The organism is Candidatus Pantoea gossypiicola (genome assembly GCF_008632075.1).
Lineage (GTDB): Bacteria > Pseudomonadota > Gammaproteobacteria > Enterobacterales > Enterobacteriaceae > Pantoea > Pantoea gossypiicola.
In genome coordinates, this window is record NZ_VWVM01000021.1 from 1 (window position 1) to 55,921 (window position 55,921).

A 55,921-nucleotide genomic window follows, 5' to 3' on the forward strand; every position below is an offset into this window, starting at 1 on the left:
TGGTGGCAGAGTCAGTAGAAATCTATAACAGTCAGCGGCCACATCTGTCGCTGAAATACAAAACGCCTGATGCAGTGCATCAGGCGTTTTAACGGCATAACGTGTCAACCTATGCCAGGACTAGTCACTGCCATCCGCTGATTCTGGCGGGATAACGACTTATTTTTTGCTTTCTGCCGCCCGCTCTGCGCGCTGACGACGCAGCTCTTTTGGATCGGCAATTAGTGGACGATAGATCTCAATACGATCGCCCTCCTGAACCACATCATCCAGCTTCACTGGCCGACTATAGACGCCAACTTTATTACTGGCGAGGTCGATTTCCCGACGCAGTTCCAGCAGGCCTGACTTCAGTATGGCCTGCTCTACCGTGCAGCCCTGCTCCACTGTCACGTAAAGCTGATACTGCTTTTCAGGCAAGGCATAAACCACCTCGACGGAAATATCAGGCACGGTAAACCTCTTTGGCACGCTGAGTGAAGGCCTGCACCATGCTGTTGGCCAGCTCTTTGAAGATACGACCAAAAGCCATCTCTACCAGCATGTTGGTGAATTCAAACTCCAGGCTTAACTCAACCTTACAGGCATCATCGCCCAGCGAGACGAACGTCCAGCCGCCGGTCAACTTGCGGAACGGTCCATCAACCAGTTGCATATGGATGCTCTGGTTATCCGTCAGGGTATTGCGGGTGGTAAACGTTTTGCTGATGCCCGCCTTTGACACATCCACGGACGCCGTCATCTGATTATCAGAGACATCCAGCACGCGACTTCCGGTACAACCCGGCAGGAATTGCGGATAGGCATCCACGTCATTTACAAGTTGGTACATCTGCCCGGCACTAAACGGGACCAGCGCCGAACGACTAATCTGAGCCATAATGGTTCCTGTTCATCACAAAACCGCTGAATAATAGCATTTTCAGCGATTAAACAAAAATGTCCCCGGGTAAGGGTGTGCTAGAATATCCCGTTTCCTGCTGCCCCGCTGGACTGGGGATGCGATAACCGACTAAGTGATGTAAAATACGCCGCACTATGACAAAGAAAAAAACACACAAACCCGGTTCTGCCACTGTTGCCATGAACAAACGCGCCCGCCACGAGTACTTCATTGAAGAGGAGTATGAAGCGGGATTGTCGTTACAAGGATGGGAAGTTAAGTCGCTTCGTGCCGGTAAAGCCAACATCAGCGACAGCTATATTTTGCTGCGCGATGGCGAAGCCTTTCTGTTCGGTTCAACCTTTCAACCCTTAGCCGTTGCCTCCAGCCACGTGGTCTGTGACCCGACGCGCAGCCGTAAGCTGCTGCTGAAGCAACGTGAACTCGACTCTCTGTATGGCCGCGTTAACCGCGAAGGCTACACCATCGTGGCACTGTCGCTGTACTGGAAGAATGCCTGGTGCAAACTGAAGATTGGTGTTGCACGCGGTAAGAAAGAGCACGACAAGCGCGATGATATTAAAGATCGCGAATGGAAATTAGACAAAGCACGTATCATGAAGAATTCAGCGCGTTAAGCACTGGATTTTAGGTTGTTTAGTTGCTAGTATTTGTAGTTCTGGGGCTGATTCTGGACTCGACGGGATTGTGAAGCCTTAGGAGCATGCCGAGGGGCGGTTTGCCTCGTAAAAAGCCGCAAAAAAAATAGTCGCAAACGACGAAAACTACGCTTTAGCAGCTTAATAACCTGCTCTTAGCCTTCTCTCCCTAGCTTCCGCTCTTAAGACGGGGATCAAGAGAAGTCAAACCCAAAAGAGATCGCGTGGATGCCTTGCCTGGGGTTGAAGCGTTAAATCCAATCAGGATAGTCTGTTAGTGGCGTGTCTGTTCGCAGCTAACCGGCGAATGTAAAAACTGACTAAGCATGTAGTGCCGACGGTGTAGTAATTTCGGACGCGGGTTCAACTCCCGCCAGCTCCACCAAAATTCTTCAAAGATGGTTCCAGTGCCATCCGCAGAAGTCCTGAAAGCCCGCACGGCACAAGCCCTGCGGGCTTTTTTGTGTCTGTAATCTTCCGAGACGATCCGCCTGAATCCAGAGATAATTGGTACACGAATTGGTACACGCTATAATGTATACCAAAAACGTGTACCAATTATGGACGGAAATCAGTCATGGCGCGGATGACACGCCCCCTCACCAATAACGAAATCCTTAAAGCTAAGCCTCAAGAGAAAGACTTCACACTGCATGATGGTGACGGCCTTTTCCTACTCATTAAAACGTCGGGTAAGAAGCTATGGCGTTTTCGCTACCAGCGGCCAGCAAGTAGCAGCCGTACAAACCTTAGTCTTGGCTCCTACCCTGCACTGACGCTTGCGGTTGCACGACAAATGCGTGACCAATACCTGTCGCTACTTGCTCAAGGTATTGACCCACAAAAGCAACAAGAAGAGTTATCGGAGCAACGCCAAATCGAGCTGGATAGCATTTTCTCAGCTGTGGCCGGGAATTGGTTTCAGTTGAAAAGCAAAAGTGTCACAGAGGATTATGCGAAGGATATTTGGCGATCGCTGGAGAAAGACATATTTCCCGCTATTGGAGAGATTCCTGTTCAGGCGCTTAAAGCCAGAACGATCGTAGAATCACTTGAACCTATAAAGGCACGAGGTGCTTTAGAAACAGTTCGCAGGTTAGTGTAGCGGATTAAGGAGATCATGATTTATGCGGTTAACACCGGTTTAATTGATGTAAACCCTGCTTCTGGTATTGGTATGGCCTTTGAAAAAACCAAAAAAACAAAACATGCCTACACTTCGCCCGGAAGAACTACCCAAGCTAATGCGTTCACTGCATATGTCTAACCTATCCGTTGCAACACGTTGTCTTATAGAATGGCAACTTCTGACACTTGTTCGACCTTCTGAAGCCTCTGGAGCAAAATGGGATGAAATCAATCTTGATGAAAAGCTCTGGAGGATTCCAGCCGAACGCATGAAAGCTAATCGTGAGCATATCGTACCTCTATCTCCCCATGCTTTGATTCTCCTTGATGTCATGAAGACTATCAGTATCAATCGAGAGCACATCTTCCCGAGCAGGAATGATCCTAAGCAGCCAATGAATAGCCAGACTGCAAATGCTGCTTTAAAAAGAATCGGATATGGTGGTAAGTTAGTTGCACATGGACTTCGCTCAATTGCAAGTACAGCCATGAATGAAGCTGGATTAAATCCTGATATCATAGAATCCGCATTGGCTCATTCAGATAAAAACGAAGTCCGGCGAGCATATAACCGCTCGACATATATTAAGCAACGAATCCAATTAATTTATTGGTGGGGAGAATTTGTTTATAGAAATAATTTCTCTCAAAAATAGATAAACCATAGGTCACAATTAATAAATCAAATCTCAACTAGAAGGAATTATATATGGACATAAGTTTTTTCAAAAGCGCTCTTAAATACCACGCCACCCTCACCATTTTGAGTGTTGTTATACTATATCTTTTAACTCCAATGTTTAATAATATTAACTTCATATCCGAACATCCTTGGATGTGCCTGATCACCTTCATCGTTGCAGTTAACGCATGTTTAAAAGTCATTTTTATAAGCCAAGGCAGAAGCAATGGCAAACCAAAGCATGAGAAAGCATCTAAGATTGAAGGAAATAAAATAAATAGAAATAAAGCAAAAAACATTTCAATTATAACTGATGGTGAATTAACAAAAAATGAGATAAACGATAATGAAGCTTCCGGAGATTTTATCATTGGTCAAGGTACCAAGAATGGAAAAAAATAACGGTCTCCAAATAAATGATAACACTATAAGTGATAATAGTGCTGAACGAGATCTTATTATCGGTACTAATTATAGTTTTAATGAGGTCAGGGCTAAAAGCAATGCTTTAGCCAATCTATTATTGCGGTGTAAAGAACTGCGCTCTTCTGACCCTGAATATAAATATATGCTCGATGAGCTGCAAGAATATTTACTCCCTAGGCCAGGAAGAAAAATTATTGGTTTGGAAGGGAAGTTAAGAGAGGGGGACAGGTTAGACTTGCTTGAAGACGCTTTGTTTCTTGAAAACAAATTTGCGCGTCGCGTCTCAAAAAATCAGTTTTCATCTTCAGAAGAAGTAATCTATTGTCATTGTCTAAGCAAGATAAACTCCTCTTTTTCACATTATATCAAACCACTGTTTAAAAACACAGTAAGCACTGCTATAATCGAACGTATGATTTTCGATAGAATAGTGGAGCCACTTTATGAAGAAGTTTCCGAAGTCAATGCAGCCGTATCATTTGATTTGATAAGGGGAATGATCTTCTTTTTAACTGGCAAGTGTCATATTCGGTGGGTTGGATAATGATAATATATCATCCTTTTAAAGACGCTAATCATTGTTTATATAGAATAATTAGCTTGCTATACAATAATAAATCTTCAATAAGTGAAGAGCAAATTAACTTCATGGATTTTTATTATTTATTCCCCAGTCAACTTAAAAATATCACCGGCTGGCCGAGATCTAATTCTAAGCTAGCTGTAGATATTGGTAAAATAGGTGACTCATATGAAAAAATTGAAAACCCAAGAAGAGTTTTTTTCGAACTAAACATAATAAGAAAAAACACCTTGGCTCATTTATTTTCAAAAAAAATAATATCTCTTAACGAAAACAAGTTACATCTTCATGAAGAAAAGATCCCTACTGAATTAATAAATAAATTAGAGTCCGACTCTTTCAGAAAAGGATTTGAATATAGTGTTATAGCCAAGGAAATCCCTAAAATAAAGTTTAAGGGTAAAAATGGTTTAAAGGCTAAAACTAACCTTATGGAATATCGTTATGACAACTAAAAAAAGCACACTACAGCTCAATAGATTAGTGGTTTATTATGGCATTAAAAAAATCTATGATGAGGATTTTCATGCTGGTGTTAATATTATTCGAGGAGAACACTCAGTCGGAAAATCAACTATTTTAGACATGATTTTCTATGTTCTTGGAGGAGAGCCTAAAAAGGATGATTGGAAATACCCTGCGGATGTCTGTTCTAACGTTTTAGCTGAGATATCAGTTAATAAGAAAACTATAACTTTAAAACGGCAGATTAATTCCGAGGGAGGAATTCCTCATATAGAAATATACGACGGGAATTACGACAAAGCGATTAAAGACGTGGGAGACTGGAGCGATTACGGCTCACGACGTAATAATGATAAGCTAAGTTTTTCAGAGATCATGTTTGAACTTTTTGATTGGGGTCAATATAAATCTAGCGATTATCATAATTTAACAATGCATCAGATAATGCGCTTAATTTACCTGAGTCAATCCTCAGATTCAAACAGAATATTTCGAAAAGAGTCTACCCGTTCTGATAATGAAAACACTCGACTTGCAATTGCAGAATTTTTATTAGGCCTTGATGATCTTGAAACTCACTCCTATAGGCAAAGTCTATTAAAAAATGAGCGAGAATATGAGATTAGCGGCACAGAATTGAGAACTTATTTTGAAGTTTTGGGGAACACCGCAGACTTAACAGTTGAAAAAATCAATGAAGCAATTGAACAAAAGAAAGTTGAGCTTGATGATATTAATGCTAAAAGATCCTTGCTTCTTGATAAGAATGGAACCTTTGACGATTTAGGTGAAAATAATATTTCCAATGAAAGAAATATGGCACTTGAAAAAAGCCATAAGCTTACAATGAAAATAAACACTAAAAATATTGAACTAGATTCTATTAAGATAGAACTTCAAGACTGCATACTGTTCGGTAAAAGTCTTAACTACAGAATGAAAGCCTTAAATGAATCAAAAGATACTTATCAAAGTCTTGGGAAAATATCTTTTGATTATTGCCCATGCTGTTTTACTCCTATTTCAGATAGTTCTAAAGAGGATGAAGCCGGATGTGCTTTATGTAAAGCCAGTGAACTCACAGCTTCGCTTACTGAGAAGTACATTGAGACTTTAAATGAATTACAATATCAGACGAGACAAAATGAAACTATAATTAGAAAATTATCAGAAAACATTGAATATCTCGAAGGGTTTATTGCAGAGCTAAATATTGAATTACAGTCTACACAAAATAAATTATTTGATTTAAGTTTAACTTCCAATCACAGAGAGCTAGCAATCGCTGAGATCATTGAGGAAAGAACTGCAAAACTATTAGAAATAAGTTCATTGAATGAAAAAATAGAATCTGCAAGTAAGGTTGATAATTTAATAAAGCGAAGAGAGTATATTCTACAGAAAATCGAGGCGTGCAGAAACAAAATTACCGCATTAGAGGCTAAAAATGCGGAGCGCCGAACTTATGTCTACAAAATACTTGGGGATATTTCGACCAATATTCTTGAGATGGATTCGGGTAATGAGGAGAAGTTTAAAAGTGCAACTAGCCTTTCGACTGAAATTGATTTCGCTAAAGATAGATGGTTACTTAATGAACGGGTTAACTACTCTGATAGTTCCAATGTAGTTAAAAAAGCCGCTTTACACTTGGCGTTTTTATTATTCTCAATTACTGACGAATATTGTCGCTATCCGCGTTTTTCAATAATGGACTTTGAATGTGGTGATATAAACGAAGAGAGAAGTCAGAACCTTCAGAAAATAATCACATCTTGCCTTGATGGTAAAGTCGATTACCAATTGATCATGACAACGTCTAAAGTCGCTCCGAGTCTTAATAATGATGAATTGGGGGTAGGTCGTTTTTACGGAAAAAATGACTATATATTGAAAATTTAATTTCACGTCAGCTCAGTTTACTTTGAGACTAGCGCGCAATGCTATCCCCGCCACGCCTGCCCGCTTTATGCATCGCTTTTCATGCAGGTGCATGATGCGGGCCGGACCGCGTCCGGCATGGCCTGAATGGGGAAAAGCGATGCATGTTTTTTCATGCAAATCCATGCACGCTATGCATGCATCACTCTTTACAAAGCGGCTGGCCAGAAAAAGGGCCTCAGAAAGGCAAAGCGAAGACACAAAAAAGCCGCTGGTCGGCAGCGGCTGTGTGGGATTAATGTACCTGGCGAAATGCAGAACCGTAACGGCCCAGCGTCTGACGCTCCCTTACCGGTTCCGGTAGCGCTTCCGGTACTTTTTCCTGCTGTGGCGGTGCGGTGATGACTTTTGTGATGCTCTCGTTTGTCTTGAAGGTGCAGGAGCAGTCCAGGTTAGTGCACTGGTGATATCGCTCTTTCACCTGTTCGGACATATAGCGGCTCGATTTGGTGTGTGCCGCGCTTTTGCAGTAGGGGCAGTGCATCATTTCTGGCTGCCCTCCTGAAGTTTTACACGCTGTGCCCGGATTGATTCCCCCAGCTTCTGACGGCGCAGGGGGCGCGTATATAGCTCCATATCAACCCCCGTCAGCGCCGGACGATGCAGGCCGATATTCTCCAGCAGCGGAGCCTCTTTCAGCACGCTCTCTGGCAGAGCCGCAGCCGCCTGAGTCAGCGCTTCACCGACCAGATAAGCCACGTCCTTAATCCGGTCCCGGTCATCACCGGCAAACGTCGGGGAAAGTTCTTCGCGCCGGATACGCAGCTTAATGGCCCACAGCAGCGACGGACTTACGTTCCGCAGGGCTGACTGCCAGTGCGCATCCGAGAAACCGGTAAACGCCTCGCGGTGTGATTCCACGTACTCTTTGCCACTGCCGCAGCATTTCAGCATCGCCTCCTGCTTATCCAGCGCCAGCTCTTTCAGCAGCCCGCCGAACTCATCGGCCAGTTCCCGGCTGGCGATGCGCTGAGAATGTTCGGCGCGCAGCTCGTCGGTGAGATTGCCTCGCAGGTTGCGAAAGCTCGTGCGCCAGTTGCTCTCGGCTTCTTTCCCTGCCTCGATGGCTGCCTGCTGTTCTTTTTCACAGCGGGCGATATCGGCGCAGATACCGTTATAGGCTTTCATCCTTTCGGTATGTTCAGCGCGGGCTTTCTCGAAGCGTTCCAGTGATGCAGGTTTCTGTTCCGGGGTGGTCATGATTGTCTCTCATCGTCTGTAAAGGATGAGGCCATTCTGTCATGTACCACAGGACAGCGCATTTCATTGCTTTCCGCCTGTCGATGAACAAACAAGGGCATAACCGGTAGGGGATGGCCCTTAACTGATAATATTTCTTATATAACTGTTCACTGGTATTCACTGAGATAAAAAAGATAATAAATACAGTAATTAAGGCAGTGAATACTTTTAAGTTAAGTCTTCACAGAGTATTCACCAGTGTTCACACAGTCTTAGACAACAGCTTTTTTCTGGCGAGCCTTTTCCAGCGTTTAATCCTATCAATAACATCCTTTTGATTGCCTTAAACTTGCAAATGGCAAATGTTTGCAGTTCATTGCAATTTAATGGCAAACGATGGTTAAAAAATAATCACTCGTACTTATCTCAGCAAGCCGGACACTTGTTTACTTACCGAAAAATATTCTCAAAATAGGGGGTTACCTGAAGACACCACCGGAACCGGACAGTACCGGCCGGACTCACAATGAGGTAACACCATGCACGCAGTTTCATCCGTACCGGCCCCAGCCATTCCCGCGATCCGCGACGCCGTTTTCCCGCGCGACCGCTTCATGCGCCTGCCGGAAGTCATCAGCACCTACGGCCTCTCACGCTCGACCATTTACGACTTAATCAGCCGGGAGCAGTTCCCGTCGCAGATTTCCCTCGGCGGTAAAAACGTCGCCTGGCTGGCGTCAGAGATTGACGGCTGGATGCAGGCCCGCATCGCACAGCGCGCCGGAGGTACAGCATGATTACGCAGAATGTCGGCACGAAAACCTGTCCACTCACTCGCGAAAAGGCCGCCTTTGTCGCAGAAAGCCTGACGGCAGCCGTTAGCGGCAGCACAGTAACCGCACCGGCCTTTACCAGCGAAATGCACGGTCACATCTCCGTTATGAGTAAAAAAGCGAAGCCTGCCAGGCAGCGGGGGAAGAAAGAGAACGGGGAATTCCGATCAAATCCGCCGCAATCCGATCACGTCCTGACCGGTTGCTGAGGAAATCGCCCCGATGTGTGAAAAAAGGCTTTTCTCTGGCGAGCGGCCGTTATACAGTTTTTGTGCTGCCGCAAAATCGGCAGCCGGGCGTAGGAACCCGTGTTACTCAATGGCGACACCAGACGCGCCATGCGTCTTTTTTTGTGTCTATGCCTCAGTGCACCCATTATCCGGGCAACGGTTCTTTCGCCGTTGCGCCGTCTGCGTAATGGTGGCCCGGGCGGGGCAGCCTTCAGGCTGGCCGGTATCCATTGAGGCCGGTATTCCTACCCCCGTCCGGGCTACCACCCATGAGCGTAGGAACTCCGGTGGTAGCAGCAACCGCTACTCAATGGAGATTGTCCTCATGACAACGGTCCTTACTGCCGCTCACTCTCAATTCACCTTTATTTTTGCCGCCGTACGCCGCACCGATGCCGCCGCACGTCCCTGCATGCTGCGCACCGTGGCTGGCGATGAGCGAAGCGCCCGCGCCAGCCTCGCCCGCGATTACGTCCTGTCCTTTGCCGGTCGTCTGCCGGTTAAGGCGGTAGTCGCATGAACACGCTCGCAAAACGCCTGAATAACCATGACACCTATCCCATTCCCCACGCTGACTATCTGCGCCTGCTGCATGCGCACACGGTCGGCGTGACCGTGCTCGATATGTTCGACTCGGTGAACGGCATGAGCGCACGAGGCTGCGTGCCTGACGGCGCGGCGCTGGCCTCGGTCGTTGCCCTGCTCACCGACCAGCTTGGTAAAGTCGTTGAAACCTGTGAATCCCGGATATTAGCCACGGAGGCCCGCCATGATGACTGCTAATCACTCCTGCCTGCCCGTTGAGGTACGCACAGCCGTTTACCGCCGCGCGCTGGCGCAGGGCTATCTGAATGCCTGCAAAAACCTCGGCATCACCGTTTCAGCCACGCTCGATGAGTTGCAGATGACGATTGCCCTTGAGCTGGAGGGCTTCTATGTGCGCCGCCACGGCCCCGATGCGGGCATGGAGATGGCCTGCACCATGCTGGGCGATATGGTTGAGCCGGACCTGCTGACCGCGCCGCCGCGCCTGACGCAGCTCGGCGTCACCATGATGGATGAACTTTTCCGCAGCCAGCTTGCGGCCGCCAGCCGCATCACGATGCACTGAGGGAGAAAGCACATATGAAACATATCGTCTCTGACACCGTAAAGGCGGCCACCAGATTCTGGCCGCAGCTTCTGCCCGCACTCGGCATCAGCGTGCACGTCGGGGGGCGACACGTTGCCTGCCCTGCCTGCGGCGGTAAAGACCGCTTCCGTTTTGACAATCAGGACGGGCGCGGAACGTGGCTCTGTAACCAGTGCGGGGCCGGTGACGGCCTTAACCTGGTGGAAAAGGCGCTAAGTATCAGCGCTAAAGAGGCCGCCATGAAGGTGGCCGGAATGCTAGGCACGCTGCCGGAGTCGGCCCCGGTTATGCATGATGAAGCCGCAGACAAAAGCCGCGCGCAGGCAGACGCCGCAGCACGGGCGCAGGCACTTATCGCCGCCGCCATCAGCCGCACGGACAACGCCTACCTTTCATCGAAAGGGCTGCACGGTACGCATGCACTCACGCTTACTGATGCGCTGCGCTGTGGTGGCATCCGCTTTGCCGCCGGGGATGTGCTCATCCCACTGACCGGCGAAGACGGCACCGCCGTGAACGTGCAGCTCATCAGTGCCGCAGGCGACAAGCGCACCCTTCCCGGCGGGCAGGTTAAAGGCACGTACTGGCTGGCAGGCGAGCCGGATGGCAAAACGCTGTGGCTCACTGAAGGATATGCCACCGGCCTGACCGTGCACCGGCTGACCGGGCAGGCGGTATACGTGGCGCTGAGCGCCAACAACCTGCCCGCGCTGGCAAAGCGGCTGCGTGAGTCATACCCCGGTGCGCTGATGATGATTGCCGCCGACCGTGACGACAACGGCACCGGCCAGTTAAAGGCAGAAGAAGCGGCGAAAGCCTGTGGTGGTAAAGCCGCCCTGCCGCCAGTTGCGGGTGACTGGAACGACGTGTGGCAAATGCACGGTGATATCGCCACGCAGGCACAGCTCACCGGCTTTACGCAGCCGCAGCCGCTCAGCCCGTTTGAATCCGTCAGCGAGGCTGACCTGAAGGCCATGAGCGCCAGCCAGAAAGCCGAGTTGCTGGTCGCCCATTACGGAGAGGCGCTGGCCGTTCCGCCGGTCGGGGAGGAAATCTGCCGCTATGAGAACGGCGCATGGCAGGTGATGGAGGCGAAGACGCTGCGCCGGGAAATCGCCGCGCTGTTTCAGAAAGTACGCGCACCGTTCTCGGCCGCCGGTATCGGCAGCGTGCTGGACACGCTCAAGCTGATGGTGCCGCAGATGGGTGAACCGTCCCGCCGCCTGATTGGCTTCCGTAACGGCGTGTTTGATACCGCTTCCGGCACGTTCAGCCCGCACCGCCGCGAGCACTGGCTGCGCACCGTCAACAGCGTGGACTACACCGCCCCGCGTCCGGGTGAAAACCTTGCAGACCACGCCCCGGCCTTCTGGCGCTGGTTAACGCGGGCCGCCGGACATAATCACGACAAGCAGGAGCGCATTCTCGCGGCGTTATTTATGGTGCTGGCAAACCGCTACGACTGGCAGATGTTTCTTGAGGTCACCGGCCCCGGCGGCAGCGGTAAAAGCGTGATGGCCTCGATAGCCACTCTGCTGGCAGGAAAAGACAATACCACGTCCGCCACCATCGACACGCTGGAATCCTCACGCGAGCGCGCCAGCGTGGTTGGCTACTCGCTGATTATCCTGCCAGACCAAGAGAAATGGAGCGGCGACGGCGCGGGCATCAAGGCGATAACCGGCGGTGATGCGGTGGCAATCGATCCGAAATACCGTGACGCCTATTCAACGCATATCCCGGCGGTCATTCTGGCGGTGAATAACAATCCTATGCGCTTCAGCGATCGCAGCGGCGGCGTGTCACGTCGCCGGGTAATCCTGACGTTCCCGGAAGTGATACCGGCAAAAGAGCGCGATGCTCAGCTACTGGATAAAATCAGCACCGAACTGGCCGTAATTGTTCGTCACCTGATGCAGCGCTTCGCGTCGCCTGATGAAGCCCGCGAGCTGCTACAGGCGCAGCAGTCATCCGGCGAAGCGCTGGAGGTAAAACGACAGGCCGATCCACTGGTCGATTTCTGTGGCTATCTGATGCCGCTTAGCACAACAAACGGGCTGTTCATCGGTAACGCCAATATTCGCCCGATAAACCCGAAGCGCTATCTCTATCATGCGTATCTGTCATTTATGGAATCGCGCGGCCATCAGCACCCGCTCAGCCTAACGGCTTTCGGCCAGGCGGTGCCACAGACTCTGAAAGAGTACGAGCGCGTACTGCTCAAGCGCCGGACGAATAACGGCATACAAACTAATCTCACGCTACATGAAGACAGCGAGGCAGATTGGTTGCCCGCATGTAGCGCCTGATAGTTCCGTTCCTTCTAAACCGGCTCAGGCCGGTTTTTTATTATTTTTACAAAGTGATCACCCCTAGTGCACACTCATGTAGAAGTCCCCATGAACCCTTCACCATATAAGATATTGAATTAATTGCTTAAATATGATGAGTGAACATTGTGAACACTTTTATACAAAATCATTTTTTTAAGTTAGCTCATTCACAAAAATCGACATTGATCACTGTTTGATCAACTAACTATTTATAGGTTACATTAAAAAACATTAATGTATTAATAGGGAGTATTCTTATGGACTATGTTGATAAGCTACATATCAAACCGTTTCTTTCAATACTTTTAGGGATGAGTCCTGAAGCAACAAGCGCAGCAGAAACCCATGAAAAAATTTCAAGTATAATTCGCACAGAGGGCCGAAAAGAGCAGGTTGTTAATATGCATCCTGTTAGACAGGATTCATCTGGCGAAGCTCTTATTTTCTATACCCATTATGAGGTTCTAAAAAATCCAAGTTGGTTTTCAGGAAATATACTAACTGACATTGAAAACCATATTTTCATCACCTTTAACTTAAATAATACATTCGCATTTTACGTGTCTGAAAAAGGGTTAAAGGATGAAATAAGAACATATTTCTTTACGCCATTAATCCCTAATATTAAAGTAATTAACATTAGTCAACTAAACTATCTATTCATTAATGAAGATAACATTAAAATGTTATGGCTATTAGGCACACACGGAAGAGAGAGTTTTAAAGCTGACTCAAAAGTTTTAGGTGGCGAGAGTGTGGCTGATACTTTAAACCCCCTTGAAGATCAATCATTTGTAATGTCAGCAGTTCGTACATCCTTAGATGGGACAGAAAAAACAATTGGTCTAAATCCATATAAGTCATCTTTATGGAGAGGACCATGCAAGGATTGGAAAACGTTTGAAAATAGGGTCATCGAAATAATTGACACAATTGATAAAAATAAAAATGAAGTTGAGAACCCAATAAGCATATTAGCTACACCCATTGCAGAAATGAAGGGAGTAAGTAATGTTTATGACCTATCTTTTCTCGATCCTGAGTTTAATAAAAATGATCTAAGTGAGAGCAAAGTCGATCGACTTCATACAATTAAAAACAAATATACCTTTAAGATATTTGACACCTTAAACTCGCCAGACATAAGTTTAGAAATATTCAAAAATCTTATAAGTATTGGAGAAATAAAGATATCACCTAAGATATTGGACTACTCAGTTGAATTTGATGTAATTGAAAAGATACCAAAGAAAGGGAAAAAACCCGAGCTTGATTACTTTGCAAATACATTTAAATACCCTGAGTTGATTAAATGCTGGTATGAGTCAGGGCATGCGATAATTAACAGCAGAGTATTCAAGACAGAATATCGCGATGTTATCTATAATAATTTCATATGGGCAAACTTTGATAATTTTGATATTTCAAAAGAAAAACCAGAATTAAACGGCAAAGCAGCATTAAACAAAATCGGCACTCAAAAGTCTCTTTTTTGCTGGATGAAACATCATTGGTGTGGTCTCTGGGATTCACATGAAAACTTCATGACAACGGATAAGCCTTCGGGGTGGTTATTTTGCGATGATGGCGCTGGTGAGAAAGCTGATTTCATTCATATAGATGAGCATAAGGATAAAGTTTATATTTCTTTAATTCATATTAAAGCTGCGAACTCAAATAGCTGTGATAGAAGAATATCAGTTGGTGCTCATGATATAGTTTTGAATCAAGCAATCAAAAACCTTAGATATATCAGTAGAAAAAATTTAACAACTGATCTAAGAGAACGAGCAGAAAATGCCATCGCTAAATATTGTTGGAATAATAATGTAATTAGTGATCATGGGTCATTTATAACTGCGATTGAAGCGCTGGAAAAAAATAGCAAAATTAAATTTAGAGTGATAATTGTACAACCTCACACTATGAAAAGTTATTATGATAAGAATGTTCAATCAAACATACGAAAACAGCTTGACGTCTTGTTAGTTAGCGCCGAGTCGGCTATCAGGGCATCAGGCGCAGAATTTTATATAATTGGTCACGACGATGGTAAGAATTAAATTTGATACATTTTATATCTCATTTAAGTATGAACGATGACAATTGGTACACGTTTAGGTACACGAATAAAAGTTGAATTGAATAAAAGCCAATTTTTACATGAGGTTGCGCAGTCTATTCAGACTCCGCCAGCGAGGGTTACCAGAACCCTCATCAAAGTCCTGAGAGCCCGCAAGGTGAAAGCCTTGCGGGCTTTTTTGTGTCTGTAATCGGCTGAATTGCTCCAAACAAACGCGGTAATTGTGGAGCGGTGACGGTGCCCGCATCAATGCCATCATCGGCAGCATATCGAGCCGCAGGGTGATCCTGCACATGTCGGAGCCAAATGAACTCTATAGGGGGAATGTCACTATCAGTCCGCGTCAGGCCAGGCATTACCTCCACTACGACAGATTGCCTGAATGGAGGCCAGCAGCCTCAAGAATCCGTTCAGTATGAAAATTCGGCGGATTGCATAATGAGGCAATTTTCAATTTCATTAGCACATTTGTTATATTCGTGGAGTTGCTCATCTAACAGGGACTGAAAATGGATACGGCCTTACTTAGTGCGCTGGACTCAGACGGCAAAACGAAATTTGAAAGTGCGGTGAACGCATTACAAGGCGATGTATCTGCGGCGGCAGCAAGGCTCTCTGTCGATCCCCGACTGCGTCTTGAGTACTCTAAACGCATTAAAGAAATGGCTGAAGATCTCAGAGCAAAAGTGAGTAGTGGCATTATTAGCTGGGATAAAGCTGCAATGGAGGCACAGGAAACCAGAAATCTGATAATGGATATGGTGCGCACCCGGAGTACGCCACTTGGCAGGGCAATGGCAGAAAGGATGAAGACCTCAGGCGTAACGCTCAATGAGTTAGTCGCCAAAAAAACTGCCGCTATGTTCGGGCCAAAGGCTAATTTTTACAGCTTATCTGAAACGCAAAAAAATCAGGTTTATGCCGCGATTGTAGAGTCAGCGGGTAAATCAAATCCTCAGGTCAACCTGAGAATGATGGAACTATCCCATGCAGCTAAAGGCTTGATAGTTCTTTCTATCGAGATATCAATGTATGAAATATATACGTCAGACAACAAAGCATCAGAAACCGGCAGGCAGGTTGCTATTAACGGAGCTGGTATTGCGGGCGGTTGGGCTGGCGGTGCCGTTGCAGGTTTGATGTGTGGACCTGGCGCCCCCTATGCGTGCTATTAGGCGGATTTGTCGGCGGTGCTTTAGCGGCGTGGGAAATGGGCAACTGGTGGAAATAGAAATGGAAGAAGTCACTACAATATCGCTGTCGGAAGTTAATGAGGCAACAGATACCGCCCAGGCTCGTTCCGAAGTTTTGATTGACGGCATCTCAACGGGAATTATCATCCCTGGAAAAGTGCTTGAGGGTGCGATAATAATTGATGAGCGCCGCTATCTTTTATTCATAACAGATGACGTTCTTTTTGAAGAGATGCTGACGCTCCTGCTGTTAGATCTCTCTCAGGGAATTTTAGAGGAACTGACTATTGGGGGTATTTATACTTCAGGTCATTTCGAGGCTTTGAAAGTTTCACCTCATTCTGCAAGTTTCCGCTTCATCGGTGATACCACGTGGACAGTAAAAGTATCAGCATCGCCAACGTTTAAGATTCCCTTTTCTGATCCTCCCGGAGTAAGCCGCCCAATGGGATTGAGAAAATACATTGATATCAATGCTAACCCTGCACCAGCCAAAGCAGATGGTAGTAGATAGGGTAATCTGAAGCCCTTTTAACCTATCAGCAGAGCAGGTGACCAGGCAGCAGACAAAACGGCATTGGTTTACGCTTAGGAATATCAGTTAAATGTGCGAAGCTGCCCGCATTATTGCTTAGCCAGTTAATCTCGCTACGTGCTTAACCCGGTCAAGGACAACACTGTCAAACGTCGGAGAAAGTTTTTCATGACAGATACGCAAGTTAATGACACATAGCAGCTACGGGCTCACGTTTCGCAGGGCTGACTGCCAATAAGGATCTGCAAGTTCAGTAAACGCCGCACAGTGTAATCCAATTTACTTTTTGCCGCTGCCACATCATTTCAGCATTGTCTCCTGTTTATCCAGCGCCAGCTCCTTTCAGCCACCTGTGAGAAATGAATAGCTTTCACTAACTTAATTTATGGCACTGAAATGGTTGGCAGCACCTGAAAAAAGCATACAATTATGCTGTTTGCCTTTTAAACAAATAAGGTCACATTATGGATGATGGCATAAAGATCGCGATGTCCCCTGTTCAGCTTGCTGCCGCACTCTCTGATAAGACAGTGACAGAGGCGGAAACAATGAGTAACCGCCTTCTCGGGGGGTTGGGACTTGTCATGGGATGCCTTGAACTGGCTGGTGCAACTGCTCTATGTATAGCACCTGAACCTACCGGATTAACAAAAGCAGGATGTGTTGTCGTCGGCGCACATAGTCTCGATAGCATTAATGCTGCTGCAAATCAGCTCATTGTGGGCAGAGACACTCGCACAGCAACATACGAGACAGCAACAGCAATTGCCAAATCCTTTGGAGCAGATGAAGATACGGCTATGAAAATCGGCCTGACTGTCGATATCGCTGTTCCACTAGGATTTGCACTTGGCATCGGCGCAAGTCGTGTAGCAGCAGTAAGAGCTGGCCGCATTAAACTTACTGAGCATGAGTCAGTCACAGGTTTGAAACCCGGCGGGCATACGCTTTCCACACATGTTGGCAAAAGCGATGCAGAACTATTATCCCGCTTTGAAGCCAATAAGCGTTTGCAGTATTCCACTACCTTTACCAACGTGCAGATAGCCGAAGAAGCCATATCGAAAGCGATTTTTGCTAATCGGGACGTTATAAAATCGGTCCTTGGCGGAGGCAGACAGGGAGCCAGGTTAACTATTCGAAATGCATCTGGCAAAGCGATTGGCTACGGTTTCCAGCGCGGGAGTAACCAGCGAATAGTCATGACAAATGTGAGAATTGTTATCGAGTTTCAGCAATATAACGGCAAACCCTATTACATTCTCACAGCATTCCCGGATCTATAGGTACAAAATGCAAAAATTCCACTTTCTTGACCAACTTATTTTCGGTTATTTCAACCAGGACGCGGACATCATCAATGATGGCGAGGATACGGTCGAAGGCATAGTACGGCTATTCAAAAAGTCAGTACCAGACTGGATGCTCAAAGATCTCGCCGAAGAAGTTGATGATTTTATCTCCGCCTATGGTGACGGTGTCGAAGAGGAGTTCAGGAAACGATATGGGTTTGATTTTGCCCCTGAACTATGGGAAACCACGGCTCAGGAATTCCTGATGACTGTTCGTCAGATCTCGTCAGAGAAATGAGGCTTTCAGGATAATATTTTCCTGGTTGATGGTTACCAGAACCATCATCGAAGTCATTAAAGCTCTTACAGCACAAGCCCTGCGGGCTTTTTTGTGTCCTCAATCCGAACATTTCAAACACCTGTTTATCTTTTTCCGGTAACACCTTTCTGTTCATAACCTCGAATATCAGAATGTACCGGATGGCGTTTCTGACTGACCATCAACCGTCTCCCACGCACCATCTCAGCGCACTCATTTTTTGCAGCCCATCACATTTATTCCGCCCGTAACTCCGTTACCAATTGAATTTAAGCATTTTTTCAAACTGGCACACATCCTGCTTTATTGCTTTACGTACATATTTATGTATCGGGATGACTGTCTCAGGGATTTAGCATTTGCAGCTAATGGTCTGGATAGGTGCGACAACAAAAACGTGGTTAAGCAGAGCAAAGCGTAATTATGGAGACAGACAATGACCTCGATAAGTGAACCAGTAGTAATAGCGAAACACAGCAAGTGGGTACAGCTTCTGCTTGGATTACTTTGCATGGCAGCCATTTCCAGTCCGCAATATGTCTGGACGCTGTTGACCAAACCGATGATTGCTAAACTCGGCGTCGGGCTGGCGGAACTTCAGGTCACATTCTCGCTGCTGATTATTCTGCAGACCTTTTTCTCACCTTTTCAGGGTCGGCTGGTCGAACGCTTTGGCCCACGTCTGCTGATCTCCATCGGTACACTGATGGCGGGTTTCAGCTGGGTGATCGCTGCCCGGGTCAACAGCCTGACTTCACTGTATCTGGCCTACGGCTGCCTTGGCGGACTGGGGACGGGTATTGTTTACATCGGCGTAGTGGGACTGGTGATGAAGTGGTTTCCACAGCAGCGCGGTTTTGCCGCCGGAACCGTGGCGGCGGGCTACGGCATGGGGGCCATTTTCACCACCTTCCCGATTTCTATTTCTCTTAATAGCTACGGGCTGGAGCAGACGATGACGACATTTGGCCTCATCTTCGCTGCTGTGGGTCTTCTCGCCAGCCAGAACCTGAGACTGCCTGAAACCAGCATGATGATCCCGGCCAGCAAAACACCGTCTCCCGTACTGGACCAGCGCCAGTTTAAATCCGGAGAAATGCTGCGCCAGCCGTTGTTCTGGCTGATGTTCATGATGATGACCATGATGTCGACTTCAGGGCTGATGGTGACTTCGCAGATGGCGATTTTTGCCGAAGACTTTGGCATCAACAAGGCGGTAATTTTCGGCATGGCCGCCCTGCCCCTGGCGCTGACCATTGATCGTTTTACTAACGGTTTAACACGTCCCCTATTTGGTTTTATTTCTGACCGCTACGGCCGTGAAAATACGATGTTTATTGCCTTCGCGCTGGAAGGCGTAGCGATGACGTTGTGGCTTGCCTGCCGCGAAGATCCGTTGCTCTTCGTACTGCTTTCAGGCGTCGTTTTTTTTGGCTGGGGCGAAATCTTCTCGCTGTTCCCATCCACACTGACCGACACCTTTGGCAGCGAAAATGCTTCAGCGAACTATGGCTGGCTGTATATCTCGCAGGGTATCGGCGCGGTCTTTGGTGGTCCGCTGGCGGCGCTGATGTATCAGCACACCCATAACTGGCACCTGGTCTTTGGCTGCGCGATTACCTTCGACTTCATCACCGCTGGCCTGGCGTTGTGGGTTCTCAAGCCCTGGCGTGCGCGGTTTATGCAGGCACAAAATACTCTTTCACGCTGATTACCAGGAAGTGAATAAAGCGCTTAAAACAGCGTCCCCCGACTACGTGTATTGCCATTGAAAATACTTCGCCTGTCAGAACTCCGGGCGCATCGTTAAAACTCTGTTCGATAGCGGAGACAGTGACCACCCGCTGATCTTCATTCCCTTCTCTCCGTGATATAAAACGCCCCGGCAGTCGGGGCAAAGTACTTTTTACCCGGTCCAGTAAGTGCCGGTCGATTCGACGGCGAGGAACGGTTTATAGCATTGCGTTTGCTACGCATCGGGAGCGGCAAACTTCTGCGGATAAAACACCCTGGCGAAGAACTGCACGGCCAGCACGTTACAGGAGGAATGGTACCAGATGCCAAAACTGCGACCGGCTTCAACCGCTTTCAGCGTGCTGATGCCTTTACGCGACAGCAGCAGCTTCAGGCTGGCACTCACCTGTTCTGCAGTAGTCTGCGTGCCCGGCACTAAACCGGCGGGTAGTGGAGCGCCCGCTTTTGGCGGTCTGGTGCCACCGCGACCAGATAGACATCCGGCTGCGCGGCAATAACTTTTTCCAGATTCACCTGCCCGAGCGCCCCCGGCAGATCAATAAAATCCCCCATATTACCGTTACCGTCTAAGCGACAGCTTCATGAGCTGAAGACGCCTGAGCCATGACCATTTTGTTGTTCACCACGTCACACTAAGCGCCATAGTAAGACATTGCTGCTCTGCGCCTGCACCAAAAAAGTGCTTTAACCCTTGCACTATCTCGGCTTTGCACCGTTCCGCTTCTTCTGAGGCTGGCACACTTTATGCTTGGATAGATTCACAGCCTTTAACGTCTGCGAGGTGACGATGCTGAATATCAATCTCTCCGCTTCACCCTTTTTTGATGAGATGCTTCTGGCTGAAGGCGAACACCGTGACCACTACGCCGCCTACTGGCAATGGCTGCAGCAGGCCGATCACCAGGCGGTACAGCGCAAGCGGGAAGAAGCCGCCCTCCTGTTTCACCGGGTAGGGATAACGTTCAATGTCTACGATGACGATAATGGTGCTGAACGGTTGATCCCGTTCGACAGCGTGCCACGTATTATTCCGGCCGCCGAGTGGGCCATGCTTGATGCTGGTATCCGTCAGCGTGTGCAGGCGCTCAATGCCTTTCTCTACGATATCTACCACGAACAACACATTCTGAAAGCGGGCGTCATTCCGGCAGAACAGGTTCTGGCTAACGAACAGTATCAGCCCTGTATGCAGGGTGTTGATCTCCACCGTAACATCTACGCACACATTATCGGCGTGGATATGGTGCGCAACAGTGATGGTGAATATTACGTCCTGGAAGATAACCTGCGTACCCCCTCCGGCGTCTCCTATATGCTGGAGAACCGTAAGATGATGATGCGGCTCTATCCGGAACTGTTTGCACAGCAACGCATTGCGCCCGTAGAACGCTATCCATCGCATCTGCTGCAAACGCTGCGTGAAAGCTCACCCGTCAACGATCCCACCGTGGTGGTATTGACCCCAGGCCGCTTTAACAGCGCTTACTTCGAACACAGCTTCCTGGCCCAGCAAATGGGCGTTGAGCTGGTTGAAAGCGCCGATTTGTTCGTGAAGGATGGCATGCTGTTTATGCGCACGACCGCCGGGCCATGCAAAGTGCATGTGATCTATCGTCGGGTTGACGACGCCTTCCTCGATCCGCTGGCGTTCCGCCCGGACTCCATGCTCGGCGTACCCGGACTGCTGTCAGTTTATCGGGCTGGCAATGTTGTCCTGGCCAATGCCATCGGCACGGGTGTGGCTGATGACAAATCTATCTACCCCTACGTACCGGATATGGTGCGCTTTTATCTGCAGGAAGAACCGATTCTCAACAACGTCCCAACCTGGCAGTGCAGGCATAAAAATGAGCTGTCGTATGTGCTGGCAAACCTCGAAAAAATGGTGGTGAAGGAAGTTCACGGCGCTGGGGGTTACGGCATGTTGATTGGCCCCGCCGCGAGCAAAGCTGAGCTTGCCCACTTCCGTGACCTGTTGCTGGCGCGTCCGCAGAATTACATCGCGCAAAACACGCTGGCGTTGTCCACCTGCCCTACGTTTGTCAACGACGGCCTGGCACCACGTCATATCGATCTCCGGCCCTTTGCGCTCAGTGGCGCGGAGATCCGACTGGTGCCTGGCGGGCTTACCCGCGTCGCGTTGACGGAAGGATCGCTGGTCGTCAATTCATCTCAGGGCGGCGGAACCAAGGACACCTGGGTACTGGAGGATGATCTATGCTGAGCCGGACAGCCAGTGAACTCTATTGGATGGCCCGCTATCTGGAGCGGGCAGAAAATATCGCCCGGGTGCTGGACGTCACCAACAAGCTGTCGATGATGCCAATCCGTAACGGGGGTACGCATGATCTGCTGGTACCGCTCAACCTGACCAGCACCAGCGGGCTGTATGCTGAGACCTACCCGACACTGACGATGCCCAATCTGGTCAGTTTTTTCGCCCTGGATAACCGGAATCACAGCAGCATTTTCAGTTGCCTGCAGATGGGCTGGAACAACGCGCATGCGGTGCGTGGCAGCCTGTCATCTGAAGTCTGGGAATGTATTAATGCCACCTGGATCGGGATGAAATCGATACGCCGTCAGGGCATCGGCTCAGACGGTGCCGACGCCTTCTTTGACTGGGTGAAAGAGCGCTCTCATCTGTTCCGCGGTGCCATGTTCGGTACCCTGCTCCGCAGCGATGCGATGCACTTTATCCGCCTGGGGACGCTGCTGGAACGGGCTGATGGCACCGCCCGTCTGCTGGAGGTGAAAAACCGACTAATGGACATTGATGACGATCCGGTGCGCGAATATTACCGCATGGACACACTGCTGCAGGCGGTAAGTGCGCGCGAAGCCTACCATAGTATTTATAAGCAGCCCCTGAGCCGGGAGACTATCGCCGAACTGATGATCCTGCGCAACGAGCTGCCACGTTCGTTGCTGGCGTGTATCAACGATATGGTTCAGCAACTGGAGCTGATTGGGGGCCGTGCAAATCCGCCACGCCGCCTGGCGCACATCCTGCACGCCGAGCTGCGCTTCAGCTCCATGAAAGACCTGAACAGAATCGGGCTGAACAACTGGCTGGAAGCCTTTCTCGCTCAGGTCAACGAGATCGCCGAAAGTATTCATCACACGTATCTGGAGGCGCAATGAAACTTAGCATTGAGCACAACACGCACTATCGCTACGACCAGGCAGTGCAAAGGAGTATCCAGTACCTGCGTCTGACGCCTCAGGAATCGCCTCATCAACGCATACTTTCCTGGCAACTGACCTTGCCGGAGAAGGCGGTCTGCACCACTGACGCCTTCGGCAACATTATGCATGTGCTGACACTCGATGAGCCGCATGAGTCCATCACCATTCAGGCACATGGCGTGGTAGAGATTGAACACGGCATTGAAGATCAGGCTCAGGGACATCTGTCGCCGCTGGTCTTCCTGCGCCACAGTCCGCTGACCCAGCCCGATGCGGCGATTCAGGCGTTTGCCCTGCGTTATCATCAGCCTCAGGCGATTCTGGCCGCCCTGGAAAACCTGATGGCAGACCTGCTGCTCAGGATGCCTTACACCCCAGGTACTACCCTTGTGACCGACAGTGCCGCTGAGGCTTTCGCCGCCAGTACCGGCGTCTGCCAGGATCATACGCATGTCTTTCTGAGCTGCTGTCGTACTCTGAATATACCGGCACGCTACGTCAGCGGTTACCTGCACAGCAAAGATTCTACCCATGTCGCCACGCATGCCTGGGCCGAAGTGTGGGTGGAAGACCGCTGGCACTGCTTTGACGTCACCAACAATACCCGTATCCCTGATCAACATCTTAAGCTTGCCGTCGGCATCGATTACCTGGATGCCTGTCCGGTGCGTGGTTTACGCATTGGCGGGGGATATGAAGATATGTGTGCGATTGCCGCCGTACAAATGATGTAAATCGCGACTTGCTGATGGTGAAAACTTCATGCACGCTGATGGCGTGCAAATCTTTTTTTGAGGGGAGTGTGGTATGACCTATTGTGTGGCCATGCGCCTGTCATCCGGGCTGGTCTTTGCATCCGATTCACGTACCAATGCTGGCGTGGATCATATTTCCACCTTCCGTAAACTGCACGTGTTTCATCAGGACGGCGATCGTACGCTGGTGCTTCAGACTGCCGGTAATCTGGCGACCACGCAAAGTATTATCAGTCTGCTGCGACACCGCAGCAGGAATGCCGACTGCCCCAATCTGCTGAATGCCTCAAGCCTCTACGACGCCGCATCTCTGGTCGGCGAGACGGTTCGTGAGGTGATCCAGCGGGACAGTGAGGCGCAACAGAATGGCAGTACAACAGACTTCAGTTGCAATCTGCTGCTCGGCGGGCAAATCAATGGGGATGAGATGGGTCTGTTCCATATTTACCCACAGGGTAATTTCATCGAAGCCACCCGCGATACGCCCTATTTCCAGATTGGTGAAAGCAAGTATGGCAAACCGATTATTGACCGGGTGCTGCACTACGACATGTCTCTGGAGCAGGCGATGCAATGCGCGCTGATTTCACTGGATTCGACCCTGCGCAGCAATCTGTCCGTTGGTCTTCCGCTCGACGTGATGATCTACCCGTGTGATAGCTTCAGCGATGCCCGGCAATACCGCATTACCGAAGACCATCCGTACTTCAGTACTATCCGTAAAGGCTGGGGAGAGGGATTAGTCAACACCTTCAGACAGCTTCCGCCGCTGGTTCTCTAGTCAGAACCGGGTATCCTGTTCCCCTTTACAGCCCCAACCCAAACACGAAATAATACCGCCACAAGCCGGGTCAGAATCCGGTCGCTACTTACTCTCAACTCTGCGGACCCCTTATGAATAACGAAATTTCTCTCAAATATTATGATGTCGCAGATGAGTACGCGACGGAGGCGGCTAAGCCGGTCAGCGAAGCAGAGCGTACTCCGCTGGCGCATTACTTTCAGTTGCTGATCACCCGTCTGATGAATAACGAAGAGATCAGTGAAGAGTCGCAGCAGGATATGGCGCGCGAAGCGGGTATCGATGAGCAGCGTATTGATGATATCGCCGGGTTCCTGAACCGCTGGGGCAACGAGTAAGAGATACGCACCGGCAGACGAGCATTGCGCCGTCCGCCGGTTAACCGTTCTGACTACCGCATTAATCTCCGCGTCGGGCATTCGCCCCGCCTCTTGCCCGGCTGTAAATTATCATCCAGACTTATATAGTCTGCGCAGGCATTGTGTTTTACACTGCGCGCTGTAAAAAACTGAGTAGATTAAGCAGGCAAAAATGGCGATGAACGGAACGATCACAACCTGGTTTGAAGACAAAGGTTTTGGCTTTATCAAAGATGAAAACGGTGATAACCGCTATTTTCATGTGATTAAAGTCGCCAATCCTGATCTGATTAAGAAAGATGCGGCGGTGACATTCGAACCCACCACCAACAACAAAGGCTTGTCCGCCTATGCGGTGAAAGTCGCGCCAACCAGCAAATATATCTATATCGCAGGTGAGCGGCTGAAGATCACTTCGATTAAGTCTTATCTGGTCTATAACGAAGAGGTCCCTGTTGATGCTGGTGTCGATAAAGAGAACGCGGTGTTGTCAGTCGGTCTGTTGCTGAATAATATCCGTCCGAAGTCTGACCCGAACGCCAGTAAGATGCGCTCGCTGAAAAAGCTGGCGGTGACCACTTTCCAGGGAACGACGCTGATCTTCTCCGAAGATGAGATCGACATTGAAAGCACGGTTAAAGTGCTTAAAGGCCTGAAGTAATCCCGCAGGCAGGCCGGGATTCTGTGAGCAGGATTTCGGCCTTATGCCCATATCCACCTGCTATTCAGGCACATCTCGCTGACATAATGTTGCACTGTGCCGTAAGAAAGCGAATCTCTGGCAGATAAAACCGCCCTGCTCTCCCCCCTAATCCCTTGTTTATGATAAAACAAAGGTCAAAAGCGCAACGCATTAAGGTTCATCCCCACAAAACAACTTTCCAGGGTAGAATCGGATACTTTGTTCAGTCATTGCCAATGTTTTCCATCATCGCAAATTGATACGAAAAGCGGGTGAAATAAGGTATAAAGCCGCATGAAAATCCCAAACAGAATCCAGCCCCTGGTCGATGACGGCCTCATTGACGATGTGCTGCAGCGGCTGAAAAGCGGCAAAGAAGCAGACGTCTATACCGTGCTTTGCAGCGGTAAAGTGCAGTGCGCCAAAGTCTATAAAGAAGCGACCCAGCGCAGCTTTAAGCAGGCGGTTCAGTATCAGGAAGGCCGGAAAACCCGCAACAGCCGTAACGCCCGCGCCATGCAAAAAGGCACGAAGTTTGGCCGTAAGCAGCAGGAGGAGTCCTGGCAGACCGCCGAAGTCGACGCCCTGTTTCGCCTGGCTAATGCCGGTGTTCGCGTGCCCCAGCCTTACCTCTGCATTGACGGTGTATTATTGATGGAGCTGGTGACCGACGCCAATGGCTCTGTCGCGCCGCGCCTCAGCGACGTCACGCTCTCCGAAGAGGAGGCGATTACCGACTTCCACACCATGATCCGCAACATCGTGCGCATGCTCTGTGCCGGTATCGTCCATGGTGACTTATCCGAGTTCAACGTGCTGCTGGACGATCAGGGACCGGTGATTATTGACCTGCCACAGGCGGTCGATGCAGCAGCCAATAACCATGCTGAGTCGATGTTCGAACGTGACGTAGACAACATCACTTCCTACTACGGTCAGTTCGCTCCGGCGCTGCTGAAGACGCGCTATGCCAAAGAGATCTGGCAACTTTATGAAGATGGCAAGCTGACCCCGGAAACACCGCTGACCGGACAGTTTGTTGAAGAGGAGCGCGTGGTGGATATGGATTCGCTGATGGATGAGATCATCACCGCAGAAGATGAATACTACGAACGCCAGCGCGCCAGCCGTGAGCGCGACGAAGATTAGAAAAAAGGCAGCGAGTTGCCTCGCTGCCTCTGTACTAACGCACTATTACAATGCCCTCATCGTACGACGACCGTCAGCGCAATCAGAGTTAAGCCGATGATCATCACGCCGACAAATACCGTATCGAGCCTGCCTTTTTTCATCTTCGCCTCCCTAGAACCACTGACCAAACCGACGGATATAGAAACGTTTCATGCCCTGCGCCACCAGGCAGTAGCTGAGCAGCGTCAGCACCAGCCAGGGGAAATATTGCCATGGCAGTGGCACCAGACCGACCATCGCACCCAGCGGTGAGAATGGAATCAGGATGCCCAGCGCCATCACTGCCAGCGTGGTCAGCATGACCGGTAAGGTGGCACGACTCTGGATAAACGGAATCTTCCGCGTACGCAGCATATGTACCACCAGCGTCTGTGACAGCAGTCCCTCAATAAACCAGCCAGACTGGAACAGCGACTGCACGCCTGCATGGTTAGCGCCGAAAACGAACCACATCAGCGCAAAAGTGGTGACGTCAAAAATTGATGAAGTCGGACCCATCCACAGCATGAAGCGTTTAATGTTGCCGGCATCCCATTTACGCGGCTTATTCAAAAACTCGCGGTCAACCTTGTCCCATGGCAGCGCCAGCTGGGAAACGTCATACATCAGGTTTTGAATCAGCAGATGAATCGACAGCATCGGCAGAAACGGAATAAAGGCACTGGCCACCAGCAGCGAGAACACATTGCCGAAGTTGGAGCTGGCGGTCATGTTCAGATACTTGATGATGTTGCCAAAGGTCTCGCGTCCTTTGAGTACACCCTCATTCAGCACCTGCAGATCTTTCTCCAGCAGGATGATGTCAGATGAGGCTTTCGCCACATCCGCCGCACTGTCTACGGAGATCCCTGTGTCTGCCGCGCGCAGTGCAGGCGCGTCATTGATACCATCGCCGAGGAATCCGACGGTGTGACCGTTCTGCTGCATCAGGCGCACCAGACGTGACTTCTGCAGCGGCGTCAGCTGGGCAAACAGGGTGCAGCGCTCTGCTTCCAGTGCCAGTTCATCGTCGCTCATCGCCTCAATCTGATCGCCAGTCAGCATAGCCGGATCGGTTAATCCAACATCGGCACAGACCCGCAGCGTCACCAGCGGATTGTCACCGGTCAGCACTTTCACCGTTACACCACTGTCGCGCAGGGCTTTAATGGCCTTGCCGGCACTGGCTTTCGGTGGATCGCGGAAGGTGAGCATGCCCTGGATAACCAGATCGCGCTCATCACTGTCGCTGAGCGGCGCGTGCAGCTCGCCATCACGGGTTGCCACCAGCAGCACGCGGTAACCCTGCTGATGATAGCGTTCGGTCTGCGCCAGCAGCGCCGCACGCTGTGCTGCATCCAGTGCAACGACCACATCCCCCTGACGCACAGCAACGCTGACTGCCAGCATCTCTTCTACTGCACCTTTACAGATCAGTTGCGAGCGATGCTGAGTCAGATCTTCCACCAGCACCGACACCCGACGGCGGGTAAAATCAAACGGCAGCTCATCAACCAGCTGATACTGACTACGCTGACTCTGTGAAATGACCTTATCACCCGCGCAGAGCACGGCACGGTCCATCAGGTTTTTCGCACCACTCTGACTGCCGCTGTTGAGCCAGGCCAGCAGCAGGACCTGCTCATCTTCACTGCCCCGTGCATCCAGATGATGCGCCAGCAGGATCGTGTCCTGGGTCAGCGTGCCGGTTTTATCGGTGCAGAGCACATCCATCGCGCCAAGGTTCTGAATGGCGTTGAGCTTTTTGACGATCACTTTGCGCCGTGACATCGCAATGGCACCCTTGGCCAGATTAGCGCTGACAATCATCGGCAGCATTTCCGGGGTCAGCCCGACTGCGACTGCGAGGGCAAACAGCGTGGCATCCATCCAGTCCCCTTTGGTGAAGCCATTAATCAGCAGCACTACCGGGACCATCACCAGCATAAAGCGGATCAGCAGCTTGCTGACGCTGTTCACGCCGCGGTCAAACGCGGTCTGCGGACGGCTTCCGGTCAGCGATGAGGCCAGTGAGCCAAACCAGGTTTCGCCACCAGTCGCGACGACGACGGCGCTGGCAGTGCCGCTGGCTACGCTGGTGCCCATCAGGCAAATGTTCGGTGACGCCAGCAGCTCCTGGGCAGTCTGCTCTTCAGCATCAAGACCCGCATCGCTGCTGTGTTTCTCAACCGGTAGTGACTCGCCAGTCAGCACCGCTTCACTGATAAACAGATTACGTGAACTCAGCAGGCGCACATCGGCGGGCACCTGATCGCCGGTGCTGAGCAGGATGATATCGCCCGGCACCAGCTCACTCATATCCACATCCTGGCGCTGCGCGGTGTCGCTGCCTGGCTCCCGCCGCAGCACGGTAACCTGGCTGCGAACCAGGGACTGCAGCGCCTGCGCGGCACGGTTGGTACGAAACTCCTGCCAGAAGCGCAGCAGCCCGCTCAGCATCACCATGGTGCAGATGATGATGACGCCGGAGAGATCGGTCTCCTGACCCGCGCGCAGCGGCAATATATAGTCGGTAAACAGGCTTACCAGCGCCAGGACCAGTAATACGTAGATAAACGGGTTATTAAACGCCATCAGCAGCTGAATCAGCGCCGGTGGTGCTTTCTCATGTGCCACTTCATTGCGGCCATACAAGGCCAGTCTTTTCGCCGCTTCAGCCTGAGTCAGACCCTGACGCTGACTGCGCAGGTTTGCCAGCGTCATCTCAACGTGCTGGCCTGCCTGCTGTGCGACAGCAAATATTTTTTTACTTTTTTTATCGTTACGGTTACCGGATGTGGTGATCGCAACCTGCTCCAGTTTCATGTCGCTCATTTCGACATCTCCCTGATTTAAAGCAATAGTTGTCCTGCACGCAAAATATGCGTGCATGGATAAAACCTGGCGTGGCCGGGTTATTTAATAAGGCGACCTTTTGGAATCATGACGCTAATCAATCTGCGCGCAAAATAATGACCCGCACAGGGTGACGTAACGCCTGTTAAGCGCTGCGTTTTAAAGGTCTGATATCGGCGTTCGGGCGCAGCCTGAGCTACGCCAGTCGGGGTGGAGGAAAAAGGGCTAATATAAACAGCAGCATAACGCGCACTCCTGTAGCTGACAGGATTAAAAACAAGGAGCGCGATCGTTAATTAAAGCGGGGATCGCTGCTCGCCGGTTGGCAAGCAGCAGAGAAAATTCAGCTTGCCAGAATTAAAATTAATCGAGGGTGACTGTCCAACTGAATTCTCCTGAAGTTATTTGCCGCTATTATAGAGAGAGGAAAATTGGGGTAAAGCGATTCAGGGATAAATAACCGCTTCGTTGAGGATTTGTTTCTGCTCAGGTTGCCGCTTCGGTAACAACATGGCGATCTTCTTATAACCACAACCGAACCCTTATAACCTTTTTGCATATGATTAGCCCATATTCGACTATTCTTCGCATCAGCCCTTTCGTAAACTCGCGTAACTTTCTAAGGCAAGGAAATTTCATGAAAACTATAATTCCATCACTGCTGGCGCTGACGCTGGCTGCCGCCTTCACAGCACAGGCCGCAACACCTAAAGATACGCTGGTGATTGCCCAATCTACTGACGACGCCGACAGCTTCGACCCGGCCAAAGGGTTCGAACTGACCAGCGTTCAGGCTTTTACTAACATCTATCAGCGTCTGGTTCAGTCTGACCCGCAGAATCCGGTGGACCTGAAACCCACTCTTGCCACCTCGTGGCAGCCCGGTAACGACAATCGCAGCCTGACCTTTGAACTGCGCAAAGATGCGAAATTCTCCACCGGTAACCCGCTGCGCCCGGAAGATGTGATCTTTTCGCTGGGCCGCGTGGTGAAATTGAACCTTGATCCCTCTTTCATCCTGACGCAGCTCGGCTGGACCAAAGATAACGTTGATGGCTTCCTGAAGAAGATCGACGACAATCACGTGCAAATCAGCTGGAGCGCCAACGTCAGCCCGACCTACGTGCTCAGCCTGCTCTCTGCCCCGGTCTCGTCAATTGTCGATGAAAAAACCGCGATGGCGAACGCGAAGAACGGCGATTTTGGTAACGCCTGGCTGGCAACCCACTCAGCGGGTAGTGGTCCGTACCAGATCCGTAAAGTGGTGATGCATCAGGTGGTGCTGCTCAGCGCCAACCCGACTTCACCAGCAGGCGCACCAAAAATGAAGAACATCCTGATCAAGAACGTACCGGAACCGGCAGCGCGTCGTCTGCTGCTGGAACAGGGTGATGCCGATATCGCCCGTAACCTGGGTGCCGATCAGATTGCTGCGCTAAACGGCAAACCTGGCGTGAAGACAGAAGCGATTCCAATGGCGTCGCTCTACTACATTCAGTTCAACATCGGCGCGAACGAGACGATGAAGAACCCGGCCTTCTGGGAAGCAGCACGCTACCTGTGGGATTACAAAGGTATTGCTAATGAGCTGCTGAAAGGTCAGTTCGACGTGCATCAGAGCTTCCTGCCTAAAGGCTTCTTAGGCGCAATCAACGACACGCCATACAGCTACGATCCGGAAAAAGCTAAAGCGATTCTGAAGAAAGCGGGCCTGAACAACGTCACCTTCAGGCTCTCCACCAGCAACCAGCCACCTTATCTGGATATCGCGCAGGCGCTGCAGGGCAGCTTCGCCAAAGCTGGCGTAAAAGTGGAAGTGGTGCCGGGCCTGAGCTCCGAAGTCTCAACCAACGTGAAAGCGCATAAATATGAAGCCACGCTGAACGCCTGGGGCTCCGACTACTTCGATCCTAACACCAACGCCGCTTCATTTGCTTACAACCCGGAAGATGGCAGCAAAACCATTGCTTTCCGTTCAGACTGGCACATTCCTGAACTCAATAAGCAGGTGATTGCGGCCACTGCGGAAAGCGATCCGAAGAAGCGCATCGCGCTGTATGAAGCGATGCAGCGTGAGGTGATGAAGACCTCTCCTTACGTGATTGGCATGCAGGCGAAGAACCTGATTGCCCTGCGCGACAACCTGAAAGGCTATGTGCAGGGCATCAACCCTGACATGGTGTATTACTCGCAGGTCACTAAGTAATGGCACAGTCTGTTCCTTCAGCCGGGTTCGCCCGGCTTTTTTGGCAGCGTGGCGGACGGCTGATCGGTAGCCTGTTGTCGCTGCTGGTCACACTGCTTGGTCTGCTCGCCTTCACCTTTATGCTGTCGCATCTCTCGCCGATTGATCCGGTACAGCAGATTGCTGGCGATCATGCCAGTGAAGCAACCTATCAACAGGTGCGTCACGACCTGGGTCTCGACCAGCCGGTGCTGATGCAGTTCTGGCGCTACATCGAACATCTGGCGCACGGCGATCTCGGTGTCTCCCGTCTGACCAATCAGTCGGTGAGCGGCGACCTGATGACCACCTTCCCCGCCACCATTGAGCTGGCGACCTGCGCGATGATCTTCGCAGTGGTGTTCGGCGTCACGCTGGCGCTGCTGGCCGCCTGGAAACCAGGCAGCTGGATTGATAATCTCGCCCGCTTTATCTCGCTGCTGGGCTACTCGGTGCCGGTGTTCTGGCTCGGCCTGCTGGGTCTGCTGCTCTTTTATGCGGTGCTGCACTGGTCCGCCGGACCGGGACGGCTGGATGATATCTGGGTTTATACCCTGGAGCCGAAGACCGGCTTTGTACTGATCGACAGCTGGCTGTCGGGTGAACCGGAGATGTTCCGTAATGCGATTGCGCACCTCTGGCTGCCGGTGGTGATCCTCGGCCTGCTGGCGATGGCGGGCATTACCCGTCTGCTGCGTGCGGCGCTGCTGGAAGAGAGCAGCAAAGAGTATGTGGTGCTGGCGCGTGCCAAAGGCGCGGGTCGGGTTCGCATCCTGCTGCGCCACATCTTCCCCAACGTGCTGGGCACGCTGGTCACAGTGATCGCCCTCTCTTACGCCACGCTGCTGGAAGGTTCGGTGCTGACCGAAACCGTCTTCGCCTGGCCGGGGGTGGGTCGCTACATGACCAATGCACTGTTCTCCGGCGATGTGCCGGCAATTCTGGGCTCCACCCTGTTGATCGGTAGCTGCTTTATTCTGATTAACGCCCTGGCGGATGTTTTAACCTGGTTAACCGATCCGAGAACCCGATGACGCAACAACTCTCTGAACTCGAAACGCTACGACCACGCCGTCGCCGTCAACGCGTGACCTCGTTAACCGTTGGGCTGACGCTGGTGGCGATTCTTATCCTGATGGCGCTGCTGGCACCGCTGATTGCGCCGTTCGACCCAAATATGCAGACCATGTCGAGCCGCCTGCTGGCACCGTCGGCGCAGCACTGGTTTGGCACCGACGGCTTTGGCCGCGATCTGCTGTCGCGCGTGATTTACGGCGCACGTCCTACGCTGCTGCTGGTGTCGCTGATTCTGGTGCTGACCATTCCGGCCGGGCTGCTCATCGGCATCACCGCCGGTTACGTCGGCGGCTGGACCGAACGCCTGCTGATGCGCATTACCGATATCTTCCTGTCACTGCCAAATCTGGTGATCGCGCTGGCGCTGGTGGCGATTCTCGGCCCAGGCCTGATGAACGGTGCGCTGGCGCTGGCGCTGACCAGCTGGCCGCCGTTTGCCCGTCAGGCGCGTGCAGAAACGCTGGCGCTGCGCCGCAGCGACTACCTTGCCGCCGCGCGGATGCAGGGTATTACGGGCTTTCGCCTGATGTTCGGTCATATCCTGCCGCTCTGTATGCCGACGGCGGTGGTTCGCGCCGCGTTAAGCCTGGGCGGGATTATCCTGGCTGCGGCCGGTCTTGGCTTCCTCGGCATGGGCGTTCAGCCGCCGACGGCGGAATGGGGTTCAATGGTCGCCGAAGGCAGTAAAGTGATCTTCGATCAGTGGTGGGTTGCCGCCGCACCGGGCGCGGCCATTCTGTTTGCCAGCCTGGCCTTTAATCTGACAGGCGATGGCCTGCGCGACCGACTGGATACCCGTCATGCAAAATAATCTGCTCCATGCCGAAGGGCTGACCATTCGCAGTGATGAAGCGTTGCTGGTCGATAACATCAGTTTTTCCGTGGGCCGCGAGCGTGTGGCGCTGGTGGGTGAGTCCGGTTCCGGCAAATCACTCACTGCCCGCAGCCTGATGGGTTTGCTCTCGCCCGCGCTTCATCTGCAGGCCAGCCAGCTTCAGGTCGCCGGTGAGAATGTGCTGACGCTGAGTGAGCGCCACTGGAACCAGCTGCGCGGTAACCGTGTGGCGATGGTGATGCAGGACCCAAAGTATGCCCTTAATCCGACGCGTACGATTGGCTGGCAGGTAGAAGAGCCGCTGATTCTGCATCGCCGTCTGAGTCGTGCCGAGCGTAAAGAGAAGGTGTGCGAGATGCTGGATGCGGTCGGCCTGCCCGATCCGCGACGTCTGATGCAGCACTATCCGCATCAGCTCTCTGGCGGTATGGGTCAGCGCGTGATGCTGGCGATGGCCCTGATCACCGATCCCGACTTTCTGATTGCCGATGAACCGACTTCTGCACTGGACCACGCTATGCGCGATCAGGTGCTGGCACTGATCCGTGGTCTGGTGGAAGCGCGCAATATGGGGCTGCTGCTGATCAGCCATGATTTGCAGCAGGTTTCGGAACATTGCGAACGGGTAATGGTGATGTACAAAGGCCGGTTGCTGGATACGCTGCCCGCCGCCGATCTGCCGCGCGCGACCCATCCCTATACCCGCACGCTCTGGGCCTGTCGTCCGGGCAAAGCGACTCACGGACAGGCTTTACCGGTGCTGGATCGCGCTGCGCTGGAGGCGAATTATGATCAAGCTTAAGGATTTAAGCGTCGCCCACAAGCAGGGTTATGACCTGCGCACCGTGGTGCACGAGGTCAGCCTGGAGGTTAACGCTGGCGAGTGTTTTGGTCTCGTTGGGCCTTCAGGCTGCGGCAAGTCGTCGCTGCTGTGGGTGCTGGCGGGTCTGAATCCACACTGGCAGGGCCAGATGCAGCTTGCCGGTCACGAGGTTCAGCCGGGCAAAGTCTTTACCGGCGCGCTGCGTCAGGAAGTGCAGATGGTGTTTCAGGATCCTTATGCCTCGCTGCATCCGCGTCACCGCCTGCGCCGCACGCTGGCGGAGCCGCTGAAGCTGCTGAAACGCGACAATATTAACGATCGTATCGATCAGGGCTTCCGTCACGTCGGACTCAATCCCGCGCTGGCAGATCGCTATCCGCATCAGCTCTCCGGCGGCCAGCGTCAGCGCGTCGCTATTGTGCGCGCCCTGCTGCTACAGCCGAAGATCCTGCTGCTGGATGAGCCGACGTCGGCACTGGATATGTCGGTACAGGCAGAGATCCTTAATCTGCTCAACGATCTGAAACGACAGGATGGCCTGACCATGGTGCTGGTCAGTCACGATCCCGACGTTATCGATCACATGTGCGATCGCGCAGTGCGCATGGCGCAGGGTCGCATCATCGAACAGATCTCTGCCTGAAATCAGGCCGGACGGCGTTAATCTGCCGTCCGGCGCTATTGCTTTCTTCCGCCAGTCTTAACACGTCTCTATACCCACCGTTAACTTCTCTTCTCCCATGCCAGAACGGCGCACTGTTCGCTGAAGCCAGCAACCCTATGCGACTGCGCAAATCGCAGCACCAGGCTGATGCGGTATACTCGCCGCAGTTTCTTTAAAAAAGGAGTCAGGTAATGACGGTAAAACTGCGTCCGCTGGAGCGGGAAGATCTGCACTTTGTCCATCAGCTGGATAACAACGCCAGCGTAATGCGATACTGGTTCGAGGAGCCTTATGAGGCGTTTGTGGAGCTGTCCGATCTCTACAACAAACACATTCACGATCAGACCGAACGCCGCTTTGTAGTGGAACATAGCGGGCAAAAAGCGGGATTAGTGGAACTGGTCGAAATTAACCATGTACACCGCCGCGCCGAGTTTCAGATCATCATCGATCCGGCCCATCAGGGCAAAGGGCTGGCCACGCAGGCGGCGAAACTGGCGATGGATTACGGCTTCTCGGTGCTGAATCTTTATAAGCTCTACCTGATTGTCGATCAGGAAAACGAAAAAGCGATCCACATCTACACCAAGCTCGGCTTCGAGATCGAAGGCGTGCTTAAGCATGAGTTTTTCATTAACGGAGAGTACCGCAACACCATCCGCATGTGCATTTTCCAGCATCAGTATCTGGAACGCCATAAAACGCCAGGCGGAATGGTGAAGCCAACCGCGCAGTAATCAGCCGCGCGCGCCAACCGGGTTCATGAAGGGACGCGGATGGTCCGGCTTGAGGTCGTACATGCCGCCATAGAAAGGATCGACCAGCAGCCAGCCAGGAAATCCGCCCAGCGGAATGTTCCCCAGCAAATACCAGAGGTTAGCGCGTGCTTCAATAGGCACCGTGACCGGCACGTAGCCCGGACTTTCCAGCATCAGCAGGTAGTGCTTTTTGCCAAAGTAGCGACCGGTCGATTTAGCCAGTTCAACGGTCTGCGGCGTGAAACCCTGCGCCACCGCATAGCCACGTTCATCCTGCACGGTAAAGCGCGCGCCCTGCGGAAGAGAGTCAATGCGCACCATCTGGGTTTCAGTGCCGACAATGGTGGCACAGCCGCTAAGCAGCAGCGCGGCGGCCAGAGCCAGAATTCGCTGTTTCATGAAGGGGTCCACAGAGTGATCAGTGATCAGAGTGTAGACCGCCCTCTTCATCTCAATCGGGCTATCATCGCTCGATTCAGCCAGCTTATTGCGGTTGACAAGCGCGGGCGATAGCCGCGATGTCGTTGGGAGAGGTGCGACAGCAGCCGCCAATCAGCTTCGCGCCCGCCTGCTGCCACTCATCCAGCTTGTCATGCAGCGTGCAGCCCGACGGCGCTGAATGCCAGGTTTTGCTGCCGGCATCATACTGTTCGCCGGAATTGGGATAGACCACCAGCGGTTTGTCGGTCAGCCTCTGCAACTGCTGCAGCGCAGGCGTCACGCTCTCCAGTGCCACGCAGTTTATCCCAATGGCCACCACCTGTGGCTGCTGATTCAGCCAGCTCACCACCGTTGACAGCGGTGTGCCATCACTGATGTGTCCGGCGTCGTCACGCAGGGTAAACGTGAACCAGGCGCGGCTTTCAGGAAATTCAGCCAGCAGCTTCACCAGTGCCTGCGCTTCAGCAAAGGAAGGCAATGTTTCACAGGCCAGCAGGTCGGCACCCGCCGCCAGCAGCGCCTGCACGCGCGGGCGGTGAAACGCCATCATCTCCGCTTCCGGCAATGTGTAGTCGCCGCGATATTCCGAACCATCTGCCAGGAATGCACCATACGGCCCCACCGATCCCGCTACCAGCAGCGTCTTCGCATCAGGGCGTACAGCCAGATAATCGTGACGGGCGCGACGCGCCAGGTCGACGCTCTGGGCGATCAACGCCAGTGACTGCGCCTCATCGAGACCACGCGTGGCAAAGCCCTGCGGTGTCGCCTGGTAGCTGGCCGTGATGGCACAGCGCGCCCCGGCAACAAAATAGTCGTAGTGAACCTGGTAGATCAGCTCAGGATTTTCCATCAGCACTTTCGCTGACCAGAGCGCATCGGCCAGATGACAACCGCGGGCTTCCAGCTCGGTGGCCAGCGCGCCATCCAGAATCAGCGGCGACGACTCCGTTAAAGCCTGCGCGACAGGGTTATGCGACATCTTTGGCCTCCTCAGGCTTTGGGGATGATTTGTGGGTCAGATGGTAAGCGGCATAGCAGAACAGCACAAACGGGATGCCACACCACAGCGCGATGCGCTGGGTCGGATCAAACGCCAGCCCGATACAGGCCAGCAGGCAGAGCAGAAAGCCCAGAATCGGCGTCAGCGGATAGAGCGGCGCACGGTAGCCCAGATCGGCCAGCGATTTGCCCTGCTGAAGATGACGGCGACGAAAAACAAAATGCGAGGCGCAGATGCTGAGCCAGACCGCGACTACCGCAAAGCCGGAGATGGCCGACAGCGCCACAAATACCGTGTCTGGCGCAACCACGCTGGAGACCAGCGCCAGTAAGCCACCGATCATGCTGATGGTGATGGCCAGCAGAGGCACGCCGCGTTTGTTGACGCTGGCAAAGGCGCGTGGCAACGTGTTTTCGTTGGCCAGCGACCAGAGCATACGCCCGGAGGCATAGAGGCCCGAGTTGGCCGCAGAGAGGATAGCGGTCAGGATCACAAAGTTAATGATGTCAGCGGCATAGGGAATGCCGATCTTTTCAAACACCAGCACAAACGGACTTTTGACAATCCCCGCCTGATCCATCGGAATCAGCGCCGCCAGCACAAATACCGTGCCGATAAAGAAGATGATCAGTCGGGCCACCGTCGTGCGGATCGCCAGCGGCAGCACTTTCTCCGGCTGCTGAGTTTCACCGGCCGCAATCCCGATCAGCTCGGTGCCGGAAAAGGCGAAGTTTACTGCCACCATGGTCATCAGAATCGGCAGTACGCCGTTGGGCAACCAGCCGTGCGCGGTGAGATTGCTCAGGCCCGGCGCTGGAGTGCCATCTTTCATCGGGATAAAGCCAAACATCGCTGCGCCACCCAGCACGATAAAGGCGACGATAGTGACGACTTTTATCAGTGAGAACCAGAACTCTCCTTCCGCGAAGAAGCGGGTTGAGATGACGTTCAGCAGATAGATGGCGCAGCAGAAGACCAGGCACCATATCCATACCGGGATCTGCGGGAACCAGTACTGCATACAGAAACCCGCCGCCGTCAGGCTGGATCCAAGTGCCACCGTCCATGTCAGCCAGTAGAGCCAGGCCACGGTGTAGCCGGTTGCCGGGCTAAGGTAACGCGCGGCGTAAACGTGAAACGCACCGGTTTCCGGCATCGCTACGGAGAGTTCGCCCAGGCAGACCATTACCAGCCATACTACCAGCGCGCCAATCAGATAGGCGAGCAGCGTTCCCGCCGCGCCGGTGGTTGAAATGATATAGCCGGTGTTAAAAAAGAGGCCGGTGCCGATCACGCCGCCCAGCGATAACATCACCAGATGGCGCACTTTCATGGTGCGTTTAAATTGTTCCTGCGAGGGAGTTGGCTGTTCGCTCATCACTTTTATCCGTATGGACGTCTAAACATCTATAAGGGACAAATTTATACGCGTCACAGCCGGTAATTGCAACGGCAGGGTAAACAGGGAGGATGGTCAGGAGGTTCAGTGCCCCGTCGCGGCGGGGCCTGATGCGTTAGCCGAAAACGCTTTGAATATAGCGTTCCAGCGCCATGCGGGAACTGAATCCGTGCGGGATGCCGTAATGTTCCTGTGAATCACCCGCCAGGTAGAGAGGGAATTGGGTGTAGTGATCGCAGGTCTTCATTTCTGAAGCAGGTTCAGCGAACGGCTGGCTTTTCTCTTTCAGCGTCGGGTGAATCACTAAAGCCATGCGCCCCATGCGCGCTTCGCGATTCACATAAACGTAGTTTTCACCACGGCGATAGCCATAGGCCCGTGGAGTAATTTCATCGACTTCGAAACCCGCTTTTTCCAGTACGCGCGCTACCTCATCTGGTCGTAAATACATGCTCGATCCTCTCCTCTTTCAAAAGCTTCGCAACCTTACATCAGCATGACAGAGTGGGCATTCGGAATTTTCCCTAAACAACACTCCCGCGTCTCGTTTATCAAAAGGTCGTCTACACTAGTATTACGTTTTTAAATCAAAGGGAGCTAAAAAATGTTTAATCGCACTGTAAAAAACGATGACATTGATATCAATCAGGATGTGAATGAGCTGGCCGATTCACTGGAAGCACTGTTGAAATCTTATGGCAGTGACGCCAAAGACGAAGTGGATTCTGCCCGCAGTCAGGCAGAGAAACTGCTGAAGCAGACCCGTTCTAAACTGAACGGTGGCAGCAACCGCGTATCTCAGGTTGCACGTGATGCCGGTGCCCAGGTTGATACCTACGTGCATGACAAACCATGGCACGGTGTGGGTGTCGGTGCCGCTTTCGGTATCGTAGTGGGTATACTGCTGGCTTCTCGTCGCTAAGTACAAAAAAATCTCCTGAGCCCTGCCCCGTGCGGGGCTTTTTTTTGCGCGTAATTAAGCGCGATCACAGTACATCCTCCCTCTGAAGCCGGAAGCCTGGCGCTCTGATGTAAGCTAATTGCCAACCTGGTCTTAACGATGCGCCACACTAAAGTTGATGGATTGCCACATCCCGCAACCAGGACTATAGTAGCGATTACAGGTATGAAAACGGATTTTATGCTATGGGAATTTATTTAACGCCTGATTTCGATGGTGATCGTAGAAAAGCGCGGATTACAAATGGGATGCTGTGTAAAACCGCCGGAGACATTTTTCGAGGTCTGCCAGGTGATTCACTGGGAAAGTTTACCTATAAAAAAAGGATGGGCTTGCCTGGTGTTAGTGCCCGTGCTGGAGCGCGTGCAATCGTTTTTTTTAACGATGGTGAAAATATTTTTTTCTTTGATATGTACCTTAAAAGTGAGCTTTCAAAGAAAAAAGGAAAGGAACTTGAGGATGATGAAATCGATGCTTACTGTAAAATCGCATCCGATTTCATAAGTATGGGTCAGGAGTTGATAGATATCCTTCTGATCAAAAATGATTTGATAGAGGTAGTTTGTGATGACTGAAAGACTCAAGCGCATACAGGGTATGGCTAAGCGTTATAACGAATTGGGCGTTGTTAAAGATGAAACGCTTACAGCAATTAATGCTGCTGTTGCCGCCCGTACTATCCCTGCAATCAGGACAATGACCGGCAGTGAGATCAGAGAGGTTCGTGTACGCTATCACATGTCGCAGGCTGCACTGGCTATCACTACTGGGATGTCAGTAGAGAGTGTATCGAAGTGGGAACGGGGTGAGAGTAAGCCCAATAATGCCGCGATGCGCATCATTAATATCATTGATGCTAAAGGCCCCCAGGTCTTTATGGCTTAGAGAGATTGAAGTAAAAATTAGCCAGATTGAAAAAGCATTTTGTCCTTTTTCCCACCTGCGAAATTTACAAAAGAATTTTCCGGGCGGCAGGGCGCATCCCTGCTGGCTTTGCCTGAGTTGCGCAAATACAAATCATAAAACCCTATATCTGGTGGGCTTGACCCACCAAAACACTACATCTAGTATTTAACTCATCAGCACGACACTCTATGCCCGCCCGAATAAAGCCCGCAAACTGCGGCCCCTGCTTCGTTTCCGGGTATCAGAACCGCATACAGAGGGAAATACGAATCATGCGCATTATTATTTACACTAAAGATAACTGTGTCCAGTGCACCGCGACCAAAAATGCTATGGATCGTCAGGGTCTCGCCTATCAGATGATCAATCTCGACAACCAGCCGGATGCGATCGATAACCTGAAATCACTGGGGTATCGCCAGGTACCGGTGGTGATGGCGGATAACGACCACTGGAGCGGCTTCCGCCCGGATAAAATCGCCACGCTGCGCGCGCTTTCTGCCGTCGGGAACTGAGCGCATGTTCCCGCTGGTCTATTTTTCCAGCCAGTCGGAAAACACCCACCGGTTTGTGACACGCCTCGGCCTGCCCGCCCGGCGCATCCCGCTGGATGCCCGGGAGGCGCTGCATGTCGACCATCCCTATATCCTGGTGGTGCCGAGCTATGGCGGTGGCAGCAGTCGCGGTGCGGTGCCCGGCCAGGTAATTCAGTTTCTTAATGATGAAGCGAACCGACGCGGTATTCGTGGCGTGATCGCGGCAGGCAACCGTAACTTCGGTGCTGGTTACTGCCTGGCGGGCAGCATCATTGCAAAAAAATGTCAGGTGCCCTGCCTCTACCGCTTCGAGCTGATGGGAACGCCTGACGATATTGCGAACGTTAAAGCGGGAGTAACCCAATTTTGGCAACAACAGATACCCTCAACGGCGTGACGCTCGATTATCACGCTCTCAATGCCATGCTGAACCTCTATGACGCGGAGGGCCGCATCCAGTTCGACAAGGATCGCGAAGCGACACGGCAGTTTTATCTCCAGCATGTGCAGCCCAATACGGTTTCTTTCGCCAGCAATGCTGAGCGTTTACGCTATCTGGTGGCGGAGAGCTATTACGAAGCTGAGGTGCTGAACCAGTACGATTTCGATTTCCTGCTTGCGCTGCATGAGGTGGCGGAGACGTGGGGATTTGAGTTCAAAACCTTTCTGGGTGCCTGGAAGTACTACACCAGCTACACGCTGAAGACCTTCGACGGCAAACGCTATCTGGAAACCTTTGAACAGCGCGCCTGCATGGTGGCGCTGACGCTGGCTCAGGGCGATGAAACGCTGGCGCGGGCGCTGCTGGAGGAGATCCTGAGCGGCCGTTTCCAGCCTGCCACACCCACCTTTCTGAACTGCGGCAAACAGCAACGCGGTGAGCTGGTCTCCTGCTTCCTGTTGCGTATCGAAGATAATATGGAGTCGATTGGTCGCGCCGTGAATTCGGCTTTGCAGCTGTCAAAACGGGGCGGCGGCGTCGCCTTTTTATTGTCAAACCTGCGAGAGTCCGGCGCGCCGATTAAGCGCATAGAAAATCAGTCTTCGGGCGTGATCCCGGTGATGAAAATGCTGGAAGATGCCTTCTCTTATGCGAATCAGCTTGGCGCACGTCAGGGCGCTGGCGCGGTGTGGCTCAATGCACACCATCCCGATATCTTCCGCTTTCTGGATACCAGGCGCGAAAACGCCGACGAGAAGATCCGCATCAAAACGTTGTCGCTGGGCGTGGTGATCCCCGATATCACCTTCCAGCTGGCGAAAGAGAACAAACCGATGGCGCTGTTCTCGCCCTACGACGTGGAGCGGATCTACGGCCAGGCCTTTGGCGATATCAGCATCAGTGAAAAGTATGACGAGATGCTGGCCGACGATCGCATCCGCAAAACGTATATTCAGCCACGCGACTTTTTCCAGACGCTGGCCGAGATTCAGTTTGAGTCGGGCTATCCCTACATCATGTATGAGGACAGCGTGAACCGTAGCAACCCGATTGCCGGTCGCATCAATATGAGCAACCTCTGCTCTGAGATCCTGCAGGTGAACAGCGCCAGTGAGTACAACGACGATCTCAGCTATCGCCGGGTCGGCAAAGATATCTCCTGTAATCTCGGCTCACTGAATATTGCGCACGCCATGGATTCGCGCGATCTGGCGCGTACCGTGAATGTAGCCGTTCGCGCCCTGACGTCGGTGTCGATGATGAGCGAGATCGGCTCAGTGCCTTCCGTCGCCGAAGGCAATCGCCGCTCGCACGCCATTGGGCTGGGACAGATGAACCTGCACGGCTATCTGGCCCGTGAAGGGATCGCCTATGGTTCGCCGGAAGCACTGGACTTCACCAATCTCTACTTCTATTGCATCACCTACTATGCGCTGCGCACCTCTAATCAGCTGGCGCAGGAGCATCAGCAGACCTTCGATGGCTTTGCGGATTCGGACTACGCCAGCGGCGTCTACTTCGATAAGTATCTGCAGCGCGCGTGGCTGCCGCGTACTGAACGGGTGGCTCAACTGTTTGCCGATGCCGGACTGACGCTGCCAACTCAGGCGGACTGGCAGGCACTGCGTGATGCGGTGATGCAGTACGGGCTGTTTAATCAGAACCTGCAGGCTATTCCGCCGACCGGTTCTATCTCCTACATCAACCACGCCACCTCCAGCATCCATCCGATTGTCTCCCCTATCGAGATCCGCAAAGAGGGCAAAACCGGCCGCGTCTACTATCCCGCGCCATTTATGACCAATGAGAATCTTCATCTCTATCAGGATGCGTATCAGATTGGGCCGGAAGCGATTATTGATACCTACGCAGAAGCAACGCAGCACGTCGACCAGGGACTGTCGCTGACGCTGTTCTTCCGCGATGACGTCACCACCCGTGACATCAACAAAGCGCAGATTTACGCGTGGAAAAAAGGGATCAAAACGCTCTATTACATTCGACTGCGTCAGATGGCGCTTCAGGGCACGGAGGTTCAGGGCTGCGTTTCCTGCTCCCTGTAATAACAACGATGAAACTTAAACAGATTCAGGCTATTAACTGGAACCGCATTCAGGATGATAAAGATCTTGAGGTGTGGAACCGTCTTACCAGCAACTTCTGGCTGCCGGAAAAGGTGCCGCTCTCCAACGATCTGCCCGGCTGGCAGACGCTGGATAAACAGCAGCAGCAGCTGACTATCCGGGTCTTTACCGGCCTGACGCTGCTCGACACCATCCAGAACGTGATCGGCGCGCCGGGACTGATTGAGGATGCGATTACCCCGCACGAAGAGGCAGTGCTGTCGAATATCAGCTTTATGGAAGCGGTACATGCCCGCTCCTACAGTTCGATTTTCTCTACCCTGTGTAACACGCAGGATGTGGATGCCGCCTACCAGTGGAGTGAAGAGAATGCGCCGCTGCAGAACAAAGCGCGCATCATCCTGGAACACTACCGCGCCGATGATCCGCTGAAGAAGAAGATCGCCAGCGTCTTTCTGGAGTCGTTCCTGTTCTATTCCGGCTTCTGGCTGCCGATGTACTGGTCGAGTCGCGGCAAGCTGACCAATACCGCAGACCTGATTCGCCTGATTATCCGTGATGAAGCGGTGCACGGTTACTACATCGGCTACAAATATCAGCAGGCGCTGGCCGCCGCTGACGATTTGCGTCGCGAAGAGCTGCAACAGTTTGCCTATGATCTGCTGCTGGCGCTGTATGAGAACGAAGTCGCTTACACCGAAGCGCTCTATGGTGATGTCGGTTGGGTGGAAGAGGTGAAAACCTTCCTGCACTACAACGCCAACAAAGCGCTGATGAATCTGGGCTACGAGGCACTGTTCCCGGCGGAGCTGACGGCGGTCAATCCGGCCATTCTGTCGGCACTGTCACCCAACGCTGACGAGAACCACGACTTCTTCTCCGGCTCAGGCTCCTCCTATGTGATGGGGAAAGCGGTCGAAACTGAAGACGAAGACTGGAATTTCTGATGGTCGGGACGACCTGCGACAGCTGATAAAGATGCTGGCTCAGGGAGCATACGCCTTCTGCAAAGACGCAAACGACGCCCTTTAAAGCGTGGCTCAGCGCGGGCGATTACGCACCTCATTCCTGAGGTGCGCCCGTAAACGGGCCAACACTTAGCGTTTTAGTCCATGGCCCGCGATGCTTTGCTACAGGCGTATGCTCCCTTCGCTTCAAACTTCTGAGCTGTCTGTGAGACGTTAAGCCCTGAGCCGTTAGTTGCCACAACCTTCTCAGGGCACACCTCCTCCACCATGGTTTAAACCTCTTGTTATAACTGGTATGGCCTGTTAATAATCATGCGTGTGAAATAGTTTTTTGAGTTATTATTAACCTCAAATGATTATTAGCGACCGATGCTGTTTATGAATGCGACTCGTCAGGGGCTGACGCCTGCTTTAGTGGTCCTGATGTCGGTAGCAACCGGCCTCTGCGTAGCCAGTAATTACTACGTTCAGCCACTGCTCAATACCATCGCCCAACAGTTTGATCTCTCTGTGAGCCTCGCCGGGTTTATTGTCACCACGGCGCAACTCGGCTACGCCTGCGGTCTGCTGTTGCTGGTGCCGCTGGGCGATCGCTTTGAACGACGCAGCCTGATTGTGACGATGATCCTGCTGGCTGCGGCGGGCATGGTGATTACCGCCCTGTCGCACGCGTTCCTCTTTTTGCTGCTGGGTACGGTCATGACCGGCCTGTTCTCGGTCGCCGCACAAATTCTGGTACCGCTGGCCGCCACGCTAGCCGAGCCGGAGCGGCGCGGTAAAATTGTCGGAACGGTAATGAGCGGTCTGCTGTTGGGGATTCTGCTGGCACGTACCGTGGCAGGCGGCCTGGCGCAGATTGGCGGCTGGCGCACGGTCTACTGGACCGCCAGTCTGCTGATGGTGGTTATGGCGCTGGCGCTTTGGCGATCGTTGCCACGCGTAAAACAGTCAGTGCCCATGAGCTATCCGCAACTACTGGCTTCCATCTTTCGTCTGTATGCAGGCAATCGGGTGATCCGGACACGCGCCTGGACCGGCTGTCTCTCCTTTGCCAATTTCAGCCTGCTCTGGACCTCAATGGCCTTTCTGCTCTCCGGCGCGCCTTATCATTTTTCTGAGGGCAAGATTGGCTTGCTGGGATTAGTTGGTGCTGCGGGTGCGCTGGCCGCACGTCAGGCGGGTTCACTGGCCGACAAAGGTAAAGCGAAGCTGACGACCCGACTGGGTCTGCTGCTAATGCTGCTGTCGTGGGCCGCCATTGCGTGGGGTGCGGAGCAGCTTGTGCCGCTGATCGTCGGCATTCTGCTGCTGGATCTGGCGGTGCAGGCTGTCCATATAACCAATCAGAGCGTGATTTATGCGCAGATGCCGGAGGCGCGAAACCGTCTGAATGCCGGTTACATGACCAGCTACTTTATCGGCGGTGCGGCGGGCTCGCTGCTCTCCGCTACCGCTTACCATCTTTGGGGCTGGTATGGCGTCTGTGGTGCTGGCGCGCTACTGACGCTGATTAATCTGCTGATTTGGGCAGAGGGATCGCGCTTTGAGCCGGAAAAAATCAACTGAAGGCTATCCGGACAACGCATTGCTCTGGTCACAAATGGTTAGGTTTGTTATGGTTAGCAACAAACCTATTCACTTCAGTTATTTTTCCTCGCGATATTAATAAATTTGCCCCCTTTTTGATAACGTCCTGGCACTGCGGCTGCCGCCGGGCGTACGGGTTTTTGACCCAGGGCCAGGGACTGGCCTGGAATACCTTTGATGGTGCAGCGTGCGAGTCTGTCAGCGATCGCCGGCTAAAAAGTGACTACGCTTAGCCTGTCACCATAGTTATTATACAAGTTGCAATTAGTGAGGTTTTTTTTAATGGAAAGTTCGTTTACTCCCATTGAGCAGATGCTAAACATCCGTGCCAATCGTCATAAGGATTTTCCGTTGCAGGAAATTATTCTGACGCGTCTCTGTATGCATATGCAGGGTAAACTGCTGGACAACCGCAATAAGATGCTGAAAGCACAGGGTATTAATGAGACCCTGTTTATGGCGCTGATTACGCTGGATGCGCAGGAAAATCACAGTATCCAGCCTTCTGAGCTCAGCTCTGCCCTTGGCTCTTCACGCACCAATGCTACGCGCATTGCTGATGAGCTGGAGAAGCGCGGCTGGATTGAGCGTCGCGAAAGCGATCACGACCGTCGCTGCCTGCATCTGCATCTGACCGATAAAGGCATGGAGTTCCTGCGTCAGTTGTTACCCCCTCAGCATCAGAGCCTGCAGTACCTCTGGTCGTCGCTGTCAGTCGAAGAGAAGTCTCAGCTCGAAGGTATCACCCGTAAGTTGCTTAATCGTCTTGATAAAATGGATGAAGATCAGTTGATCGCCTCGCTGTCCCGCTAATAGCAATAAGTGCGACACAATCACCTGTCGGAATCGTTATTTTAGCTTCCTTTTTTATCTGGCCAGCGCTCAGTCGCTGGCTTTTTCGACTCGGGCGCAGGCAGAAAAGGAGTTCTGTCGCCCGACTAAATGGAAAATGTGGAGAAAGTCATGAGTGCAACGGCAGAAGCACAAAGCCCGCAACCGTCAGCCAGCAAAAAGAAGAAGCGCAAAAGTGTGCTCATTGTGCTGGCGCTGATCTTTGTGCTGATTGGTATTGCCTGGGGCGTTTACTGGTTCCTGGTCCTGCGCCATTTTCAGGAAACCGATGACGCCTACGTTGCGGGCAATCAGGTGCAGGTGATGGCCCAGGTCTCCGGTAGCGTGAATAAGGTCTGGTTTGAAGATACCGATTTCGTCAAAAAAGGCGATGTGCTGGTTTCACTCGATAAGACCGATGCCGAGCAGGCGTTTGAAAAAGCACAGACGGCTCTGGCCACCAGCGTGCGTCAGACACATCAGCTGATGATCAATGGCAAACAGTATCAGGCCAGCATCACGCTGCAGCAGACCGCCCTGGCACAGGCAGAGGCGGATCTGAAACGCCGTGAGCCGTTAGGAGCAGCCAACCTGATTGGCCGTGAAGAGTTGCAGCACGCGCGTGATGCCGTTGCAACGGCTAAAGCGCAGCTGGACGTGGCCATTCAGCAATACAATGCCAATCAGGCGATGATCCTCAACACCTCGCTGGAAAATCAGCCTGCCGTGCAACAGAGCGCAGCTGAACTGCGTGACGCCTGGCTGGCGCTGCAGCGCACCGAAATCCGCAGCCCGATGGATGGCTTTGTCTCCCGTCGCAGCGTACAGGTCGGTTCGCAAATCTCTACCAGCACCCCGTTGCTGGCTGTCGTACCTGCCACCAATCTGTGGGTCGATGCGAATTTCAAAGAGACGCAGCTGGCAGGTGTCCGTATCGGTCAGCCTGCCACCGTGGTCGCCGACATCTACGGTGACGAAGTGGTTTATCAGGGCAAAGTCGTGGGTCTGGATATGGGCACCGGCAGCGCCTTCTCTTTGCTGCCAGCACAGAACGCCACCGGTAACTGGATTAAAGTGGTTCAGCGTCTGCCGGTTCGTATCGAACTGAATCAGGACGATATCGCCAGACATCCGCTGCGCATCGGCCTCTCCACGCTGGTTAAAATCGACACCACCAGCAAAGAGGGTAGTGCGCTCGCCACCAGCGCCCGTCAGCAGGCCGCTTACAGCAGTAATGCTCTGGCGATTGACCTTGCGCCGGTCAATCAGCTGATCACCGATATCGTCCGCGCCAACGCCGGATGATGACGCGGAGGCTGTAATGGCACAAAAACCGCTTGAAGGGATGCCGCTGGTCCTGATGACCATTGCGCTGTCGCTGGCGACGTTCATGCAGGTTCTGGACTCGACCATCGCCAACGTGGCTATCCCCACCATTGCCGGGAATCTGGGGGCGTCGAACTCTCAGGGCACCTGGGTGATCACCTCGTTTGGCGTCGCCAATGCGATTTCTATCCCCCTGACCGGCTGGCTGGCAAAACGCATTGGTGAAGTGAAGCTCTTCACCTGGTCGACTATTCTGTTTGCCATCGCCTCCTGGGCGTGCGGCATGTCAGATAGCCTGGAGATGCTGATCTTCTTCCGCGTCATTCAGGGGATCGTCGCGGGTCCATTGATTCCGCTGTCGCAAAGTCTGCTGCTCAACAATTATCCCCCGGCCAAACGGAGTGTTGCGCTGTCGCTGTGGGCGATGACAGTGATCGTGGCACCGATCTGTGGCCCGATACTGGGTGGCTGGATCAGTGATAACTATCACTGGGGCTGGATCTTCTTTATCAACGTGCCGATTGGTGTGGCAGTAGTCATACTGACGCTGCAAACCCTGCGTGGCCGGGAAACCAAAACCGAAATCCGCCGGATCGACATGGTCGGGCTGGTGCTGCTGGTGGTGGGAATCGGCTGTCTGCAGGTGATGCTGGATCGCGGAAAGGAGCTCGACTGGTTTAGTTCGACAGAGATTATCGTGCTGGGGGTCGTGGCCCTGATTGCGCTGTCAGTCCTGCTGGTGTGGGAGCTGACGGACGATCACCCGATCATTGACCTGTCGCTGTTTAAGTCGCGCAACTTCACCATCGGCTGCCTGTCGATCAGCCTGGCTTATATGCTCTACTTCGGCTCGATAGTCCTGTTGCCGCAGCTGCTGCAGGAGGTTTACGGGTATACCGCAACCTGGGCAGGTCTGGCATCTGCGCCGGTGGGGATTTTGCCGGTGATCCTGTCGCCGATCATTGGTCGCTTCGCCCATAAGCTCGACATGCGGCGGCTGGTTACGTTCAGCTTCATTATGTATGCCGTCTGCTTCTACTGGCGTGCTTATACGTTTGAACCGGGGATGGACTTTGGTGCTTCAGCCTGGCCGCAGTTTATTCAGGGTTTTGCCGTGGCCTGTTTCTTTATGCCGCTGACCACCATTACGCTGTCGGGACTGCCACCGGAGCGCATGGCTGCCGCATCCAGCCTGTCGAACTTTCTGCGAACCTTTGCCGGTTCAGTGGGAACATCGATTACCACTACCATGTGGACGAACCGCGAGTCGATGCATCATAGCTATCTGACGGAGTCGATTACCCCGTACAACGTTAATTCACAGCAGATGTATAGCCAGCTTGAAAGCCTGGGGATGACGCAGCAGCAGGCATCAGCTTATATCGCACAGCAGATTACCAATCAGGGACTGATTATTTCAGCGAATGAGATCTTCTGGGCGTCGGCGGGGGTCTTTTTAATCCTGCTGGTGCTGATCTGGTTTGCCCGCCCGCCGTTTGGCGCAGGCGGTGGTGGTGGTGGTGGCGGTGCGCACTGATGTCACACAGCAAAACGGGCCTTTCGGCCCGTTTTTTTATGCGTTCTGACGCCACCATTCGGCGAGCAGTACGCCGGTTGCGACTGAGACGTTGAGACTTTCTACGTTACCGGTGCCGCCAATTGACAGGCTCATGTCACCCTGTTTGAACGCGGTGTCAGAAAGACCTTCACGCTCCTGGCCTAACACCAGCACCATTTTCTCCGGCAGCTGAGCCTGCGCCAGCGGCGTGCCCTGATGGCTGGAGGTGGTCACGATGGTGTAACCCGCTTTACGGAACGCTTCCAGACCTTCACTGAAGGTTGCGCCGCTAATCGCCTGCACATGCTCAGCGCCGCCTTCTGCGGTACGCACGGCTGCACCTGACTCCAGCAGTGAAGCATCATTCACCAGCAAACCTTTTACGCCAAAGTGCGCGCAGCTGCGCATAATCGCACCGAGGTTATGCGGGTTGCTGACATCTTCCAGTGCCAGTACGCAATCTTTCGTATTCGCCTGGCTCAGCCATTCAGACACCGCCATGCCCATACGCTTTTTGATCAGGAAGCAGACGCCACCATGATGTTCAGTACCTGACGCTTTGGTGATCTCAGCATCTTCAACCACATGATAGGCTTTGCGGTTAGCGGCCAGCCAGCGCAGCGCTTCGCGAAAACGTGGTGTGACTTCCTGCACGAACCAGGCGCGAACAATCGCTTCCGGACGGCTCTGGAACAGCGCCTGGCAGGCGTTTTCGCCATAGACGCGTGTCTCTTCGTTACGCTGACGACGAATCTGCTCAGGATCAACGAAGCTCTTGCCACTGATGCCGCCGTGATCCGGCTTATCGCTCTCAGGCGATGACGCACGATCGGCGGATGGTGCGCGTGACACGGTGCGCCACGGGGAGTCGCTGCTGCCATAGGCACCGCGGCTGTCATCGCCACGATCGTTGCGGCGACCTGCGCCATCGTCTGAACGGCGTGGTGCGCCACGTCCGCCTTCATCACGACGCGGTGAACTGCTGCGACCGGTGTCGTCACTGCGACGACCAGCGGAGCGACCGCCTTCCTGACTGCGTTCAGAGCGGGGGCCAGATGAACGACGATTATCATCCTGGCGGGCAGCAGAGTGACCACCTTTGCCTGTACGAGGATTCGGCGCGCGCGCGCTTTTATCGTCCTCGCCACGCACGTACATCACCTTAACTTTGCCGCTCTTGCCTTTATATTCGTCGTTCATCTCTTCCTCCTGCATTCAGAGCGCGCAGATTACCTGATGTGCTGGCGCTTAGCTATCAACTATTGAACCTATAGAGCAATCCAGATTGAGCGAAAATCCCCCCCCTTCCATAATGAACAACTATTACCAGACTGACACTTTTCAACATCAGAGGTTCTTATGAATACGGTATGCGCTTCCTGTCAGGCAACCAATCGCGTTCCTGACGAACGCCTTGCCGACGTGGCGAAATGTGGTCGCTGTGGAAATGAGCTGTTCGATGGCGAAGTGGTGAATGCCACCAGCGCCAACTTTGACAAATATCTGCAGGATGATCTGCCGGTGGTGATCGATTTCTGGGCACCCTGGTGCGGTCCCTGCGTCAATTTTGCGCCCGTGTTTAAAGATGTCGCCAGTGAACGCAGCGGCAAGGTCCGCTTTATTAAAGTGAACACTGAAGCAGAACCGGCCCTGAGCGCCCGTTTCAACATTCGCAGTATCCCGACCATCATGCTGTTTAAAAATGGCGAGCGGGTAGACATGCTGAACGGTGCTATGCCCAAAGCGCCGTTTAACGAATGGCTCGACGAATCACTTTAAACTTCAAAGGCCAGCCAGTCTGGCCTTTTCCTTTTCATCTGCGCTTCGATTACACTGACGTTTTTCCTGCCCTGAATACTCATGTCTGATAATGCCGTTTTGCGCTTGCGCACCCAACGCCTGGCCCGTGCCACCCGTCCCTTCCTCGCTCGGGGGAATCGGGTGATTCGCTGCCAGGGCTGCCTGCTGCCAGAGGCCAACTGTCTCTGCAGCCAGATTGCACCGCAGTCTGCCCGGAGTCGCTTCTGCCTGGTGATGTTTGATACCGAGCCAATGAAGCCGAGCAACACCGGCCGTCTGATTGCCGATATTTTGCCGGATACCCAGGCATTTGGCTGGTCACGCACCGAGCCGGATCCGCTGCTGCTGGCGGCCGTGCGCAATCCCGATTATCAGCCGCTGGTGGTCTTTCCGGCCGCTTATGCCGATCCTGGTCGTGAAGTGCTGACAACGCCGCCGGCCAGCGGCAAGCCGCCGCTGTTTATTATGCTGGATGGCACCTGGACCGAAGCACGCAAGATGTTTCGCAAAAGTCCCTGGCTCGACGCCCTGCCAGTGATGTCGCTGGATGTCAGTACGCCTTCGCGCTATACGCTGCGTGAAGCCCACGGCGAAGGTCAGCACTGCACCGCTGAAGTGGCGACGGCGCTACTGGCACAGGCGGGCGATTGGCTGGCGGCAGAGGCGTTATCTCACCATTTCGATCGGTTCCGCACGGCTTACCTGGCAGGAAAACCGCATCACGCTGGACAGGCTTAACCGTATCTCTCTCCGGCTGGCTGGTGTGAGCCTGCCCTGACAGTTTCCAGGATCCGGATGTTCAGCCTGCGATCTGCCCGGAAGCACGGCCAGCAAAAAGCGTTTACAATCACGCAAATCCCGATCTCTGGAGGGCGAGATGAGCCAACGCGGACTGGAAGCGCTATTACGACCTAAATCAATTGCGGTGATTGGTGCCTCGGTTACGCCCGGGCGTGCTGGCTACTTTATGATGCGTAACCTGCTGGCGGGCGGTTTTAGCGGACCGGTACTGCCGGTGACGCCAAAATATAAAGCGGTCAGCGGCGTACTCGCCTGGCCCACCATCGACAGCTTACCTTTCGCGCCAGACCTGGCGGTAATCTGCACTCACTCAAAGCGTAACCTCGAGTTGCTGCAACAGCTCGGCGAGAAAGGCTGTAAAGCCTGCATTATCCTCTCCGCACCCGCCAGCCAGTCGGCTGAACTCAAAGCCTGTGCCAGCCAGTGGCAGATACGTCTGCTGGGACCAAACAGCCTTGGCCTGCTGGCACCCTGGCAGGGACTCAATGCCAGCTTCTCGCCCGTGCCGATAGAGAAAGGCCGTATCGCGTTTATCTCTCAGTCCGCTGCCGTCTCTAATACGATTCTCGACTGGGCGCAGCAGCGTAATCTCGGCTTCTCCTGGTTTATCGCGCTGGGTGACAGTCTGGATACCGATGTCGATGACCTGCTCGACTTTCTGGCACGCGACGGCAAGACCAGCGCCATCCTGCTCTATCTTGAGCACCTCAGCGATGCGCGTCGTTTTGTTTCCGCCTCACGCAGCGCCTCACGTAATAAACCGATTCTGGTCATCAAGAGTGGTCGCAGCCGTGAAGCACAGGCGCTGCTTGGCACCCACAGTGGTCTGGACGCTGCCTGGGATGCGGCCATTCAGCGCGCCGGGTTACTGCGTGTGCAGGACACGCATGAGCTGTTCTCCGCTGTTGAGTCGCTGAGCCATATGCGGCCGCTGCGCGGCGACAGGCTGATGATCATCAGTAATGGTGCTGCGCCCGCTGCGCTGGCGCTGGATGAGCTTTACGCCCGTAATGGGAAACTGGCGCAGCTCAGCGAGGAAACGCGTCAGCAGCTTGAGGCTATTTTGCCTGCCGGTGCAGGTCGCGGAAATCCGCTGGATTTAAAAGATGACGCCACAGCTGAGCGCTACGCTGCCTGTGTGGAGATCCTCCTCGACAGCCATGAACTTGATGCCTTAATGATTATTCATGCGCCAAGCGCGGTCGCACCCGCGACTGAAACAGCCGCACATCTGATCGATACCGTGGCCCGCCACCCGCGCGGTAAGCTGGTAACGCTGCTGACTAACTGGAGCGGCGAATTCTCTTCACAGGCTGCGCGTCGTGCCTTTACGCAGGCAGGTATACCGACCTGGCGCACGCCGGAAGGCACCGTCACCGCCTTTATGCATCAGGTTGAGTACCGGCGTAATCAGAAGCAGCTACGCGAAACGCCTGCCCTGCCCGTCACGCTGAACCAGGATAGTGCACATGCTCACCAGCTGCTCTCACAGGCGCTGGCGCGCGGCATTACCTCACTGGACACTCACGAGGTTCAGCCGGTGCTGCAGGCTTATGGACTGGCCACACTGCCAACCTGGATCGCCAGTGACAGCGCGGCAGCGGTTACCATTGCCGATCAGATTGGCTATCCGGTGGCGCTGAAGCTGCGTTCACCCGATATCGCCCATAAATCAGAGGTTCAGGGTGTAATGCTCTACCTGCGTAATGCCAGTGAAGTGGAGCGTGCCGCCGAAGCCATTTTTGATCGGGTAAAGCAGACGCTGCCTCAGGCACGTATCGAGGGACTGCTGGTTCAGAGCATGGCCAGCCGGGCGGGCGCGCAGGAATTGCGGGTCGTGGTCGAACAGGATGCACTGTTTGGCCCACTCATTATGCTGGGTGAAGGCGGCGTTGAATGGCAGGCTGATAAACAGGCTGCCGTTGCCCTCCCCCCGCTAAATATGACGCTGGCACGCTATCTGGTCATTCAGGCCATCAAGAGTGGAAAAATCCGCAGCCGCAGCGCCCTTAATCCGCTGGATATTGCGGGTTTAAGCCAGCTGCTGGTGCAGGTCTCTGATCTGGTGGTGGATTGCCCGGAGATCCAGCGACTGGATATTCACCCGCTACTGGTGGCGGGCAATGATTTTACCCTGCTGGACGTCACCCTGACGCTGGCCCCGTTCCACGGCGATAACGAAGCAAGGCTGGCCATTCGCCCTTATCCGCAGCATCTGGAAGAACAGGTAGAGTTAAAAGATGGGCAATTCTGCCTGTTCCGCCCAATCCTGCCAGAGGATGAACCTTTACTGCGCGATTTTATCAGCCAGGTTACCAAAGAGGATCTTTACTACCGCTACTTCAGTGAGATCAATGAGTTCACGCATGATGACCTCGCCAATATGACGCAGATCGATTATGACCGCGAGATGGCTATTGTGGCGGTCCGTCAGCATTACGGACACCCCGAGATCATTGGCGTCACCCGCGCGATCTCGGACGCTGATAACATTGATGCGGAGTTTTCAGTGCTGGTCCGTTCGGACCTGAAAGGGTTAGGCATGGGTCGTCGTCTGCTGGAAAAGATGATCCGCTACACCCGACATCACGGCTTGCAACAATTGAACGGTATCACCATGCCCCATAACCGCGGCATGATTACCCTGGCCCGAAAACTCAACTTTCATGTTGATATTCAACTGGATGACGGTATTGTCAGCCTGAAATTATCTTTACAGAATGAGATCAACTAACCTTGTAGAGAAAGGTAAAAAACGTTCGAATCGACGGAGTTGATGTTATTATTTATGGTTATAACCCTGATTTGATGGCAAAAGGCCATGCAATGAACAGAGAAGAAATGCACTGTGATGTTGTCTAAATTTAAACGTAATAAACACCAACAACACCTCGCAGAGCTGCCGAAACTGTCACAATCCGTTGCGGATATGTCGACACTTTACTCGCCTGCCGAATTTCGTCAGACGTTGCTGGAGAAGATTGCGGCAGCGCAGACCCGCATCTGTATCGTTGCGCTCTATCTGGAAAACGATGACGCCGGACGTGCCGTCATGGATGCGCTTTATCATGCTAAGCAGGCGCGACCGGAGCTCGATATCTCGATCCTGGTAGACTGGCATCGTGCGCAGCGTGGGCGAATTGGCGCAGCGCGAGGCGTAACCAATGCCGACTGGTATTGCGAAATGGCGACGCGTTATGCCGATATTGCCATCCCGGTTTATGGTATCCCGGTTAATACACGTGAAGCCCTGGGTGTACTCCATCTTAAAGGTTTCATTATTGATGATACCCTGCTCTACAGCGGTGCCAGCATCAATGATGTTTACCTGCATCAGCATGACAAGTATCGCTATGATCGCTACCAGGTTATCCGTAATCCGCAGCTGACCGATACCATGTATGACTGGATTACGCTCAATCTGAAGCCA

Annotated in this window: 58 protein-coding genes, 1 other RNA gene and 1 pseudogene (1 of these 60 cut by a window edge); 47 read left to right on the top strand and 13 right to left on the bottom strand. The window is 52.7% G+C overall.

Annotated elements, in window-relative coordinates:
- Positions 1 to 159: 159 nt before the first annotated feature.
- A complete protein-coding gene (locus F3I20_RS20265) occupies positions 160 to 453 on the bottom strand; it encodes an RnfH family protein (RefSeq protein WP_150015986.1) in 294 nt (97 codons plus the stop codon).
- Positions 446 to 880 (bottom strand): type II toxin-antitoxin system RatA family toxin, encoded by a 435-nt coding sequence (locus F3I20_RS20270; protein WP_150015985.1) that lies wholly within the window; start codon positions 878 to 880, stop codon positions 446 to 448. The genes F3I20_RS20265 and F3I20_RS20270 overlap by 8 nt, the downstream gene beginning before the upstream one ends.
- A 158-nt stretch (positions 881 to 1,038) precedes the next feature.
- Between F3I20_RS20270 and smpB the strand changes: the two genes are divergently transcribed.
- From smpB to F3I20_RS20305, 7 genes and pseudogenes are all read left to right on the top strand, one after another.
- Entirely contained in the window at positions 1,039 to 1,521 is a 483-nt protein-coding gene (gene smpB, locus F3I20_RS20275) for an SsrA-binding protein SmpB (protein ID WP_150015984.1), read from the top strand.
- A 43-nt stretch (positions 1,522 to 1,564) separates the two neighbouring features.
- Positions 1,565 to 1,927: a transfer-messenger RNA gene (ssrA, locus tag F3I20_RS20280) on the top strand.
- 192 nt (positions 1,928 to 2,119) lie between these two features.
- Positions 2,120 to 3,326, top strand: a pseudogene (locus F3I20_RS20285) (integrase domain-containing protein).
- Positions 3,327 to 3,379: 53 nt separating this feature from the next.
- Positions 3,380 to 3,754, top strand: coding sequence for a hypothetical protein (locus F3I20_RS20290; RefSeq protein ID WP_150038411.1), 375 nt, complete (start codon positions 3,380 to 3,382; stop codon positions 3,752 to 3,754).
- On the top strand, positions 3,741 to 4,322 hold the full coding sequence (locus F3I20_RS20295; protein WP_223813121.1) for an ABC-three component system protein: 582 nt from the start codon (positions 3,741 to 3,743) through the stop codon (positions 4,320 to 4,322). Before F3I20_RS20290 ends, F3I20_RS20295 begins: the two co-directional genes overlap by 14 nt.
- On the top strand, positions 4,322 to 4,816 hold the full coding sequence (locus F3I20_RS20300) for an ABC-three component system middle component 5 (RefSeq protein WP_150038413.1): 495 nt from the start codon (positions 4,322 to 4,324) through the stop codon (positions 4,814 to 4,816). The genes F3I20_RS20295 and F3I20_RS20300 overlap by 1 nt, the downstream gene beginning before the upstream one ends.
- Positions 4,806 to 6,728 (top strand): AAA family ATPase, encoded by a 1,923-nt coding sequence (locus F3I20_RS20305; protein WP_150053553.1) that lies wholly within the window; start codon positions 4,806 to 4,808, stop codon positions 6,726 to 6,728. Before F3I20_RS20300 ends, F3I20_RS20305 begins: the two co-directional genes overlap by 11 nt.
- A 274-nt stretch (positions 6,729 to 7,002) precedes the next feature.
- On the opposite strand, the gene F3I20_RS20315 is transcribed toward F3I20_RS20305, so the two are convergent.
- Positions 7,003 to 7,254, bottom strand: coding sequence for an ogr/Delta-like zinc finger family protein (locus F3I20_RS20315; protein WP_150038419.1), 252 nt, complete (start codon positions 7,252 to 7,254; stop codon positions 7,003 to 7,005).
- Positions 7,251 to 7,967, bottom strand: coding sequence for a capsid size-determining scaffold Sid (sid, locus tag F3I20_RS20320; protein WP_150038421.1), 717 nt, complete (start codon positions 7,965 to 7,967; stop codon positions 7,251 to 7,253). The genes F3I20_RS20315 and sid overlap by 4 nt, the downstream gene beginning before the upstream one ends.
- Positions 7,968 to 8,488: 521 nt before the next feature.
- Between sid and F3I20_RS20325 the strand changes: the two genes are divergently transcribed.
- The 12 genes from F3I20_RS20325 to oxlT all read left to right on the top strand — a co-directional run bounded on the left by F3I20_RS20325 (position 8,489) and on the right by oxlT (position 19,610).
- Entirely contained in the window at positions 8,489 to 8,746 is a 258-nt protein-coding gene (locus F3I20_RS20325; protein ID WP_150038423.1) for a helix-turn-helix transcriptional regulator, read from the top strand.
- Positions 8,743 to 8,991 (top strand): hypothetical protein, encoded by a 249-nt coding sequence (locus F3I20_RS20330; protein ID WP_150038425.1) that lies wholly within the window; start codon positions 8,743 to 8,745, stop codon positions 8,989 to 8,991. The genes F3I20_RS20325 and F3I20_RS20330 overlap by 4 nt, the downstream gene beginning before the upstream one ends.
- A 13-nt stretch (positions 8,992 to 9,004) precedes the next feature.
- Complete coding sequence (locus F3I20_RS20335) at positions 9,005 to 9,532, top strand: host cell division inhibitor Icd-like protein (RefSeq protein WP_140029726.1); 528 nt, start codon at positions 9,005 to 9,007, stop codon at positions 9,530 to 9,532.
- Entirely contained in the window at positions 9,529 to 9,795 is a 267-nt protein-coding gene (locus tag F3I20_RS20340) for a hypothetical protein (protein WP_150038427.1), read from the top strand. Before F3I20_RS20335 ends, F3I20_RS20340 begins: the two co-directional genes overlap by 4 nt.
- On the top strand, positions 9,782 to 10,123 hold the full coding sequence (locus F3I20_RS20345; RefSeq protein WP_150038429.1) for a DUF5375 family protein: 342 nt from the start codon (positions 9,782 to 9,784) through the stop codon (positions 10,121 to 10,123). The genes F3I20_RS20340 and F3I20_RS20345 overlap by 14 nt, the downstream gene beginning before the upstream one ends.
- A 14-nt stretch (positions 10,124 to 10,137) precedes the next feature.
- Positions 10,138 to 12,453: a primase-helicase zinc-binding domain-containing protein gene (locus tag F3I20_RS20350; protein WP_150038431.1), complete on the top strand. Its 2,316-nt coding sequence runs from the start codon at positions 10,138 to 10,140 to the stop codon at positions 12,451 to 12,453.
- A gap of 281 nt (positions 12,454 to 12,734) precedes the next feature.
- Positions 12,735 to 14,540: a hypothetical protein gene (locus tag F3I20_RS20355; protein ID WP_150038433.1), complete on the top strand. Its 1,806-nt coding sequence runs from the start codon at positions 12,735 to 12,737 to the stop codon at positions 14,538 to 14,540.
- A gap of 529 nt (positions 14,541 to 15,069) precedes the next feature.
- Positions 15,070 to 15,735, top strand: a complete 666-nt coding sequence (locus F3I20_RS20360) for a hypothetical protein (RefSeq protein ID WP_223811728.1) — start codon at positions 15,070 to 15,072, stop codon at positions 15,733 to 15,735.
- A gap of 58 nt (positions 15,736 to 15,793) precedes the next feature.
- Positions 15,794 to 16,267, top strand: a complete 474-nt coding sequence (locus F3I20_RS20365; RefSeq protein ID WP_150015974.1) for a hypothetical protein — start codon at positions 15,794 to 15,796, stop codon at positions 16,265 to 16,267.
- 485 nt (positions 16,268 to 16,752) lie between these two features.
- Entirely contained in the window at positions 16,753 to 17,574 is an 822-nt protein-coding gene (locus F3I20_RS20370) for an RNase A-like domain-containing protein (RefSeq protein ID WP_150015548.1), read from the top strand.
- Positions 17,575 to 17,581: 7 nt separating this feature from the next.
- Positions 17,582 to 17,878, top strand: coding sequence for a contact-dependent growth inhibition system immunity protein (locus F3I20_RS20375; RefSeq protein WP_150015547.1), 297 nt, complete (start codon positions 17,582 to 17,584; stop codon positions 17,876 to 17,878).
- A 457-nt stretch (positions 17,879 to 18,335) separates the two neighbouring features.
- Positions 18,336 to 19,610 carry an oxalate/formate MFS antiporter gene (gene oxlT, locus F3I20_RS20380; RefSeq protein ID WP_150015546.1) on the top strand — a complete coding sequence of 425 codons (1,275 nt, stop codon included), beginning with the start codon at positions 18,336 to 18,338 and terminating at the stop codon, positions 19,608 to 19,610.
- Between the two features lie 258 nt (positions 19,611 to 19,868).
- On the opposite strand, the gene F3I20_RS23995 is transcribed toward oxlT, so the two are convergent.
- Together F3I20_RS23995 and F3I20_RS24000 are read right to left on the bottom strand one after the other, a co-directional pair.
- Complete coding sequence (locus F3I20_RS23995; protein WP_190285984.1) at positions 19,869 to 20,039, bottom strand: hypothetical protein; 171 nt, start codon at positions 20,037 to 20,039, stop codon at positions 19,869 to 19,871.
- A gap of 29 nt (positions 20,040 to 20,068) precedes the next feature.
- Positions 20,069 to 20,206, bottom strand: a complete 138-nt coding sequence (locus tag F3I20_RS24000) for a hypothetical protein (RefSeq protein WP_190285983.1) — start codon at positions 20,204 to 20,206, stop codon at positions 20,069 to 20,071.
- A 235-nt stretch (positions 20,207 to 20,441) separates the two neighbouring features.
- On the opposite strand from F3I20_RS24000, the gene F3I20_RS20390 reads away from it, so the two are divergent.
- The 7 genes from F3I20_RS20390 to F3I20_RS20420 all read left to right on the top strand — a co-directional run bounded on the left by F3I20_RS20390 (position 20,442) and on the right by F3I20_RS20420 (position 26,590).
- Positions 20,442 to 21,878 carry a circularly permuted type 2 ATP-grasp protein gene (locus F3I20_RS20390; RefSeq protein WP_150038457.1) on the top strand — a complete coding sequence of 479 codons (1,437 nt, stop codon included), beginning with the start codon at positions 20,442 to 20,444 and terminating at the stop codon, positions 21,876 to 21,878.
- Positions 21,872 to 22,798, top strand: a complete 927-nt coding sequence (locus tag F3I20_RS20395; protein WP_013358779.1) for an alpha-E domain-containing protein — start codon at positions 21,872 to 21,874, stop codon at positions 22,796 to 22,798. The genes F3I20_RS20390 and F3I20_RS20395 overlap by 7 nt, the downstream gene beginning before the upstream one ends.
- Positions 22,795 to 23,577, top strand: a complete 783-nt coding sequence (locus F3I20_RS20400) for a transglutaminase family protein (RefSeq protein ID WP_150015545.1) — start codon at positions 22,795 to 22,797, stop codon at positions 23,575 to 23,577. The genes F3I20_RS20395 and F3I20_RS20400 overlap by 4 nt, the downstream gene beginning before the upstream one ends.
- 73 nt (positions 23,578 to 23,650) lie before the next feature.
- Positions 23,651 to 24,379, top strand: coding sequence for a proteasome-type protease (locus F3I20_RS20405; protein WP_150038435.1), 729 nt, complete (start codon positions 23,651 to 23,653; stop codon positions 24,377 to 24,379).
- A gap of 113 nt (positions 24,380 to 24,492) precedes the next feature.
- Positions 24,493 to 24,738 (top strand): YmjA family protein, encoded by a 246-nt coding sequence (locus tag F3I20_RS20410; protein WP_150015543.1) that lies wholly within the window; start codon positions 24,493 to 24,495, stop codon positions 24,736 to 24,738.
- A 193-nt stretch (positions 24,739 to 24,931) separates the two neighbouring features.
- On the top strand, positions 24,932 to 25,420 hold the full coding sequence (locus F3I20_RS20415; RefSeq protein ID WP_150015542.1) for a cold-shock protein: 489 nt from the start codon (positions 24,932 to 24,934) through the stop codon (positions 25,418 to 25,420).
- A 315-nt stretch (positions 25,421 to 25,735) separates the two neighbouring features.
- Positions 25,736 to 26,590: a PA4780 family RIO1-like protein kinase gene (locus F3I20_RS20420; protein WP_135907824.1), complete on the top strand. Its 855-nt coding sequence runs from the start codon at positions 25,736 to 25,738 to the stop codon at positions 26,588 to 26,590.
- A gap of 56 nt (positions 26,591 to 26,646) precedes the next feature.
- Here F3I20_RS20420 and mgtU read toward each other — a convergent pair whose 3' ends face one another.
- Both mgtU and mgtA read right to left on the bottom strand, forming a co-directional pair.
- Positions 26,647 to 26,733, bottom strand: a complete 87-nt coding sequence (gene mgtU, locus F3I20_RS24480) for a magnesium transporter protection protein MgtU (protein WP_368668636.1) — start codon at positions 26,731 to 26,733, stop codon at positions 26,647 to 26,649.
- Positions 26,734 to 26,743: 10 nt separating this feature from the next.
- The gene (gene mgtA / locus F3I20_RS20425) at positions 26,744 to 29,446 is read right to left on the bottom strand and encodes a magnesium-translocating P-type ATPase (RefSeq protein WP_150038437.1); all 2,703 of its coding nucleotides are present in this window, start codon (positions 29,444 to 29,446) and stop codon (positions 26,744 to 26,746) included.
- 658 nt (positions 29,447 to 30,104) lie between these two features.
- Between mgtA and F3I20_RS20430 the strand changes: the two genes are divergently transcribed.
- The 6 genes from F3I20_RS20430 to speG all read left to right on the top strand — a co-directional run bounded on the left by F3I20_RS20430 (position 30,105) and on the right by speG (position 35,827).
- A complete protein-coding gene (locus F3I20_RS20430) occupies positions 30,105 to 31,673 on the top strand; it encodes an ABC transporter substrate-binding protein (RefSeq protein ID WP_150038439.1) in 1,569 nt (522 codons plus the stop codon).
- Positions 31,673 to 32,725 (top strand): ABC transporter permease, encoded by a 1,053-nt coding sequence (locus F3I20_RS20435; protein ID WP_150038441.1) that lies wholly within the window; start codon positions 31,673 to 31,675, stop codon positions 32,723 to 32,725. The genes F3I20_RS20430 and F3I20_RS20435 overlap by 1 nt, the downstream gene beginning before the upstream one ends.
- Positions 32,722 to 33,579, top strand: coding sequence for an ABC transporter permease (locus F3I20_RS20440; protein ID WP_033733571.1), 858 nt, complete (start codon positions 32,722 to 32,724; stop codon positions 33,577 to 33,579). Before F3I20_RS20435 ends, F3I20_RS20440 begins: the two co-directional genes overlap by 4 nt.
- Positions 33,569 to 34,405, top strand: coding sequence for an ABC transporter ATP-binding protein (locus F3I20_RS20445; protein WP_150038443.1), 837 nt, complete (start codon positions 33,569 to 33,571; stop codon positions 34,403 to 34,405). Before F3I20_RS20440 ends, F3I20_RS20445 begins: the two co-directional genes overlap by 11 nt.
- Positions 34,392 to 35,069: an ABC transporter ATP-binding protein gene (locus F3I20_RS20450; protein ID WP_150015537.1), complete on the top strand. Its 678-nt coding sequence runs from the start codon at positions 34,392 to 34,394 to the stop codon at positions 35,067 to 35,069. Before F3I20_RS20445 ends, F3I20_RS20450 begins: the two co-directional genes overlap by 14 nt.
- Positions 35,070 to 35,281: 212 nt before the next feature.
- Entirely contained in the window at positions 35,282 to 35,827 is a 546-nt protein-coding gene (speG, locus tag F3I20_RS20455; protein WP_003850356.1) for a spermidine N1-acetyltransferase, read from the top strand.
- Here speG and F3I20_RS20460 read toward each other — a convergent pair whose 3' ends face one another.
- The 4 genes from F3I20_RS20460 to F3I20_RS20475 all read right to left on the bottom strand — a co-directional run bounded on the left by F3I20_RS20460 (position 35,828) and on the right by F3I20_RS20475 (position 39,142).
- Positions 35,828 to 36,247, bottom strand: a complete 420-nt coding sequence (locus F3I20_RS20460) for a hypothetical protein (RefSeq protein WP_150019622.1) — start codon at positions 36,245 to 36,247, stop codon at positions 35,828 to 35,830. It lies immediately after the preceding gene.
- 85 nt (positions 36,248 to 36,332) lie between these two features.
- Positions 36,333 to 37,271 carry a homocysteine S-methyltransferase gene (gene mmuM, locus F3I20_RS20465; RefSeq protein ID WP_150015535.1) on the bottom strand — a complete coding sequence of 313 codons (939 nt, stop codon included), beginning with the start codon at positions 37,269 to 37,271 and terminating at the stop codon, positions 36,333 to 36,335.
- The gene (mmuP, locus tag F3I20_RS20470; RefSeq protein ID WP_150015534.1) at positions 37,261 to 38,670 is read right to left on the bottom strand and encodes an S-methylmethionine permease; all 1,410 of its coding nucleotides are present in this window, start codon (positions 38,668 to 38,670) and stop codon (positions 37,261 to 37,263) included. Before mmuP ends, mmuM begins: the two co-directional genes overlap by 11 nt.
- Positions 38,671 to 38,806: 136 nt before the next feature.
- Complete coding sequence (locus F3I20_RS20475; RefSeq protein WP_003850360.1) at positions 38,807 to 39,142, bottom strand: DUF2002 family protein; 336 nt, start codon at positions 39,140 to 39,142, stop codon at positions 38,807 to 38,809.
- A 153-nt stretch (positions 39,143 to 39,295) separates the two neighbouring features.
- Here F3I20_RS20475 and F3I20_RS20480 point away from each other — a divergent pair, with 153 nt between their 5' ends.
- The 11 genes from F3I20_RS20480 (at position 39,296) to emrB (ending at position 49,869) form a co-directional block, all read left to right on the top strand.
- On the top strand, positions 39,296 to 39,613 hold the full coding sequence (locus F3I20_RS20480) for a DUF883 family protein (protein WP_033733577.1): 318 nt from the start codon (positions 39,296 to 39,298) through the stop codon (positions 39,611 to 39,613).
- Between the two features lie 224 nt (positions 39,614 to 39,837).
- Entirely contained in the window at positions 39,838 to 40,227 is a 390-nt protein-coding gene (locus F3I20_RS20485) for a type II toxin-antitoxin system RelE/ParE family toxin (RefSeq protein WP_150015533.1), read from the top strand.
- Complete coding sequence (locus tag F3I20_RS20490; RefSeq protein WP_150015532.1) at positions 40,220 to 40,537, top strand: helix-turn-helix domain-containing protein; 318 nt, start codon at positions 40,220 to 40,222, stop codon at positions 40,535 to 40,537. The genes F3I20_RS20485 and F3I20_RS20490 overlap by 8 nt, the downstream gene beginning before the upstream one ends.
- A gap of 293 nt (positions 40,538 to 40,830) precedes the next feature.
- Positions 40,831 to 41,073 (top strand): glutaredoxin-like protein NrdH, encoded by a 243-nt coding sequence (gene nrdH / locus F3I20_RS20495; RefSeq protein WP_150038445.1) that lies wholly within the window; start codon positions 40,831 to 40,833, stop codon positions 41,071 to 41,073.
- Positions 41,074 to 41,077: 4 nt separating this feature from the next.
- Positions 41,078 to 41,491, top strand: coding sequence for a class Ib ribonucleoside-diphosphate reductase assembly flavoprotein NrdI (nrdI, locus tag F3I20_RS20500; protein WP_150015530.1), 414 nt, complete (start codon positions 41,078 to 41,080; stop codon positions 41,489 to 41,491).
- On the top strand, positions 41,461 to 43,599 hold the full coding sequence (gene nrdE / locus F3I20_RS20505) for a class 1b ribonucleoside-diphosphate reductase subunit alpha (protein WP_150038447.1): 2,139 nt from the start codon (positions 41,461 to 41,463) through the stop codon (positions 43,597 to 43,599). Before nrdI ends, nrdE begins: the two co-directional genes overlap by 31 nt.
- 8 nt (positions 43,600 to 43,607) lie before the next feature.
- Complete coding sequence (gene nrdF, locus F3I20_RS20510; protein ID WP_150038449.1) at positions 43,608 to 44,567, top strand: class 1b ribonucleoside-diphosphate reductase subunit beta; 960 nt, start codon at positions 43,608 to 43,610, stop codon at positions 44,565 to 44,567.
- A gap of 399 nt (positions 44,568 to 44,966) precedes the next feature.
- On the top strand, positions 44,967 to 46,154 hold the full coding sequence (locus tag F3I20_RS20515) for an MFS transporter (RefSeq protein WP_150038451.1): 1,188 nt from the start codon (positions 44,967 to 44,969) through the stop codon (positions 46,152 to 46,154).
- 303 nt (positions 46,155 to 46,457) lie between these two features.
- Positions 46,458 to 46,988 carry a transcriptional repressor MprA gene (mprA, locus tag F3I20_RS20520; RefSeq protein ID WP_150015526.1) on the top strand — a complete coding sequence of 177 codons (531 nt, stop codon included), beginning with the start codon at positions 46,458 to 46,460 and terminating at the stop codon, positions 46,986 to 46,988.
- 150 nt (positions 46,989 to 47,138) lie between these two features.
- Entirely contained in the window at positions 47,139 to 48,311 is a 1,173-nt protein-coding gene (gene emrA / locus F3I20_RS20525; RefSeq protein WP_013358799.1) for a multidrug efflux MFS transporter periplasmic adaptor subunit EmrA, read from the top strand.
- A gap of 16 nt (positions 48,312 to 48,327) precedes the next feature.
- A complete protein-coding gene (gene emrB / locus F3I20_RS20530; protein WP_150015525.1) occupies positions 48,328 to 49,869 on the top strand; it encodes a multidrug efflux MFS transporter permease subunit EmrB in 1,542 nt (513 codons plus the stop codon).
- A gap of 36 nt (positions 49,870 to 49,905) precedes the next feature.
- Here emrB and F3I20_RS20535 read toward each other — a convergent pair whose 3' ends face one another.
- Positions 49,906 to 51,090, bottom strand: coding sequence for a tRNA/rRNA methyltransferase (locus tag F3I20_RS20535; RefSeq protein ID WP_150015524.1), 1,185 nt, complete (start codon positions 51,088 to 51,090; stop codon positions 49,906 to 49,908).
- Between the two features lie 159 nt (positions 51,091 to 51,249).
- On the opposite strand from F3I20_RS20535, the gene trxC reads away from it, so the two are divergent.
- From trxC to pssA, 4 genes are all read left to right on the top strand, one after another.
- Positions 51,250 to 51,669 (top strand): thioredoxin TrxC, encoded by a 420-nt coding sequence (trxC, locus tag F3I20_RS20540; RefSeq protein ID WP_013358802.1) that lies wholly within the window; start codon positions 51,250 to 51,252, stop codon positions 51,667 to 51,669.
- Positions 51,670 to 51,750: 81 nt separating this feature from the next.
- The gene (locus F3I20_RS20545) at positions 51,751 to 52,428 is read left to right on the top strand and encodes a tRNA-uridine aminocarboxypropyltransferase (RefSeq protein WP_150038453.1); all 678 of its coding nucleotides are present in this window, start codon (positions 51,751 to 51,753) and stop codon (positions 52,426 to 52,428) included.
- A gap of 139 nt (positions 52,429 to 52,567) precedes the next feature.
- Entirely contained in the window at positions 52,568 to 55,225 is a 2,658-nt protein-coding gene (locus tag F3I20_RS20550) for a bifunctional acetate--CoA ligase family protein/GNAT family N-acetyltransferase (protein WP_150019630.1), read from the top strand.
- Between the two features lie 117 nt (positions 55,226 to 55,342).
- On the top strand, positions 55,343 to 55,921 hold the start of the coding sequence (gene pssA, locus F3I20_RS20555; protein WP_150019631.1) for a CDP-diacylglycerol--serine O-phosphatidyltransferase. The gene runs 777 nt beyond the window's last position; the window shows 579 of its 1,356 coding nt (coding positions 1-579); its start codon is at positions 55,343 to 55,345; the stop codon falls past the right edge of the window.

What these genes read in the sequence shown, in the direction of transcription:
- F3I20_RS20270 (WP_150015985.1), bottom strand. Translation starts at nt 880, where the DNA reads ATGGCTCAGATTAGTCGTTCGGCGCTGGTCCCGTTTAGTGCCGGGCAG.
- smpB (WP_150015984.1), top strand. Translation starts at nt 1,039, where the DNA reads ATGACAAAGAAAAAAACACACAAACCCGGTTCTGCCACTGTTGCCATG.
- F3I20_RS20290 (WP_150038411.1), top strand. Translation starts at nt 3,380, where the DNA reads ATGGACATAAGTTTTTTCAAAAGCGCTCTTAAATACCACGCCACCCTC.
- F3I20_RS20295 (WP_223813121.1), top strand. Translation starts at nt 3,741, where the DNA reads ATGGAAAAAAATAACGGTCTCCAAATAAATGATAACACTATAAGTGAT.
- F3I20_RS20300 (WP_150038413.1), top strand. Translation starts at nt 4,322, where the DNA reads ATGATAATATATCATCCTTTTAAAGACGCTAATCATTGTTTATATAGA.
- F3I20_RS20305 (WP_150053553.1), top strand. Translation starts at nt 4,806, where the DNA reads ATGACAACTAAAAAAAGCACACTACAGCTCAATAGATTAGTGGTTTAT.
- F3I20_RS20315 (WP_150038419.1), bottom strand. Translation starts at nt 7,254, where the DNA reads ATGATGCACTGCCCCTACTGCAAAAGCGCGGCACACACCAAATCGAGC.
- sid (WP_150038421.1), bottom strand. Translation starts at nt 7,967, where the DNA reads ATGACCACCCCGGAACAGAAACCTGCATCACTGGAACGCTTCGAGAAA.
- F3I20_RS20325 (WP_150038423.1), top strand. Translation starts at nt 8,489, where the DNA reads ATGCACGCAGTTTCATCCGTACCGGCCCCAGCCATTCCCGCGATCCGC.
- F3I20_RS20330 (WP_150038425.1), top strand. Translation starts at nt 8,743, where the DNA reads ATGATTACGCAGAATGTCGGCACGAAAACCTGTCCACTCACTCGCGAA.
- F3I20_RS20335 (WP_140029726.1), top strand. Translation starts at nt 9,005, where the DNA reads ATGTGTGAAAAAAGGCTTTTCTCTGGCGAGCGGCCGTTATACAGTTTT.
- F3I20_RS20340 (WP_150038427.1), top strand. Translation starts at nt 9,529, where the DNA reads ATGAACACGCTCGCAAAACGCCTGAATAACCATGACACCTATCCCATT.
- F3I20_RS20345 (WP_150038429.1), top strand. Translation starts at nt 9,782, where the DNA reads ATGATGACTGCTAATCACTCCTGCCTGCCCGTTGAGGTACGCACAGCC.
- F3I20_RS20350 (WP_150038431.1), top strand. Translation starts at nt 10,138, where the DNA reads ATGAAACATATCGTCTCTGACACCGTAAAGGCGGCCACCAGATTCTGG.
- F3I20_RS20355 (WP_150038433.1), top strand. Translation starts at nt 12,735, where the DNA reads ATGGACTATGTTGATAAGCTACATATCAAACCGTTTCTTTCAATACTT.
- F3I20_RS20360 (WP_223811728.1), top strand. Translation starts at nt 15,070, where the DNA reads ATGGATACGGCCTTACTTAGTGCGCTGGACTCAGACGGCAAAACGAAA.
- F3I20_RS20365 (WP_150015974.1), top strand. Translation starts at nt 15,794, where the DNA reads ATGGAAGAAGTCACTACAATATCGCTGTCGGAAGTTAATGAGGCAACA.
- F3I20_RS20370 (WP_150015548.1), top strand. Translation starts at nt 16,753, where the DNA reads ATGGATGATGGCATAAAGATCGCGATGTCCCCTGTTCAGCTTGCTGCC.
- F3I20_RS20375 (WP_150015547.1), top strand. Translation starts at nt 17,582, where the DNA reads ATGCAAAAATTCCACTTTCTTGACCAACTTATTTTCGGTTATTTCAAC.
- oxlT (WP_150015546.1), top strand. Translation starts at nt 18,336, where the DNA reads ATGACCTCGATAAGTGAACCAGTAGTAATAGCGAAACACAGCAAGTGG.
- F3I20_RS24000 (WP_190285983.1), bottom strand. Translation starts at nt 20,206, where the DNA reads ATGGGGGATTTTATTGATCTGCCGGGGGCGCTCGGGCAGGTGAATCTG.
- F3I20_RS20390 (WP_150038457.1), top strand. Translation starts at nt 20,442, where the DNA reads ATGCTGAATATCAATCTCTCCGCTTCACCCTTTTTTGATGAGATGCTT.
- F3I20_RS20395 (WP_013358779.1), top strand. Translation starts at nt 21,872, where the DNA reads ATGCTGAGCCGGACAGCCAGTGAACTCTATTGGATGGCCCGCTATCTG.
- F3I20_RS20400 (WP_150015545.1), top strand. Translation starts at nt 22,795, where the DNA reads ATGAAACTTAGCATTGAGCACAACACGCACTATCGCTACGACCAGGCA.
- F3I20_RS20405 (WP_150038435.1), top strand. Translation starts at nt 23,651, where the DNA reads ATGACCTATTGTGTGGCCATGCGCCTGTCATCCGGGCTGGTCTTTGCA.
- F3I20_RS20410 (WP_150015543.1), top strand. Translation starts at nt 24,493, where the DNA reads ATGAATAACGAAATTTCTCTCAAATATTATGATGTCGCAGATGAGTAC.
- F3I20_RS20415 (WP_150015542.1), top strand. Translation starts at nt 24,932, where the DNA reads ATGGCGATGAACGGAACGATCACAACCTGGTTTGAAGACAAAGGTTTT.
- F3I20_RS20420 (WP_135907824.1), top strand. Translation starts at nt 25,736, where the DNA reads ATGAAAATCCCAAACAGAATCCAGCCCCTGGTCGATGACGGCCTCATT.
- mgtU (WP_368668636.1), bottom strand. Translation starts at nt 26,733, where the DNA reads ATGAAAAAAGGCAGGCTCGATACGGTATTTGTCGGCGTGATGATCATC.
- mgtA (WP_150038437.1), bottom strand. Translation starts at nt 29,446, where the DNA reads ATGAGCGACATGAAACTGGAGCAGGTTGCGATCACCACATCCGGTAAC.
- F3I20_RS20430 (WP_150038439.1), top strand. Translation starts at nt 30,105, where the DNA reads ATGAAAACTATAATTCCATCACTGCTGGCGCTGACGCTGGCTGCCGCC.
- F3I20_RS20435 (WP_150038441.1), top strand. Translation starts at nt 31,673, where the DNA reads ATGGCACAGTCTGTTCCTTCAGCCGGGTTCGCCCGGCTTTTTTGGCAG.
- F3I20_RS20440 (WP_033733571.1), top strand. Translation starts at nt 32,722, where the DNA reads ATGACGCAACAACTCTCTGAACTCGAAACGCTACGACCACGCCGTCGC.
- F3I20_RS20445 (WP_150038443.1), top strand. Translation starts at nt 33,569, where the DNA reads ATGCAAAATAATCTGCTCCATGCCGAAGGGCTGACCATTCGCAGTGAT.
- F3I20_RS20450 (WP_150015537.1), top strand. Translation starts at nt 34,392, where the DNA reads ATGATCAAGCTTAAGGATTTAAGCGTCGCCCACAAGCAGGGTTATGAC.
- speG (WP_003850356.1), top strand. Translation starts at nt 35,282, where the DNA reads ATGACGGTAAAACTGCGTCCGCTGGAGCGGGAAGATCTGCACTTTGTC.
- F3I20_RS20460 (WP_150019622.1), bottom strand. Translation starts at nt 36,247, where the DNA reads ATGAAACAGCGAATTCTGGCTCTGGCCGCCGCGCTGCTGCTTAGCGGC.
- mmuM (WP_150015535.1), bottom strand. Translation starts at nt 37,271, where the DNA reads ATGTCGCATAACCCTGTCGCGCAGGCTTTAACGGAGTCGTCGCCGCTG.
- mmuP (WP_150015534.1), bottom strand. Translation starts at nt 38,670, where the DNA reads ATGAGCGAACAGCCAACTCCCTCGCAGGAACAATTTAAACGCACCATG.
- F3I20_RS20475 (WP_003850360.1), bottom strand. Translation starts at nt 39,142, where the DNA reads ATGTATTTACGACCAGATGAGGTAGCGCGCGTACTGGAAAAAGCGGGT.
- F3I20_RS20480 (WP_033733577.1), top strand. Translation starts at nt 39,296, where the DNA reads ATGTTTAATCGCACTGTAAAAAACGATGACATTGATATCAATCAGGAT.
- F3I20_RS20485 (WP_150015533.1), top strand. Translation starts at nt 39,838, where the DNA reads ATGGGAATTTATTTAACGCCTGATTTCGATGGTGATCGTAGAAAAGCG.
- F3I20_RS20490 (WP_150015532.1), top strand. Translation starts at nt 40,220, where the DNA reads ATGACTGAAAGACTCAAGCGCATACAGGGTATGGCTAAGCGTTATAAC.
- nrdH (WP_150038445.1), top strand. Translation starts at nt 40,831, where the DNA reads ATGCGCATTATTATTTACACTAAAGATAACTGTGTCCAGTGCACCGCG.
- nrdI (WP_150015530.1), top strand. Translation starts at nt 41,078, where the DNA reads ATGTTCCCGCTGGTCTATTTTTCCAGCCAGTCGGAAAACACCCACCGG.
- nrdF (WP_150038449.1), top strand. Translation starts at nt 43,608, where the DNA reads ATGAAACTTAAACAGATTCAGGCTATTAACTGGAACCGCATTCAGGAT.
- F3I20_RS20515 (WP_150038451.1), top strand. Translation starts at nt 44,967, where the DNA reads ATGAATGCGACTCGTCAGGGGCTGACGCCTGCTTTAGTGGTCCTGATG.
- mprA (WP_150015526.1), top strand. Translation starts at nt 46,458, where the DNA reads ATGGAAAGTTCGTTTACTCCCATTGAGCAGATGCTAAACATCCGTGCC.
- emrA (WP_013358799.1), top strand. Translation starts at nt 47,139, where the DNA reads ATGAGTGCAACGGCAGAAGCACAAAGCCCGCAACCGTCAGCCAGCAAA.
- emrB (WP_150015525.1), top strand. Translation starts at nt 48,328, where the DNA reads ATGGCACAAAAACCGCTTGAAGGGATGCCGCTGGTCCTGATGACCATT.
- F3I20_RS20535 (WP_150015524.1), bottom strand. Translation starts at nt 51,090, where the DNA reads ATGAACGACGAATATAAAGGCAAGAGCGGCAAAGTTAAGGTGATGTAC.
- trxC (WP_013358802.1), top strand. Translation starts at nt 51,250, where the DNA reads ATGAATACGGTATGCGCTTCCTGTCAGGCAACCAATCGCGTTCCTGAC.
- F3I20_RS20545 (WP_150038453.1), top strand. Translation starts at nt 51,751, where the DNA reads ATGTCTGATAATGCCGTTTTGCGCTTGCGCACCCAACGCCTGGCCCGT.
- F3I20_RS20550 (WP_150019630.1), top strand. Translation starts at nt 52,568, where the DNA reads ATGAGCCAACGCGGACTGGAAGCGCTATTACGACCTAAATCAATTGCG.